The 54,237-nt window shown below is 68.2% G+C and carries 57 protein-coding genes (2 of these 57 only partly in view); 26 read left to right on the forward strand and 31 right to left on the reverse strand.

Annotated elements, in window-relative coordinates; genetic code table 11:
• From EJO66_RS27290 to EJO66_RS27305, 4 genes are all read left to right on the forward strand, one after another.
• Positions 1-1,981, forward strand: the 3' portion of a protein-coding gene (locus EJO66_RS27290; RefSeq protein WP_124961102.1) for a transglutaminase family protein. The gene continues 1,556 nt to the left of window position 1, outside the view; the window shows 1,981 of its 3,537 coding nt (coding positions 1,557-3,537); the start codon falls outside the window, past its left edge; the stop codon is at positions 1,979-1,981.
• Positions 1,982-2,065: 84 nt separating this feature from the next.
• Entirely contained in the window at positions 2,066-4,807 is a 2,742-nt protein-coding gene (locus EJO66_RS27295) for a circularly permuted type 2 ATP-grasp protein (RefSeq protein WP_124961101.1), read from the forward strand.
• 48 nt (positions 4,808-4,855) lie between these two features.
• Positions 4,856-5,836 (forward strand): transglutaminase family protein, encoded by a 981-nt coding sequence (locus tag EJO66_RS27300; RefSeq protein ID WP_124961100.1) that lies wholly within the window; start codon positions 4,856-4,858, stop codon positions 5,834-5,836.
• Positions 5,833-6,291, forward strand: a complete 459-nt coding sequence (locus EJO66_RS27305; protein WP_124961099.1) for a RidA family protein — start codon at positions 5,833-5,835, stop codon at positions 6,289-6,291. Before EJO66_RS27300 ends, EJO66_RS27305 begins: the two co-directional genes overlap by 4 nt.
• Before the next feature lie 22 nt (positions 6,292-6,313).
• On the opposite strand, the gene EJO66_RS27310 is transcribed toward EJO66_RS27305, so the two are convergent.
• From EJO66_RS27310 to EJO66_RS27345, 8 genes are all read right to left on the reverse strand, one after another.
• A complete protein-coding gene (locus tag EJO66_RS27310) occupies positions 6,314-7,339 on the reverse strand; it encodes a LacI family DNA-binding transcriptional regulator (protein ID WP_124961098.1) in 1,026 nt (341 codons plus the stop codon).
• A 79-nt stretch (positions 7,340-7,418) separates the two neighbouring features.
• Positions 7,419-8,402 carry a 2-hydroxyacid dehydrogenase gene (locus tag EJO66_RS27315; protein WP_124961097.1) on the reverse strand — a complete coding sequence of 328 codons (984 nt, stop codon included), beginning with the start codon at positions 8,400-8,402 and terminating at the stop codon, positions 7,419-7,421.
• 2 nt (positions 8,403-8,404) lie between these two features.
• Entirely contained in the window at positions 8,405-9,358 is a 954-nt protein-coding gene (locus EJO66_RS27320; RefSeq protein WP_124961096.1) for a sugar kinase, read from the reverse strand.
• Positions 9,359-9,368: 10 nt separating this feature from the next.
• On the reverse strand, positions 9,369-10,112 hold the full coding sequence (locus tag EJO66_RS27325; RefSeq protein WP_124961095.1) for a sugar phosphate isomerase/epimerase family protein: 744 nt from the start codon (positions 10,110-10,112) through the stop codon (positions 9,369-9,371).
• Entirely contained in the window at positions 10,112-10,867 is a 756-nt protein-coding gene (locus tag EJO66_RS27330; protein ID WP_124961094.1) for an amino acid ABC transporter ATP-binding protein, read from the reverse strand. Before EJO66_RS27330 ends, EJO66_RS27325 begins: the two co-directional genes overlap by 1 nt.
• Positions 10,868-10,899: 32 nt before the next feature.
• A complete protein-coding gene (locus EJO66_RS27335; protein WP_124961093.1) occupies positions 10,900-11,706 on the reverse strand; it encodes a transporter substrate-binding domain-containing protein in 807 nt (268 codons plus the stop codon).
• A 50-nt stretch (positions 11,707-11,756) separates the two neighbouring features.
• Positions 11,757-12,410, reverse strand: coding sequence for an amino acid ABC transporter permease (locus tag EJO66_RS27340; RefSeq protein WP_124961092.1), 654 nt, complete (start codon positions 12,408-12,410; stop codon positions 11,757-11,759).
• Positions 12,411-12,439: 29 nt separating this feature from the next.
• Positions 12,440-13,111 carry an amino acid ABC transporter permease gene (locus EJO66_RS27345; RefSeq protein ID WP_124961131.1) on the reverse strand — a complete coding sequence of 224 codons (672 nt, stop codon included), beginning with the start codon at positions 13,109-13,111 and terminating at the stop codon, positions 12,440-12,442.
• Positions 13,112-13,246: 135 nt separating this feature from the next.
• On the opposite strand from EJO66_RS27345, the gene EJO66_RS27350 reads away from it, so the two are divergent.
• Entirely contained in the window at positions 13,247-14,947 is a 1,701-nt protein-coding gene (locus tag EJO66_RS27350) for a hypothetical protein (RefSeq protein WP_125966658.1), read from the forward strand.
• Positions 14,948-14,951: 4 nt separating this feature from the next.
• On the opposite strand, the gene EJO66_RS27355 is transcribed toward EJO66_RS27350, so the two are convergent.
• The gene (locus tag EJO66_RS27355; protein WP_124961090.1) at positions 14,952-15,482 is read right to left on the reverse strand and encodes a cysteine hydrolase family protein; all 531 of its coding nucleotides are present in this window, start codon (positions 15,480-15,482) and stop codon (positions 14,952-14,954) included.
• A gap of 69 nt (positions 15,483-15,551) precedes the next feature.
• Complete coding sequence (locus EJO66_RS27360) at positions 15,552-17,144, reverse strand: esterase/lipase family protein (RefSeq protein ID WP_125966659.1); 1,593 nt, start codon at positions 17,142-17,144, stop codon at positions 15,552-15,554.
• Between the two features lie 201 nt (positions 17,145-17,345).
• Here EJO66_RS27360 and EJO66_RS27365 point away from each other — a divergent pair, with 201 nt between their 5' ends.
• Positions 17,346-18,470: an MBL fold metallo-hydrolase gene (locus EJO66_RS27365; RefSeq protein WP_125966660.1), complete on the forward strand. Its 1,125-nt coding sequence runs from the start codon at positions 17,346-17,348 to the stop codon at positions 18,468-18,470.
• Between the two features lie 12 nt (positions 18,471-18,482).
• On the opposite strand, the gene EJO66_RS27370 is transcribed toward EJO66_RS27365, so the two are convergent.
• From EJO66_RS27370 to EJO66_RS27385, 4 genes are all read right to left on the reverse strand, one after another.
• On the reverse strand, positions 18,483-18,671 hold the full coding sequence (locus EJO66_RS27370) for a hypothetical protein (RefSeq protein WP_124961087.1): 189 nt from the start codon (positions 18,669-18,671) through the stop codon (positions 18,483-18,485).
• Positions 18,671-21,076, reverse strand: a complete 2,406-nt coding sequence (gene parC, locus EJO66_RS27375) for a DNA topoisomerase IV subunit A (RefSeq protein WP_124961086.1) — start codon at positions 21,074-21,076, stop codon at positions 18,671-18,673. Before parC ends, EJO66_RS27370 begins: the two co-directional genes overlap by 1 nt.
• An 87-nt stretch (positions 21,077-21,163) precedes the next feature.
• The gene (locus EJO66_RS27380; protein WP_125966661.1) at positions 21,164-22,102 is read right to left on the reverse strand and encodes a lytic transglycosylase domain-containing protein; all 939 of its coding nucleotides are present in this window, start codon (positions 22,100-22,102) and stop codon (positions 21,164-21,166) included.
• 33 nt (positions 22,103-22,135) lie between these two features.
• Positions 22,136-24,133, reverse strand: a complete 1,998-nt coding sequence (locus EJO66_RS27385) for a DNA topoisomerase IV subunit B (RefSeq protein ID WP_124961084.1) — start codon at positions 24,131-24,133, stop codon at positions 22,136-22,138.
• Positions 24,134-24,312: 179 nt separating this feature from the next.
• Here EJO66_RS27385 and EJO66_RS27390 point away from each other — a divergent pair, with 179 nt between their 5' ends.
• From EJO66_RS27390 to EJO66_RS27410, 6 genes are all read left to right on the forward strand, one after another.
• Positions 24,313-25,536 carry an MFS transporter gene (locus EJO66_RS27390; protein ID WP_124961083.1) on the forward strand — a complete coding sequence of 408 codons (1,224 nt, stop codon included), beginning with the start codon at positions 24,313-24,315 and terminating at the stop codon, positions 25,534-25,536.
• 22 nt (positions 25,537-25,558) lie between these two features.
• Positions 25,559-25,699, forward strand: a complete 141-nt coding sequence (locus EJO66_RS32685) for a hypothetical protein (protein WP_164547924.1) — start codon at positions 25,559-25,561, stop codon at positions 25,697-25,699.
• Positions 25,700-25,707: 8 nt separating this feature from the next.
• Complete coding sequence (locus EJO66_RS27395) at positions 25,708-26,277, forward strand: class I SAM-dependent methyltransferase (RefSeq protein ID WP_124961082.1); 570 nt, start codon at positions 25,708-25,710, stop codon at positions 26,275-26,277.
• A 43-nt stretch (positions 26,278-26,320) separates the two neighbouring features.
• Positions 26,321-27,247 (forward strand): 4-hydroxy-tetrahydrodipicolinate synthase, encoded by a 927-nt coding sequence (gene dapA / locus EJO66_RS27400; RefSeq protein WP_370878963.1) that lies wholly within the window; start codon positions 26,321-26,323, stop codon positions 27,245-27,247.
• A gap of 138 nt (positions 27,248-27,385) precedes the next feature.
• Complete coding sequence (gene bamC, locus EJO66_RS27405; protein ID WP_124961080.1) at positions 27,386-28,480, forward strand: outer membrane protein assembly factor BamC; 1,095 nt, start codon at positions 27,386-27,388, stop codon at positions 28,478-28,480.
• A gap of 5 nt (positions 28,481-28,485) precedes the next feature.
• Positions 28,486-29,262, forward strand: coding sequence for an MBL fold metallo-hydrolase (locus EJO66_RS27410; protein WP_124961079.1), 777 nt, complete (start codon positions 28,486-28,488; stop codon positions 29,260-29,262).
• An 81-nt stretch (positions 29,263-29,343) separates the two neighbouring features.
• Here EJO66_RS27410 and EJO66_RS33115 read toward each other — a convergent pair whose 3' ends face one another.
• The 3 genes from EJO66_RS33115 to EJO66_RS27425 form a co-directional block, all read right to left on the reverse strand.
• Complete coding sequence (locus EJO66_RS33115; protein WP_124961078.1) at positions 29,344-29,616, reverse strand: hypothetical protein; 273 nt, start codon at positions 29,614-29,616, stop codon at positions 29,344-29,346.
• Between the two features lie 93 nt (positions 29,617-29,709).
• Positions 29,710-30,225 carry a hypothetical protein gene (locus EJO66_RS27420; protein WP_124961077.1) on the reverse strand — a complete coding sequence of 172 codons (516 nt, stop codon included), beginning with the start codon at positions 30,223-30,225 and terminating at the stop codon, positions 29,710-29,712.
• Positions 30,215-31,360, reverse strand: a complete 1,146-nt coding sequence (locus EJO66_RS27425) for a JmjC domain-containing protein (protein WP_124961076.1) — start codon at positions 31,358-31,360, stop codon at positions 30,215-30,217. The genes EJO66_RS27420 and EJO66_RS27425 overlap by 11 nt, the downstream gene beginning before the upstream one ends.
• 14 nt (positions 31,361-31,374) lie before the next feature.
• Between EJO66_RS27425 and EJO66_RS27430 the strand changes: the two genes are divergently transcribed.
• A complete protein-coding gene (locus EJO66_RS27430) occupies positions 31,375-31,899 on the forward strand; it encodes an FKBP-type peptidyl-prolyl cis-trans isomerase (RefSeq protein ID WP_124961075.1) in 525 nt (174 codons plus the stop codon).
• A 74-nt stretch (positions 31,900-31,973) separates the two neighbouring features.
• On the opposite strand, the gene EJO66_RS27435 is transcribed toward EJO66_RS27430, so the two are convergent.
• The 4 genes from EJO66_RS27435 to coaBC form a co-directional block, all read right to left on the reverse strand.
• Positions 31,974-32,474: a glycine zipper 2TM domain-containing protein gene (locus EJO66_RS27435; RefSeq protein WP_125966662.1), complete on the reverse strand. Its 501-nt coding sequence runs from the start codon at positions 32,472-32,474 to the stop codon at positions 31,974-31,976.
• Between the two features lie 174 nt (positions 32,475-32,648).
• On the reverse strand, positions 32,649-33,095 hold the full coding sequence (dut, locus tag EJO66_RS27440) for a dUTP diphosphatase (protein ID WP_021008098.1): 447 nt from the start codon (positions 33,093-33,095) through the stop codon (positions 32,649-32,651).
• 2 nt (positions 33,096-33,097) lie between these two features.
• Positions 33,098-33,547, reverse strand: coding sequence for a hypothetical protein (locus tag EJO66_RS27445; RefSeq protein WP_124961073.1), 450 nt, complete (start codon positions 33,545-33,547; stop codon positions 33,098-33,100).
• On the reverse strand, positions 33,547-34,770 hold the full coding sequence (gene coaBC / locus EJO66_RS27450; protein ID WP_124961072.1) for a bifunctional phosphopantothenoylcysteine decarboxylase/phosphopantothenate--cysteine ligase CoaBC: 1,224 nt from the start codon (positions 34,768-34,770) through the stop codon (positions 33,547-33,549). Before coaBC ends, EJO66_RS27445 begins: the two co-directional genes overlap by 1 nt.
• A gap of 123 nt (positions 34,771-34,893) precedes the next feature.
• On the opposite strand from coaBC, the gene EJO66_RS27455 reads away from it, so the two are divergent.
• Genes EJO66_RS27455 through EJO66_RS27490 form a run of 8 tightly spaced genes read left to right on the forward strand, consistent with a single transcriptional unit; the run spans position 34,894 to position 41,683 of the window.
• Complete coding sequence (locus EJO66_RS27455) at positions 34,894-36,573, forward strand: CTP synthase (RefSeq protein ID WP_124961071.1); 1,680 nt, start codon at positions 34,894-34,896, stop codon at positions 36,571-36,573.
• Between the two features lie 55 nt (positions 36,574-36,628).
• Positions 36,629-37,486, forward strand: a complete 858-nt coding sequence (gene kdsA, locus EJO66_RS27460; protein ID WP_124961070.1) for a 3-deoxy-8-phosphooctulonate synthase — start codon at positions 36,629-36,631, stop codon at positions 37,484-37,486.
• Positions 37,483-37,773, forward strand: coding sequence for a DUF1330 domain-containing protein (locus tag EJO66_RS27465; protein WP_124961069.1), 291 nt, complete (start codon positions 37,483-37,485; stop codon positions 37,771-37,773). The genes kdsA and EJO66_RS27465 overlap by 4 nt, the downstream gene beginning before the upstream one ends.
• 35 nt (positions 37,774-37,808) lie before the next feature.
• On the forward strand, positions 37,809-39,092 hold the full coding sequence (gene eno, locus EJO66_RS27470) for a phosphopyruvate hydratase (protein ID WP_012748543.1): 1,284 nt from the start codon (positions 37,809-37,811) through the stop codon (positions 39,090-39,092).
• A 17-nt stretch (positions 39,093-39,109) separates the two neighbouring features.
• The gene (locus tag EJO66_RS27475; protein ID WP_124961068.1) at positions 39,110-39,388 is read left to right on the forward strand and encodes a septum formation initiator family protein; all 279 of its coding nucleotides are present in this window, start codon (positions 39,110-39,112) and stop codon (positions 39,386-39,388) included.
• A gap of 4 nt (positions 39,389-39,392) precedes the next feature.
• Positions 39,393-40,016 (forward strand): nicotinamide riboside transporter PnuC, encoded by a 624-nt coding sequence (pnuC, locus tag EJO66_RS27480; protein ID WP_124961067.1) that lies wholly within the window; start codon positions 39,393-39,395, stop codon positions 40,014-40,016.
• The gene (locus tag EJO66_RS27485; RefSeq protein ID WP_124961066.1) at positions 40,013-40,714 is read left to right on the forward strand and encodes an AAA family ATPase; all 702 of its coding nucleotides are present in this window, start codon (positions 40,013-40,015) and stop codon (positions 40,712-40,714) included. Before pnuC ends, EJO66_RS27485 begins: the two co-directional genes overlap by 4 nt.
• Before the next feature lie 3 nt (positions 40,715-40,717).
• Positions 40,718-41,683, forward strand: a complete 966-nt coding sequence (locus tag EJO66_RS27490; protein WP_124961065.1) for a hypothetical protein — start codon at positions 40,718-40,720, stop codon at positions 41,681-41,683.
• Between the two features lie 36 nt (positions 41,684-41,719).
• Here EJO66_RS27490 and EJO66_RS27495 read toward each other — a convergent pair whose 3' ends face one another.
• Positions 41,720-42,520, reverse strand: coding sequence for an AraC family transcriptional regulator (locus EJO66_RS27495; protein WP_124961064.1), 801 nt, complete (start codon positions 42,518-42,520; stop codon positions 41,720-41,722).
• Positions 42,521-42,664: 144 nt separating this feature from the next.
• Here EJO66_RS27495 and EJO66_RS27500 point away from each other — a divergent pair, with 144 nt between their 5' ends.
• The gene (locus tag EJO66_RS27500) at positions 42,665-43,444 is read left to right on the forward strand and encodes an SDR family oxidoreductase (protein WP_124961063.1); all 780 of its coding nucleotides are present in this window, start codon (positions 42,665-42,667) and stop codon (positions 43,442-43,444) included.
• A gap of 25 nt (positions 43,445-43,469) precedes the next feature.
• Positions 43,470-44,333 (forward strand): NAD(P)-dependent oxidoreductase, encoded by an 864-nt coding sequence (locus EJO66_RS27505; RefSeq protein ID WP_124961062.1) that lies wholly within the window; start codon positions 43,470-43,472, stop codon positions 44,331-44,333.
• 21 nt (positions 44,334-44,354) lie between these two features.
• Here EJO66_RS27505 and hslO read toward each other — a convergent pair whose 3' ends face one another.
• Both hslO and EJO66_RS27515 read right to left on the reverse strand, forming a co-directional pair.
• On the reverse strand, positions 44,355-45,353 hold the full coding sequence (gene hslO / locus EJO66_RS27510) for an Hsp33 family molecular chaperone HslO (RefSeq protein WP_124961061.1): 999 nt from the start codon (positions 45,351-45,353) through the stop codon (positions 44,355-44,357).
• 34 nt (positions 45,354-45,387) lie between these two features.
• Positions 45,388-45,912 carry a gamma carbonic anhydrase family protein gene (locus EJO66_RS27515; RefSeq protein ID WP_018905892.1) on the reverse strand — a complete coding sequence of 175 codons (525 nt, stop codon included), beginning with the start codon at positions 45,910-45,912 and terminating at the stop codon, positions 45,388-45,390.
• Positions 45,913-45,949: 37 nt separating this feature from the next.
• Between EJO66_RS27515 and EJO66_RS27520 the strand changes: the two genes are divergently transcribed.
• Positions 45,950-46,762, forward strand: coding sequence for a ferritin-like domain-containing protein (locus EJO66_RS27520; protein ID WP_124961060.1), 813 nt, complete (start codon positions 45,950-45,952; stop codon positions 46,760-46,762).
• Between the two features lie 9 nt (positions 46,763-46,771).
• On the opposite strand, the gene EJO66_RS27525 is transcribed toward EJO66_RS27520, so the two are convergent.
• The 6 genes from EJO66_RS27525 to EJO66_RS27550 all read right to left on the reverse strand — a co-directional run bounded on the left by EJO66_RS27525 (position 46,772) and on the right by EJO66_RS27550 (position 52,106).
• A complete protein-coding gene (locus EJO66_RS27525; RefSeq protein ID WP_124961059.1) occupies positions 46,772-47,248 on the reverse strand; it encodes a MaoC family dehydratase in 477 nt (158 codons plus the stop codon).
• 39 nt (positions 47,249-47,287) lie between these two features.
• Complete coding sequence (locus tag EJO66_RS27530) at positions 47,288-48,421, reverse strand: thiolase family protein (RefSeq protein WP_125966663.1); 1,134 nt, start codon at positions 48,419-48,421, stop codon at positions 47,288-47,290.
• A gap of 94 nt (positions 48,422-48,515) precedes the next feature.
• The gene (locus EJO66_RS27535; protein ID WP_124961057.1) at positions 48,516-49,106 is read right to left on the reverse strand and encodes a TetR/AcrR family transcriptional regulator; all 591 of its coding nucleotides are present in this window, start codon (positions 49,104-49,106) and stop codon (positions 48,516-48,518) included.
• Between the two features lie 44 nt (positions 49,107-49,150).
• Positions 49,151-50,107 (reverse strand): Bug family tripartite tricarboxylate transporter substrate binding protein, encoded by a 957-nt coding sequence (locus EJO66_RS27540; protein WP_124961130.1) that lies wholly within the window; start codon positions 50,105-50,107, stop codon positions 49,151-49,153.
• A 46-nt stretch (positions 50,108-50,153) separates the two neighbouring features.
• A complete protein-coding gene (gene xerD / locus EJO66_RS27545) occupies positions 50,154-51,065 on the reverse strand; it encodes a site-specific tyrosine recombinase XerD (RefSeq protein ID WP_124961056.1) in 912 nt (303 codons plus the stop codon).
• A 66-nt stretch (positions 51,066-51,131) separates the two neighbouring features.
• Positions 51,132-52,106, reverse strand: a complete 975-nt coding sequence (locus EJO66_RS27550; protein ID WP_124961055.1) for a tripartite tricarboxylate transporter substrate binding protein BugE — start codon at positions 52,104-52,106, stop codon at positions 51,132-51,134.
• A 102-nt stretch (positions 52,107-52,208) separates the two neighbouring features.
• Here EJO66_RS27550 and EJO66_RS27555 point away from each other — a divergent pair, with 102 nt between their 5' ends.
• Positions 52,209-53,126 carry an AEC family transporter gene (locus EJO66_RS27555; protein ID WP_124961054.1) on the forward strand — a complete coding sequence of 306 codons (918 nt, stop codon included), beginning with the start codon at positions 52,209-52,211 and terminating at the stop codon, positions 53,124-53,126.
• Between the two features lie 7 nt (positions 53,127-53,133).
• Here the strand turns inward: EJO66_RS27555 and queG are convergent, their stop codons facing one another.
• A complete protein-coding gene (queG, locus tag EJO66_RS27560; RefSeq protein ID WP_124961053.1) occupies positions 53,134-54,210 on the reverse strand; it encodes a tRNA epoxyqueuosine(34) reductase QueG in 1,077 nt (358 codons plus the stop codon).
• Between queG and tsaE the strand changes: the two genes are divergently transcribed.
• Positions 54,196-54,237: the beginning of a tRNA (adenosine(37)-N6)-threonylcarbamoyltransferase complex ATPase subunit type 1 TsaE gene (gene tsaE / locus EJO66_RS27565; protein WP_124961052.1), read on the forward strand. 468 nt of this gene lie beyond the right edge of the window; 42 of the gene's 510 nt are visible here — the first part of the coding sequence; the start codon lies at positions 54,196-54,198; its stop codon lies off the right edge, out of view. The genes queG and tsaE overlap by 15 nt on opposite strands.

Genomic DNA, 54,237 nt, shown 5'->3' on the forward strand with positions numbered 1-54,237 from the left:
CCCCTGGTTCCTGCGCGACGACCGGCTCTACCTGATCCCGGGCGATTCGCCGATGGGCTATCGCCTGCCGCTCGATTCGCAGCCCTGGGCCAGCAAGGGCGACTACCCTTACCTTGTCGAGCGCGACCCGACCGCGCCGCGTGGCGCGCTGCCGAGCTCGGCCGACTACCGCGCGCGCTATGCCGTGCCTGCCGGCGGCGCAGCGGGCGCCGACCTGGGCGCGGTGCCCTATGCCTTCGGCGCGCCGCCGGTGGTGCCTGCGGCCCTGCGCATGCAGGCGCCGGGCGAGACGGCCGCAGCAGGCACAGCCGCGAGCGGCGATGCCGCCGCAGCCCACGCAGCAGCCAACCGCTCCTCCACAACGCCGCCCACGCGACAACCGGTGCGCGGCGAATCCGCCCACTGGGTCACGCGCACCGCGCTGTGCGTCGAAGTGCGCGACCCGCGCCGCGCCAACGGCCCCGCGGCCGAGAAGAAAGGCAGCGCCTCGGGCGTGCTCTACGTCTTCATGCCGCCGCTCGCGCGCCTGGAGGACTATCTCGACTTGGTCGCGGCCGTCGAAGCCACAGCCCGGCAGCTCGGCATGCGCATCGTGATGGAAGGCTATCCGCCGCCGCGCGATCCGCGCCTGAAGATGCTGGCCGTCACCCCCGACCCGGGCGTGATCGAAGTCAACATCCATCCGGCCCACAACTGGAAGGAACTGGTCGCCCACACCGAGTTCCTCTACAACGCCGCGTTCGAGACCCGCCTCTCGGCCGAGAAGTTCATGACCGACGGACGCCACACCGGCACCGGCGGCGGCAACCACTTCGTGATGGGCGGCGCCACGCCGGCCGACAGCCCGTTCCTGCGCCGGCCCGAGCTGCTCGCGAGCCTGCTGCTCTACTGGCACAACCACCCCTCGCTGAGCTACCTGTTCTCGGGCATGTTCATCGGCCCGACCAGCCAGGCGCCGCGCGTGGACGAGGCGCGCAACGACCAGGTCTACGAGCTCGAGATCGCGCTGAAGGAAATCGCGAGGAACCGCGAGATCCACGGCCAGAACATGCCGGCCTGGCTGGTGGACCGCACGCTGCGCAACATCCTGATCGACGTGTCGGGCAACACCCACCGCAGCGAGTTCTGCATCGACAAGCTCTACTCGCCCGACTCGAGCACCGGCCGCCTCGGCCTGCTGGAGCTGCGCGCCTTCGAGATGCCGCCGCATGCGCGCATGAGCATTGCGCAGCAGCTGCTCATTCGCGCGCTGGTCGCGCGCTTCTGGGACGAGCCGTACAAGGCGCCCGTCACCCGCTGGGGCACCGAGCTGCACGACCGCTTCCTGCTGCCGACCTTCGTCAAGATGGATTTCGACGACGTCATCAGCGAGATGCGCCAGGCCGGCTTCGCCTTCGATGCCGACTGGTTCGCGCCGCACCTGGAGTTCCGCTTTCCGCTGGTGGGCCAGGTGCAGGCCATGGGCGTGGAGCTGTCGCTGCGCAATGCGCTCGAGCCCTGGCACGTGATGGGCGAGGAAGGCTCGGCCGGCGGCACGGTGCGCTACGTCGATTCGTCGCTCGAGCGCATCGAGGTGCGCGTGACCGGCCTGAACGAAAGCCGCCACGTCATAACCGTCAACGGCAAGGTGCTGCCGCTGCAGCCCACGGGCACCGTCGGCGAATTCGTGGCGGGCGTGCGCTACAAGGCCTGGAACCCGCCGTCGGCCCTGCATCCGAGCATCGGCGCCCATGCGCCGCTGACCTTCGACATCGTCGACACCTGGATGAAGCGCTCGCTGGGCGGCTGCCAGTACTTCGTGGCCCACCCGGGCGGGCGCAACTACGACACCTTCCCGGTCAATGCCTACGAGGCGGAAAGCCGGCGCATGTCGCGCTTCACGCGCATGGGCCACACGCCGGGGCTGATGCGCACGCCGCCGGCCACCATCGAGCTCGCGGGCAGCCGCGAATTCCCGTTCACGCTCGATTTGCGGCGCTGAGAGGGGTTTGAAAAGCCCGCAAGAGGACATTCAGCACATCGCCCGCCATCCGGCCGGTGACGGCAATGTGACAATCCACCTCCTGTGGAACCCCTGAACGAATCCCTGTTCGACGCCCAGGCGCTGGAATTTCCAGCCGCCCTGGCGTCGGCGCTCGCGCCGGCCGCCCTGCCCGGCCACTTCGATGAACTGCGCGGGCAGGCCACGCCCGCGGTGCCGGCGCGGCCGGCCGCGGGGGCAGCGCCATTGGCGCCGATGCCGCCCACGCTCTACGACGCCGCGGCGCAGCCGCCGGGTCCGTCGCAGGCCCAATCCCAGACACAAACCCAAACGCAGACCCAGGTCCTTCAGACCGCCCCCGGTGACACCCCGCCCCTCACGCCTGCCTGGAACGCCTTCTTCGAGCAGCTCGGCCCGGGCGGATTCAACGACCTGCCAAGGCGCGCGGTCAGCCTCGAGCGGCAGATCCGGGACAACGGCGTCACCTACAACGTCTATGCCGACGCCGACGGGCCGCAGCGCCCCTGGTCGCTCGACCTGTTCCCGCTGATCGTCTCGCCCGAGAGCTGGGCCCAGATCGAGACCGGCGTGCTGCAGCGCGTGCGCGTGCTCGACCGCGTCATGGCCGATGTCTACGGCCCGCAGCAGCTGCTGGCCGAAGGCCTGCTGCCGGCGGCGCTGGTGTGCGGCCACCCCGGCTACCTGCGCGCCCTGCACGGCGTGAAGCCGCCGGGCGACACCTGGCTGCACATCGCGGCCTTCGACCTCGCCCGCGGGCCCGACGGCAACTGGTGGGTGGTGTCGCAGCGCACCCAGGCACCCTCGGGCCTGGGCTACCTGCTCGAGAACCGCCTGGCCATCACGCGCCAGTTCCCGCAGGCCTTCGAGGCCCTGCAGGTGCAGCGCCTGGCCGCCACCTACAGCGCCATGATGGACGGCCTGCAGGGCATGTGCCCGGCCGGCGCGCCGCCGCACATCGCGCTGCTGACGCCCGGCCCCTACAACGAGACCTACTTCGAGCATGCGTACCTCGCGCGCTACCTGGGCCTGACGCTGGTCGAGGGCAGCGACCTCACGGTGCGCGACCAGCGCCTCTACCTCAAGACCCTGCAGGGGCTGCGGCCGGTGCATGGCCTCATCAAGCGGCTGGACGACCAGTTCCTCGACCCGCTCGAGCTGCGCCCCGATTCCACGCTGGGCGTGCCGGGCCTGCTGCAGGCAATTCGCGCCGGCAATGTGCTGGTGGCCAACATGCCGGGCTCGGCCTTCCTCGAATCGCCCGCGCTGCTGGGCTTCCTGCCCGGGCTCGCGCGCCGCCTCATCGGCGAAAAGCTCAAGCTGCCGGCCCTGCCGACCTGGTGGTGCGGCGAGCGCGCCGCGCTCGAGGCGGTACTGCCGCAGCTGGGCGACTGCGCCATCAAGCCCACCTATCCCGGGTCGGACGGGCAGACCAGCTTCGACGCTGTGCTCGGCAGCCAGCTGAGCCGGCGCCAGCTCGACGAATGGGCCGGCCGCATCGTGCGCGAGGGCGAGGCTCACACGGTCCAGAGCTACCTGCCGCTGTCGCAGATGCCCACCTGGGCCAACGACATGGGCCCCGGCCACATCGCGCCGCGCGCGATGCTGCTGCGCGTTTTCGCGGTGAGCGACGGGCCGCAGTCCTGGCGCGTGCTGCCGGGCGGGTTGGCGCGGCTGGCGGGCCGCGATGCGCAGATCGCCTCCATGCAGCGCGGCGGCAGCAGCGCCGACGTGTGGGTGCAGACGCACGGCGAAGTCGACCGCACCACGCTGCTGCAGCCGCATGCCACGCCGGCCTCGCTCGCGCGGCATCGCGCGCCCGTGACCAGCCGCGCGGCCGAGAACATGTTCTGGCTCGGCCGCTACACCGAGCGCGCCGAGAACGCCGTGCGCCTCGCGCGCCTCACGCTCAACCTGCTGGGCAGCGAAGACCAGTCGTCGCGCCCGCTGCTCGACTGGCTGCACCGCATGGCGCTGCGCAATGCGCTGGTGCCGGCCGAGGCGCCGAGCGCGCCGCAGTCGCGCCGCGTGTTCGAACGCGCGCTGATCGCAGAGCTCGGCGACGTGGAGCGCGGCGGCAGCGTGGGCTTCAGCCTGCGCTGCATCCGGCAGGCCGCCGCCGCCGTGCGCGAACGGCTCTCGCAGGACACCTGGAACCAGATCGTGCGTGCCGAGGCCGACTTTTTGCGGCGCGCGGCCGAGCAGGCCGGCGAAGGCAGCTTCGCCACCGGCGCCGCGCTGCGCGCGCTCGAATCCGCCAGCACCGCGCTCGCCGCCATGACCGGCGCGCAGACCGACCGCATGACGCGCGACGACGCCTGGCGCCTGCTGTCGATCGGCCGCCACATCGAGCGGCTGGGCTTTCTTTCGAGCGCGCTGGAGGCCGGTTTCGAGAACGGCGCCGTGCACGAGGTGAGCGGCTTCGAAGCGATGGTGGCGCTGTTCGACAGCACCATCACCTTCCACGCCCGCTACCAGCAGCGGCGCGACGTGGCCACGCTGGTCGACCTGCTGGTGCTCGATGCCGAGAACCCGCGCTCGCTGGCGTGGGTCACGCAGACGCTGCGCGGGCGCATTGCGCGCCTGGCCGGCAGCGCGCCCGGCAAGCTCACCGCGCTGTCGTACGAGCTGCCCGATCCCGCCGCCTGGACGCTCGAGCATCTCTGCGCGGCCGGCGCCGAGGCCAACTACCCGGCGCTGGTCGAGCTTCTGGCCAATTGCGAGACTGCGGCCTACCATGTCTCCGACGCCGTCGGCACGCGCTACTTCACGCTGACCTCCGAATCGCTGCGCTCGGTCGGCGCCTGAGGCAGGACGGCCCGGCGCCGCTTTGCATTGCAGCTCCACAGGACCCCCATGCTCCTTCACGTCACGCACGAAACCCGCTACGAATATTCGCCCGCGGTCGAGACCGCGCAGCACCTGGCGCACCTGAAGCCGCTGGCCACCGGCTCGCAGCGGCTCGTGAGCCACAAGCTCGCGATCGAGCCGCAGCCCGCGCAGCGCAGCGAAGTGCCCGATGTCTACGGCAACACGCGCGCCTTCTTCGCGCTCGAGGCCACGCACGACAGCCTCGTCGTCACGGCCGAAAGCGTGGTGGAAACCGGAGCGCCGCAGCTCGCGCCCGGCATTGCGCGCGAGCTGCCCTGGGAAGCCGTGCGCGAGCGCTTCCGCTACCGCAAGGACGCCACCTTCGACCCGGCCTCGGAGTTCGTGTTTCCGTCGCCCTACGTGCCGCGCCACGACGACTTCGCGGCCTATGCGCGCGCGAGCTTCGCGCCCGAGCGACCGACCTTTGACGTGGCCATGGACCTCACCGAGCGCATGTACCGCGACTTCGCCTACGACGCCGACAGCACCGAGATCAACACACCCGCCGCCGAGGCGCTGGCGCAGCGCAAGGGCGTGTGCCAGGACTTCGCCCACATCATGATCGCCTGCTTCCGCGTCATGGGCCTGCCGGCACGCTACGTGAGCGGCTACCTTCTCACGCAGCCGCCGCCGGGCCAGCCACGGCTGGTGGGCGCCGACGCCTCGCACGCCTGGGTGTCGGTCTACCTGCCGGGCGCGGGCGACGGTCCTGAAAGCACTGGCGGCTGGGCCGACTTCGACCCCACCAACGGGCGCCAGCCCGGCGAAGACTATGTCGCACTCGCGATCGGCCGCGACTACTCCGACGTCTCGCCGATGCGCGGCGTGCTGCACGGCGGCGCGCGCCACACGCTCAAGGTGGGGGTGACGGTGCGGCCTATCGAAGAGTTGCGCGCGCAGGCCGAAGAGGCGGCGCAGTCACAATCACAGATTCAATTGCAACCCACTGAAAAGGATCTTCAATGAGCGTTTACGACAAGCTTTCCAGCCTCGGCATCACCCTGCCCCCGGTCGCCGCCCCCGCCGCGGCCTACGTGCCCTTCGTGCGCACCGGCAACCTCGTTTTCCTCTCGGGCCACATCGCCAGGAAAGACGGCAAGGTCTGGGCCGGCCAGCTCGGCGCAGACATCGGCACCGAAGAAGGCAAGCAGGCCGCGCGCGCCATCGCCATCGACCTGCTCGGCACGCTGCATGCGGCCGTGGGCGACCTGAACAAGGTCACGCGCATCGTCAAGGTCATGAGCCTGGTCAACTCCGTGGGCACGTTCACCGAACAGCACCTCGTGACCAACGGCGCGAGCGAGTTCTTCGCCGAAGTGTTCGGCCCCGAGAAGGGCGCGCATGCGCGCAGCGCGTTCGGCGTGGCACAGGTGCCGATGGGCGCCTGCGTCGAGATCGAGCTGATCGCCGAAGTCGCCTGAGCGGCCGGCGCGTACGCGGCGCCTAGGCCGGCTGCGACGAGCCCCGCACCACAAGTTCTCCGGGCAGAAAAAGCTGGCGCGGCGCGGCATCCAGCCCCCGCAGCCGCTCGATCAGGCAGGTGGCGGCCGTGCGGCCGATGGCGTCGGTCGGCTGCGCCACGGTGCTCAGGCCGGGGCCGATCAGCGAGGCCCATTCGGGATCGTCGAAGCCCACAAAGCCCAGGTCCTGCCCGAACTGCCAGCCCAGCCGCGCCATCGACTGCGCGATGCGCAGCGTGACCACCGCGTTGCCGGCGACCACGGCCGGGCGGCGCCCCCGTTTGGCGCGCTGGCGAAGGGCACGCAATGCCTCGTCGAGCGCATCGCTGTCGCCCTCGACGCTTTCGAACACCTCGCCCGCCACGCGCGGCTCGTGCGCGGCCACGCAGGCACCGAAGGCGGCCGTGCGCTCGCGCCGCGAGCTCACGCCCTTCTGCGGCTCCGTCACATAGAGCAGTTCGCGGTAGCCGCCCTCGACCAGGTGGCCGCAGGTGTCCCGCATGGCCGAATGGTTGTCGAGCGAGACGAAGTCGGTGTGCATGCCGGTGTGGCGGCGGTCCACCAGCACCGCGGGCTTGCCGTGCAGCGTGACCGCGTCGACCACGTTGCTGCCGCGGCCCAGGGTGTTGAGGATGAAGCCGTCGACCTGGTAGCCCGCAAGCGCATCGATGGCCTCGCGCTCGCGTTCGCTCTCGTTGCCCAGGTTGAACAGCATCACCAGGTAGCCGGCGTCCTGGCATGCCTTCTCGGCGCCGCGCAGCACGGCCACCGAATAGGGGTTGGTGATGTCGGCCACGATCAGGCCGATGAGGCGCGAGCGCCCGTGGCTCAGCGCCTGCGCCATCGGGCTGGGGGTGTAGGCCAGCTTGGCGATGGCCGCCTCCACGCGCGCCGCGATGTCGCGGCTCAGCAGGCGCTCGCGGTGGTTGAGAAAGCGCGAGACCGTGGCCTTGGAAACGCCCGCCGCCTGGGCGACGTCGGCGATGGTGGCGCGGCCGCTCGGATTCATGTCTTCGCTCCTTCCCCTCCGCCGCTTGCCCCCACCCCTGCCCTCCCCCGGGAGGGGAGGGAGAAAATCCTCGAGGGCCTCATGCCGCCGCCGTGTCGTACGGCGCAGTCGGCTTCTCGCCCGCCAGCACCTGCAGCAGGTTGGTCGTCGCGAGTTCCGCCATGGCGTGCCGCGTCTCGTGCGTGGCCGATCCGATGTGCGGCAGTGGCGTCACGCGCGGATGCGTGCGCAATGGCGAATCGGCGGGCAGCGGCTCCTTCGCGAACACGTCGAGGCCGGCCGCGCGCAGCGTGCCGTGGTCCAGCGCGTGCAGCAGTGCATCTTCGTTCACCGTGGCGCCGCGGCCGCCGTTGATGAAGGACGCGCCGGGCTTCATGCGCGCGAAGAAGGCCGCGTCGATCATGCCGCGCGTCGCGTCGGTCAGCGGCAGCATTGCCAGCACGATGTCCGAACGCGCGAGCAGCTCGTCGAGCGGCGTGTGCGTGGCGCGGCCCCGCAGCTCGGGCGCCTGCGCGGCCAGGTCGACCGGCCGGCGCGCGTGATAGAGCACCGGCATGCCGAACCCGAGCGCGGCGCGCCGAGCCACGGCCTGGCCGATGCGGCCGAAGCCGAGGATGCCGAGCGTCTTGCCGTGCACGTCGGTGCCGAAGAGTTCTTCGCCGATGTTCTTCGTCCAGCGGCCTTCGCGCACGAGGTTCGAGAGCTCGACCACGCGGCGCTGCGTGGCCATCAGGATCGCGAACACCGTGTCGGCCACGGTCTCGGTCAGCACGTCGGGCGTGTGGCACAGCACGATGCCGCGCCTGTTCAGTTCCGCGAGCGGATAGTTGTCGACGCCGACCGACACGCTCGAAATCACCTGGAGCTGCGGCGCCGCGTCGAGCAGCGCCGCATCGACCGTGTGGCTCGCACCGATCAGTCCATGCGCGCTGCGCAGCGCGGCGGCAAAGGCCTCGGGCTCCTTGCGCGGATCGGCCACGGTCACATGGTGCGCGGCCTGCAAGCGCGCCAGCTGATCCTCAGGCAAGGGCCGGAAGACCAGCACGTTCTTTTTCGTCGTCATGGTCAGAGTCCCGCTTCTTCGAGTTGCGCGCGCGTCGGCAAGCCTTCGGTGTCGCCCAGCACCTGCACCGCACGCGCGCCGATCCATGCGCCGCGGCGCACGGCCTCGGGCACGCTCTTGCCTTCGAGCAATGCGCTCACCACGCCGGCCGCGAAGCCGTCGCCCGCGCCCACAGTGTCGATCACTTCCTTCACCGGAAAGCCATCGACGCGGCCGATGCCGGCCACGTCGCTGTCGTAGTAGGCACCGGCGGCGCCGAGCTTGACTACCACGAGCTTCGCGCCGCGCTGGCGGTAGAAATGCGCAACGCCTTCCGGCGTGCTCTCGCCGGTCAGCAGCAGGCCTTCCTCGATGCCCGGCAGCACCCAGTCGGCACGCGAGGCCAGCTCGTTGATCCAGTGGCGCATGGTCTCGGTCGACGGCCACAGCGTGGGGCGCAGGTTGGTGTCGAACGAGATCGTGCGGCCGGCCGCGCGCATCACTTCCATGGACTTGAGCGCGGCCTGCAGGCTGGTCTCGGAGATGGCCGCGAACACGCCCGTGGCATGCAGGTGGCGCGCCGAGCGCAGCCAGGCCTCATCGACGTCGGCCGGCCCCATCTGGCTCGCGGCCGAGCCCTTGCGGTGGTATTCGACCGGCGGATCGCTGCCATCGGTGACGCGGCCCTTGAACTGGAAGCCGGTGCGCTGCGCCGGATCGCAGATGACGTGCGAGCAGTCGATGCCCTCGCCCTTCATCGCCGCGATCAGGTAGCGCCCCATCGAGTCGGTGCCCAGGCGGCTGGCCCAGCCCACCTTGAGCCCCAGGCGCGAAAGGCCGATGGCCACGTTGGTCTCGGCGCCGGCCGTGCGCTTGTGGAACGCCTGCGCGTCCTCCAGCGGGCCGGGCCGGTCGGCCACGAGCAGCAGCATGGCTTCGCCGAACAGGGCAACGTCGAAAGCAGCGGGTTCTGTCATGTGTTTCTCCCTAGGCCCGCGCGGCGCGGATGAAGTCGACCTGCGCGCGCACGACGGCCGGCAGGTCGTCGCCGGCCAGAGGATATTCGATGGCGTGCGGCACATCGGCAGGCAGCGCGCGCAGCACCGCGCGCCACGGCGCGGCCGAGTCGGCCAACGGCACCGCCACCCACTTGTGCGGCAGCCGCTGCGCGCCCTTGCAGTGCACGTAGCGCACGCGGCGGCCCAGCGCCTGTGCAGCCTGCAGCGGGCATTCGCCGAGCCAGTGCCAGTTGCCCATGTCGAAGGTCATGCCGAGCTCGACGCCAGCGCGGTCGGCCGCATCGAAGAAGGCCTGCAGCGCGGGCAGCGTGCCGGCGCGCACGGTCTGGTCGTTCTCGATCAGCAGTTCGACGCGGGTTTCCGAAAGCTGCACCTTCAGCCCCCAGAGCGAGCCGTGCGAAGACGCACGAAAGTCGCCGATCGACATCTTGAGCCGCCGGGCGCCGAGCCTGGTTGCGGCCGCGATGCCGCGTGCCAGCGCGGCGCTGTCGAGCCAGCCGCCTTCGGCCCAGAGCCCCTCGGGACTCGAATACACCGAGGCCAGGCCCGCCAGCGAAGGCAGCTCCGCCTCGGCATTGCGCAGCAGCTCGCCGCGCACCTCGACCGAATCGGCACCGGCCTCCAGCGCCATCTGCGCGCACCAGAGCTGCCCATGCCTGCCCACCTCGGCCGCACCGAAGGACGACAGAGAAACAAGTACCTGGAAGGACATCAGTGGGCCTGGTGGGAACTCAGGATCTGGCCGAGGAACTGGCGCGTGCGCTCGTCCTTCGGATTGCCGAAGAACTCCTGCGGCGGCGCCTGCTCGACGATCTTGCCGTCGGCCATGAAGATCACGCGGTCGGCCACGCTGCGGGCAAAGCCCATCTCGTGCGTCACGCACAGCATGGTCATGCCGTCTTCGGCCAGGCCGATCATGGTGTCGAGCACTTCCTTGACCATCTCGGGGTCGAGCGCCGAGGTGGGCTCGTCGAACAGCATGATCTTGGGCGCCATGCACAGCGCCCGCGCGATCGCCACGCGCTGCTGCTGGCCGCCCGAGAGCTGGCTGGGGTACTTGCCGGCCTGCTCTGGAATGCGCACGCGCGTGAGGTACTTCATGGCCACCTCTTCGGCCTGCGCCTTTGTCATGCCGCGCGAGCGCATCGGCGCGAGCGTGCAGTTCTCCAGGATGGTGAGGTGCGGAAACAGGTTGAACTGCTGGAACACCATGCCCACTTCGGCGCGCACCGCGTCCACGTTCTTGCCGCCGGCCGTGAGCTCGATGCCATCGACCACGATGCGGCCCTTCTGCACCGTCTCGAGCCGGTTGATGCAGCGGATGAGCGTCGATTTGCCCGAGCCCGAAGGCCCGCAGATCACGATGCGCTCGCCCTGGCGCACCGACAGGTCGATGCCGGTCAACACCTGGAATTCACCGTACCACTTGTTGACCGCTTCCATGCGGATGATCGATTCCGTCGTCATGCCAGGATTCCTTCTTCTTCAGCCTTCGAAGCTCACTGCATCTTGGGCAGGTCGGCCTGCAGCCACTTCTGGTAGAGCTTGTTGAGCTCGCCGTTGGCGGTGTTCTTTGCGACGAATTCGTTCACGGCCTTGGCCAGCTCTTCCTGGCCCGGACGCATCGCGATGCCCATCGACTGCTGCACCAGCGTGAACTTGTTCTCGTAGGTGCCGGCGGGCACGCGCTTGGCGATCTGCGCCGCCACGGTGACCGAACAGCCGATCGCATCGACCTGGCCCGAGATCAGCGCCTGCATGGCCGAGGCATCGTCGTCGAAGCGGCGGATCTCGGTGCCTTCGGGCGCGGCCTTGGTCACGGCCACGTCTTGCGTGGAGGCACGGGCCACGCCCACGCGCAGGCCCTTCAGGTCGCCGGCTGCCTTGATGGGGGTCTTGGTGGCGCCGTACAGCACGATGGTCGCGGCCGCGTAGGGCTGCGAGAACTGCACCTGCTTGGCGCGCTCGGGTGTGATGGCCAGCGAAGCGACCAGCACATCGACCTTGTTGGTCAAGAGGAAGGGAATGCGGTTCGGGCCGGTTACCGGCACGATGTTGGCCTTGACGCCCCAGTCCTTGGCCAGCAGCCTGGCCACGTCGGCGTCGTAGCCGTCGGGCTGGTTCTGCGCATTGGTGGTGCCGTAGGGCGGAAAGTCGACCAGCATGCCGATGGTGATCTCGCCCTTCTTCTTGATGTCGGCCACGGCCTGTGCCGAGGCGAAGGGTGCGAACACGGTGAGCGCGGCGCCCAATCCCAGGGATGCGAGGGATGCCAGCGTTGCGCGGCGGGTGGTGGTACGGGTCATGGGAATGTGTCTCCTGGATAAAGAAGGAATCGACGAGAAAGGAAAAGGAATCAGCGGGCCAGCGCCCGCGCGCGCTTGCGCTCCATGCGGGCGGCGAGCAGCGACAGCGGCCAGCAGATCGCGAAGTAGATGGCGGCCACCACCGAGAACACGACCAGCGGCTGGAAGGTGGCGTTGTTGACGATCTGCCCGGCGCGCGTGACCTCGACGAAGCCGATGATCGCGGCGAGCGACGTGCCCTTGATGATCTGCACCACGTAGCCCACCGTGGGCGCGAGCGCGATCTTCAGCGCCTGCGGCAGCACCACGTCACGCATGCGCGCCGCGTACTTGAGGTTGAGCGCCTGCGCCGCCTCCCACTGGCCGCGCGGAATGGCCTCGATGCAGCCGCGCCAGATCTCGCCGAGGAAGGCGGCGCTGTTGAGGATGAGCGCGACGCCGGCCGCCACCCAGGGGTTGATGTCCAGCCCCAGCACCGGCGCGCCGAAGAACACCAGGAACAGCTGCAGCAGCAGCGGCGTGCCCTGGAAGATCTGGATGAAGGTGGTCGACACGCCGCGTGCCCACGCCGATTCCGACGTGCGCATGAGCGCGATGGCGAGCCCCAGGATTGCGCCGCCCACGAAGGCGATGGCCGACAGCGCCAATGTCCACTTGGCCGCTTCGAGGATGAAAAGGAATTCGGGAAAGCCGAAGGTACGCATGGTTTTTTCCTGCTCCGCTCTGGGGCCTGCTACCGGCGGTCCGGGTAGTTGAGCGTGCGCTTGTAGATCAGCTTGAACATCGCCGAGAAGGCCAGCGCCAGCGCAAGATAGATGGCGGCCACCACGATGTAGATCTCGAAGCTGCGGAAGGTCTGCGACTGCAGGTTGGCGGCCACCGAGGTCAGGTCGTCGGCCGAGATGACCGACACCACGGCCGAGCTCAGCATCAGCAGAATGAACTGGCTCGTGAGCGCCGGGTAGATGGCCTTGAGCGCCGGCTTGATGATCACGAAGCGGAAGATCTCCCAGGGCTTGAGGTTGAGCGCCCTGCCCGCCTCGATCTGCCCCTTGGGAATCGACTCGATGCCCGCGCGGATGATTTCCGTCGCGTAGGCGCCAAGGTTCACCACCATGGCCACCAGCGCGGCCGTCTGCGGCGACCAGCGCAGCCCGATGGCCGGCAGCGCGAAGAAGAAAAAGAACAGCTGCACCAGGAACGGCGTGTTGCGGATCACCTCGATGTAGGCGTTGATGAAAAAGCGCAGCCAGCCCGGCCCCGAGGTCTTGCCCCAGGCACAGAAGATCGCGACCACCAGGCCCAGCAGCGTGGCCACGAGCGAGAGCTGGATCGTGATCCAGGTGCCCTTGAGCAGCAGCGGCCAGGCAGCGAAGACGGCGTCGAATTGAAACTGGTAGTTCATGGGTGGGGCGAGCACGGCGTGGCCGTGCGCATGCCTCGAAAGCAATGCTTGCAGCTTATATGAAACCGGTTTCAGGCCAAGGCAGGGATTTCCCTAGGTCGGTCTTTCGACGGCCCTTCTGCCTACACTCGCGCGATGCTGAATACATCCGAGGCCACCGAGCGTGCACGGGCACTTGCACCCCCTGCCGTGCAGCATTTCAGGCAGGCCCTGCTCTGGCCCCTGCGGCTGGTGCCGGCCCCCGATGCCAAGCCCACGCACCACGGCCCCTGGCACGTGCTGCGCGAGATGGGCGATGCTTCTCCCTGGCGCGAGGAGATCGACGAATACACCGGCGACAGCAGCCGCTTCCACGAGCGGCACTACAACGAATTCGTGAGCTTCCTGCCGTACGTGCAGCGCTTTCTCTACGGCGAGGGCCGCTCGAAGAACAGGGACGGCGCGGATACCGGCAGCGACGGCGATTCGCCGATGCGCGTCTTCCGCCGCCGCGACATTGCGGCCGTGCGCGTGGTCGCAGAGGCCGGCAACGCGCCGATCACGCTCGACGTAGTGCATTGCGACCTGTATTTCTTCTTCGACATCGACGTGGTGCTGCTCAACCTCGAGGTCGGCGCCGACCACCTGAGCCTCGCCCAGGCGCAGGACCTGCTCTACCGCTTCGGCCGCGCCTATCCCGCGGGCTGGAACGCCGAGGGCGGTGCGCTGCACTGCATGGCCAGCGTCGAATGGCTGGCCGCCGACGGCAGCGTGCTCGCGCGGTCGGATGCGCAGCAGCGCGAAGCCTTTCTCTCGCACGTGGCCCAGCACCGCGCGCCGCGCATCTCGGCCCACTGGGCCTACCTGATGCAGCCGCTGGTGAGCGACCATTCCGAAGACCCCGGCGTGCTGCGCTACCGCCAGATCGAGTACTACCGCATGCCGGTGATGGCCTACCTTTCACTCGACGATCCCAAGCGCCTCACGCGCAACGACTTCATCCGGCTCGGGCTCGTCACCGGCGCGGCCGAAGCCGATGCGGCGCAGCATGCCCACCTGCCCTACGCGGAGCAGCACCTGGCCGACTTCGAGCACCGCTACTGCTACGACCGCTTCTGGGTCGATGCGGGCGCCGCGCCCAACACGCGCTACCTGTGCAACGGCCATGCGCTCATCGTGGTGGGCGATGCACGCTCGGAATTCTTCTGCTGCCGCGACCGCGGCGTGCTCGCGCAGTTCCGCCACCAGCACTTCCTGCTGTTCCTGATTGCGCACTTCCAGAAGGCGGCGCTGCTGATGTTCTCGGACCAGCTGGTCGAGGCGCTCAAGCGGCTCGACATCCACAGCACGCCGAGCGTGAAGCAGTTCAAGCGCGCGATCCGCTCGAGCTTCGAGCGCTTCCTGCGCTTCACGCACCGCTACTGGTTCCACGAGATCTCGGAGCAGGCCCAGGTGCGGGCGCTGTCCCACATGTGCACCGCGCACCTCGGGCTCGACCCGCTCTACGACGAGGTCAAGGCACGCATCGCCGACATGAACACCTACCTGGACGCCGACAGCCTGCGCCGGCAGGCCAGCACCGTGGTGCGGCTCACGGTGGTCACGCTGTTCGGCCTGATCGGCACGGTGACCACGGGCTTCCTCGGCATGAACCTGCTGGCCGAGGCCGACGCGCCGCTGTGGCGCAAGGCGATCTGGTTCGGCGTGGTGTTCGTCTTCACGACCTGGCTCACGATCTACACGATGGTGAAGTCGCAGCGGCTGTCGGACTTCATCGACGCGCTGTCGAACGACCGGCTGAGCCTGAAGGGCAAGCTGGCCGCGCTGGCGCGCGTGTGGCGGCGCGGCGCGGACTGAGCGGTCAGAAGACGATCTTCGCGCTGGGCACCGCGCGGATCGGCACGCCGAAGCTCGTGATGTCCGACAGCGTGGCGTTGTGGTGCGCGCGGATGAAGTCGCCGGTGGCGTGCGGCTTGTCGTGCGAGGTGTGCGCGTCGGCCGCGAGCACGACCTCGTAGCCCAGCGCGGCGGCTCGGCGCGCGGTGGTGTCCACGCAGAACTCCGACGAGTAGCCGCAGATCACCACGCACTGCACCGCATGCCCCGCGAGCCATGCCTGCAGCGGCGTGCGCAGGAACGAGTCGGGGGTGGCCTTGCGGATCTTCGTGTCACCGGAATCGACCTCCAGCGCGCTCGAAAGCTGCCAGCGCTCGGAGTCGAATTCGAGGTCGACGGCGTTCTCGTGCTGGATGAAAGCCACCGGCACGCCTGCGGCACGGGCACGCGCGGTGAGGTCATTGACCCGCTGCGCGACCTCGGCGGCCTCATGGGGACGCGGCAGGTCGTCATAGAGGCCGCGCTGCATGTCGATGACGAGAACGGCAGTTTTCATGGGGGAGGAGAAGGCAGGACCCTGGACCGCCCCGAGTATGACGCCGGCGCCCGCCGGACGGCGCCTTCTTCAATTCCAGGCGCTCACCTCCAGCCGCACCTTGCCGCTGATGCCGGGCGCCGCCGGTGCCGCGCCCAGGCTCGAAAGCGGCACGATGAACTGCAGCTTGCCGTCGGCCAGCTGCTTCGGGCTCATCGGCAGCGAGGCCTGTCCCGCGGTGTCAGTCTGCCAGCCGTACTTCACGTTCCAGTTCTGCGCCGCGTCGCCGGCCTGGGGCGGCGCGATCTCGATCACCAGCGTGTCGCGGAACAGCGAACTGCCTTCGTAGTGGCCGTCGAGCCAGAACTTCTTGTTCACCTGGTAGTCGGGCACGCGCACGCCGAGCGTCATCGCGTAGGCCAGCGTCGGCCGGTCCTGCTTCACGCGCGCCTTGTTGGCAAGGAACACGGTCGAGAGATAGATCGAGCGGCGCTCCGGCTTTTCGGGGTCGGTCAGCTCCTTGTGCGTGCGGCAGGCGGGCGAGTCTTCCTCGGCCACGCGCCGGCTCAGGTACCAGCGCTTGCCGCGCGGCGCGGCCAGCAGTTCGACCTGGTAGAGCGCGTCGACGTCGGCGTCCTTGGGCAGGTCCGGCGGCAGCGTCACGCCGTCGACCTCGAACCAGAGATCGACGCGCACGTCGCCGAACAGGAAGCGCACGAGGTTCTGGTAGGCCTCCTCGGAATTGACGATGCCGAAGTAGCCCGAGTGCGAGCGAAAGGCGTAGGCGGTGGCCACCGGCTTGCTGCGCTTCGCATCGTCGATGGACCAGAGCGAGGCGTTCTCGATGCGCACCAGCCCATCGCTGCCGTGGCCCGCGAACATGCGCGAGAGGCCCTTGGCGGCCTCGTAGTCGCCGCGGTTGGAGCCCACCATGCAGAAGAAGCGATCGGCCGGAAACGCGGAGGCCGGCAGGTAGTCCATGCGGCCGTCGACCGGCGCCGCGTCCATGAACTCCGACATCCGCTCGCGGTTGAAGGTATTCATCTCGTTGGCCGTGAGCCAGGCCGGCACGTTGATGCCGCCCATGTCGATGCCGTTGTGCGGCGTGGCGTAGGTGAACACCTTGTCGACGCAGGCGCGCGCCGCCGCATCGCCGAGCGCCGGGTTCTGCAGGAAGGCCCGCACCACCAGGCCCCCCATCGAATGCGCCACCAGGTAGCAGCGGAAGTCGGCCGCCGAGAAAGCGGGCCCCTCGCGCAGCGCCACCAGGTCGCGCACGCGAAGAATCAGCTTGCTCAAACCCTGCGCGTAGATTTTCACGTCGCGCGACTTGCCGTCGCCCAGCAGTTCCGAGCCGCTGTCGTAGTAGCGGTAGATGACGATCGATGCGGCCGGAATGCCGTCCACGTCCTTGCCGGTTTCGTCGGGCGAAGGCTTCCAGTCGTTGTCGAGGATGTCCAGGCCATTCTGGTAGACGCTCTGGTACTGGAAGTCGGCCAAAAGGCGCACCACCGGCGATTCGAAGACGAACTTCTGCGCCGGCGCATCCTTCTTCACGGTGGCGCGGTAGACGGTGGAGCCCACGTTGAATCCGCAGAACGGATCGGCCGCGGTGTCGTCGCGCTCGGCCTCGGTCATGGCGTAGCCGCGCACGTAGATGATGGGATAGCGGTTGCTGCTCATGGTGTGGTCGCCTCCTTCAGGCCCGCGGCACGCGGTACCTTTTCAGTGTGCCGCGCAGCGCCGGGCCAGGCCATAGAACGCATGGCATACGACGAGCGGCGCGAAAATGTCCCTGTGCGCCGAATGTTTCTGCCGCTGAAACCATTGGCGGCCGCGCGCCGGCTAAGCTCGCGCCGCAAAAACCCGACCACATCGCAGCCCATGAACGACGCTCCCCGTCTCTCGATTCCTCTTCTGAAGCGCCGTCTTCGCAGCTATGGCACCTCGCTCTTCGCGGCCGGCTGCGCACTGGTCGCGGGCTGCGCCAGCAGCAGCGGGTGCGAGGCGCGCTACGACGCATCGCCGCAGTTCAAGGGCTGCAACTTCCAGAACCTGCCAAACCCGGACGTGCGGCCTTCGGCCAGCGGATGGCGGATCTGGTCGCGATTCATCGTCGGCGACAAGGTCGGCACCGTGCCGGTCGACCCGATCCCGGTGCGCATGCTGGCCACCGCCGACCTGGAGGCACTCGACCCCAAGGCCAACCACGTGGTGCGGCTCGGCCATTCGTCGCACCTGCTCAAGCTGCAGGGCAAGTACTGGCTGATCGATCCCGTGTTCAGCGAGCGCGCGTCGCCGTTCACCTGGGTGGGCCCCAAGCGCTTCCACAAGCCGCCGCTCAGGCTCGAGCAGTTGCCGCCCATCGAAGGCCTGATCCTCTCGCACGACCACTACGACCACCTCGACGTGGCCACCATCGAGTACCTGGCGCAGCGCGTGCAGCGCTACTTCGTGCCGCTGGGCGTGCGCGCGCGGCTGGTGGCCATGGGCGTACCCGCGGAGCGCGTGACAGAGCTCGACTGGTGGCAGGGCGGCGAGCACGACGGCGTCAAGCTCACCGCCACGCCGGCACAGCACTTCTCGGGCCGAACGCTGACCGACCGCGACCGCACGCTGTGGGCGTCATGGGTGGTGCAAAGCGGCGAGCAGCGCATCTTCTACAGCGGCGACTCGGGCTACTTTCCGGGCTTCAAGCAGATCGGCGAGCGCTTCGGCGGCTTCGACCTGGCGCTGATGGAAAACGGCGCCTACGACGCCTACTGGCCCGCCGTCCACATGACGCCCGAGCAGAGCGTGCAGGCCTTCGAGGACCTGCGCGGCAAGGTGCTCTATTCGGTGCACAACACCACCTTCGACCTCGCCTTCCACACCTGGCACGATCCGCTGGACCGCATTGCCGACCTGTCGCAGGCAAAGAAGATCGAACTCGCCACGCCGGTGATCGGCGAGGTGCTCACGGTGGGAAAGGCCCGCACCAACGAGCGTTGGTGGCAGGGCCTGCGCTAGGGCGCGGGGGCTTTAGCCGCGTTCCTTGCGCTCGCGCGCCCGGCGCTGCTGCCGGGTTTCGTTGGCCTGCGCCGCGATGCGGTCCTTCTCGCGCTGCTTGGCCCCGCGCTTCAGGCGCATGCGCCGGCCGAACCAGAAGCTGGCAAGGCCCGTGACCACCGCAATGAAGAGGCCGATGACGCTGATGTCGATGCCTCCCATCACAGCACCCGCACGATGCTCGCCGGCTTGAAGCCGAGGTCGGCCGCCTTGCCCTTGCGCGCACGGCTGCCGCGCGCGTTGTTGAGCGTGCGGATCTCCAGCGTTTCATCGCGCTCCTTGCCGCCGCGGCCGATGCCTTCGATCTTCACGCTGCGCGTGAAGGCCGCGGCACCCGCGAGCGTGTCCTTGGCGTCGAGGTCGATCAGCGTGAGCCCGCGGCCGCCCTTGGGCAGGCTCTTGAGCTCGGCAATGTCGAAGGTCAGGATGCGGCCGCCGGTCGAGGCGCAGGCCACGTGCGTGGCGGCCGGCATCGGCTCGGCGCCGCTCGCGCCGCCCACCAGCGACGGGCGGCAGAGCTGCTCGCCCTCGCCCACGTCGATGAAGGCCTTGCCGCCGCGCTGGCGCGACATCATGTTCTCGACGGTGGCAATGAAGCCGTAACCGCCGGTGTTGGCCAGCAGCAGGCTGGCGCCCACCGGGCCCGCGAAGAAGTGCGTGACGTGCGTGCCGGCATCGAGCTCGATCAGCGTGGTCACGGGCTGGCCGTCGCCGCGCGCACCGGGCAGCGAGGCCACGGGAACGGTGTACACGCGCACGCTCTTGTCCTTGGCCGAGCCGAACACCAGCAGCGTGTCGACGCTGCGGCATTCGAAGGCGCCGTAGAGCGCATCGCCGGACTTGAAGCTGTACTCGGGCGCGGCCGAACCGTTGGCGCCGTTCACCGCGGCCTTCTCGCTGGCCCACCCCTTCTGCGCGCGGACCCAGCCCTTCTGCGAGACGATCACGGTCACGGGCTCGTCGACCACCTTCACCTCGGCCACGGCGCGCTTCTCGGCCTGGATCAGCGTGCGGCGCGGGTCTTCGAAGGTCTTGGCATCGGCCTCGATTTCCTTCACCAGCAGGCGGCGCAGCGCCGCCGGGCTGCCGAGGATGTCCTCGAGCTTTTTCTGCTCGTCGCGCAGGCCCTTGAGCTCCTGTTCGATCTTGATGGCTTCAAGCCGCGCGAGTTGGCGCAGGCGGATTTCAAGGATGTCCTCGGCCTGCCGTTCGCTGAGGTTGAAGCGCGCGATGAGCGCGGCCTTCGGGTCCTCGGCCGCGCGGATGATCGCGATCACCTCGTCGATGTTGAGCAGCACCAGCTGCCGCCCCTCGAGGATGTGGATGCGGTCCTGCACCTTGCCCAGCCGGTGCCGCGAGCGCTTCTCGACGGTGACCTCGCGGAACGCGATCCACTCGTTGAGCATCTGGCGCAGCGACTTCTGCGTGGGCTTGCCGTCGATGCCCACCATCGTGAGGTTGATGGGCGAGGAGGTCTCGAGCGAGGTCTGCGCGAGCAGCGTGGTGATGAATTCTTCCTGGCTGATGCGCGAGGTCTTGGGCTCGAACACCAGGCGCACGGCGGCGTCCTTGCTGGATTCGTCGCGCACCACGTCGAGCACCGAGAGCATCGCAGCCTTGAGCTGGGTCTGGTCGGCGCTCAGCGCCTTCTTGCCGGCCTTGACCTTCGGGTTGGTGATTTCCTCGATTTCCTCGAGCACCTTCTGCGTGCTGACGCCCGGCGGCAGTTCGTTGACCACGAGCTGCCACTGGCCGCGCGCGAGGTCCTCGATCTTCCAGCGCGCGCGCACCTTGAGCGAGCCGCGACCGGTTCGGTAGGCGTCGGCGATGTCGGCCGGCCCGCTGATGATCTGCGCGCCGCCCGGGTAGTCAGGGCCGGGCACGATCTGCAGCAGTTCCTCGTCGCTGAGCTTGCCGTTCGACTTGATCAGCGCCACGCAGGCATCGGCGATCTCGCGCAGGTTGTGGCTCGGGATCTCGGTGGCCAGGCCGACCGCGATGCCGCTCGCGCCGTTGAGCAGCGTGAAGGGCAGCCGTGCGGGCAACAGGCGCGGCTCCTCGGTGCTGCCGTCGTAGTTGGGAATGAAGTCGACCGTGCCTTCGTCGATCTCGTCGAGCAGCAGGCTGGTGATGCGGGCCAGGCGTGCCTCGGTGTAGCGCATGGCCGCAGCGCCGTCGCCGTCGCGGCTGCCGAAGTTGCCCTGGCCATCGACCAGCGGATAGCGCTGCGAGAAGTCTTGCGCCATGCGCACCAGCGCGTCGTAGGCGGCCTGGTCGCTGTGCGGGTGGAAGCGGCCGAGCACGTCGCCGACCACGCGCGCGCTCTTGACGGGCTTGGCGCCCACGGTGCCGTTGGCGCCGCCGAAGCCCAGGCCCATGCGCGACATCGAATACAGGATGCGCCGCTGCACCGGCTTCTGGCCGTCGGACACATCGGGCAGCGCGCGGCCCTTGACCACGCTCAGGGCGTATTCGAGGTAGGCGGTCTGCGCGTAGTCGGCCAGCGTGAGGGTGGTGTCGCCGTCGGTGGGGCCTGCAAGGTCGAGCGGAGGTTGAGAGTCGTCCATGAAGAAGAGAGAAAGAAAAACAGTGACAGGCGGCGTGCGTTCGCGCTCAGCCCAAATTGAAAGCGGGGTGCATGGCGGCCTGCGGGATCACGACAGCGGCGACGGCGGCAACGAAGCGTCGCCCGGCTCCGCCGCACTGGTGGGCACATCGGAGGGCTCGGGAATCTCGGGCATGGTCGGCACGTTGCGCGGCGACTCGGACGGCATGTTGCCGCGCCCGATCGCGCCGCCCTTGGGCACCGACATTTCCATGCGGATGCGCCCCGGCGTCCTGCCGCCGCTGCTTCCACTGCCGCTGCGCAGGTTGCCGCCCACGGTCACGGCCGAGGGCTTGAGGTACGCATACAGCTGCAGCACGGTCTGCACGTAGTTCTGCGTTTCCTTGTAGTTCGGGATCTTGTTGCCCGCGCGCTGCACCGCGCCCTCGCCCGCGTTGTAGGCGGCCAGCGCGAGCTCGATCTGGCCCGGGAACATCGCGATCAGGTCGCGCAGGTAGCGCGAGCCGGCGGCGATGTTGATGTGCGGGTCGAACAGCTTCTTCTCGATCGTGCCGCGCTTGTCCGTCGCCACGCCGTAGCGCTGCGCGGTGGCCGGCATGAGCTGCATGAGCCCCATCGCGCCCTTGGGCGAGACGGCCTTGGCATCGAAGCCCGACTCGGTGGCGACCAGCGCCTGCAGCAGCTCGTAGTCGATTGCGTGCTTGCTCGACGCATCGCGCAGCGCCGCCTTGGCGGTCTTGTAGCCGGGCGAGGCCTCGAACATGGCGAGCAGGTTCTGCGAGGCCGGCGACACCTTGCCGTCGAGCCGGCGGTGGATGCCGCCGCGGCCCATCGGCGACAGGCCCTTGGCGGTGTCGAAGCTCTGGCCGCCCTGGAAGAAGAGCTTGTAGCGCTCGTCGACCTTCTCGGCCGCGAAGTGCGCCACGCCGTTGCTGTCGATGTAGCCGTAGATGTCGGCCGCGTGCGCGAGCCCCTGCTGCATGCACAGCAGAAAGGCCAACCACAGCGAACGCTTGAAAACCGACATGCGTGTGAGAAGAAGGAAAGAAAAAGGAAACTGTCAGACGTCGATGTCGACGTCGTCTGCGCGCAATTCCATGAGCTCGCGCCGCGCCGCCGCTTCGCCCTTGCCCATCAGCTTGGTGATCTCGCCCTGGGTGGACGAAAAATCGAACCGACCCAATTGGACCTTCATCAGGCGGCGGGTGTCCGGATTGAGCGTGGTTTCCCACAATTGTTCCGCGCTCATTTCGCCCAGGCCCTTGAAGCGGCTGATGCTCCAGGCGCCTTCGCGCACGCCATCTTTACGCAATTTGTCGAGCGTGGCCGTGAGTTCGCCCTCGTCGAGCGCATAGACCTTCGAGGCCGGCTTCTTGCCGCGCGCAGGCGCATCGACGCGAAACAGCGGCGGCTTTGCGACATACACGTGGCCGGCTTCGATGAGTTTCGGAAAGTGGCGGAAGAACAGCGTGAGCAGCAGCACCTGGATGTGCGAGCCGTCCACGTCGGCATCGGAGAGGATGCAGATCTTGCCGTAGCGCAGGCCGCTCATGTCGGGCGTGTCGGCCGGGCCGTGCGGATCGACGCCCACGGCCACCGAGATGTCGTGGATTTCGGTGTTGGCGAAGAGCCGGTCGCGCTCCACTTCCCAGGTGTTGAGCACCTTGCCGCGCAGCGGCAGGATGGCCTGGCTTTCCTTGTCGCGGCCCATCTTGGCGCTGCCGCCGGCCGAATCGCCCTCGACCAGGAAGACTTCGTTGTGGCTGATGTCCTTGCTCTCGCAATCGGTCAGCTTGCCGGGCAGCACGGCCACGCCGGAGCCCTTGCGCTTCTCGACCTTCTGGCCGGCGCGCTGGCGCGTCTGCGCGGCCTTGATGGCGAGTTCGGCGAGCTTCCGGCCGTAGTCGACGTGCTGGTTGAGCCAGAGCTCGAGCGCGGGGCGCACGAAGCTCGACACCAGGCGCACGGCATCGCGCGAATTGAGGCGCTCCTTGATCTGGCCCTGGAACTGCGGGTCGAGCACCTTGGCGCTCAGTACGTACGAAGCGCGTGCGAACACGTCTTCGGGCAGCAGTTTCACGCCCTTGGGCAGCAGCGAATGCAGCTCGATGAAGCCCTTCACCGCGGTGAAGAGGCCATCGCGCAGGCCGCTCTCGTGCGTGCCGCCGGCGCTGGTGGGAATCAGGTTGACGTAGCTCTCGCGCACCGGCTGGCCGTCTTCGGTGAAGGCCACGCACCAGTCGGCGCCCTCGCCCTCGGCGAAGTTGTCGGCGTTCTTGTCGGCATGGCCGCTGCCTTCGAACAGCGGGATCACGGGATCGCCGTTGAGCGTCTGCATGAGGTAGTCGCTCAGGCCGCCCTTGTAGAGCCACTGCTGCGTTTCCTTGGTCTTCTCGACCGTGAGCGTGACGCTCACGCCCGGCATCAGCACGGCCTTGCTGCGCAGCAGGTGGGTGAGCTCGGCCATCGGCAGCGCCGCGGTCTCGAAGTACTTGGCGTCGGGCCAGGCGCGCACCGTGGTGCCCTGCTTGCGCTCGCCGGCTTCGAGCTTGCGCACCTGCAGCGGCTCGATCACGTCGCCGCCGCTGAAGGCCAGCCTGGCGATCGAGCCTTCGCGGTGGGTGGTGACTTCGAGCCGCTTCGACAGCGCGTTGGTCACCGACACGCCCACGCCGTGCAGGCCGCCCGAGAAGCTGTAGGCGCCGCCCGAGCCCTTGTCGAACTTGCCGCCGGCGTGCAGCCGGGTGTAGACCAGTTCGACCACGGGCGCCTTTTCTTCGGGGTGCAGTCCGAAGGGAATGCCGCGGCCGTCGTCCTCGACGCTGACCGAGTTGTCGGCATGCAGCGTGACCTTGATCTTCTTGCCATGGCCCGCCAGCGCCTCGTCGGCGGCGTTGTCGAGCACCTCCTGGATGATGTGCAGCGGGTTGTCGGTCCGGGTGTACATGCCCGGGCGCTGCTTCACGGGCTCCAGGCCCTTGAGCACGCGGATGGAGCCTTCCGAGTACCCGGAGGACGCGGACGATGAACTGGGGGGAGTCTTGGGGGGAGTCGCCATGGGGGCGGATTGTAGTCAGTCGCCGCCAAACAACTGGATACCCATACAGGCGCGCTGCGCGTTCATGGCAGGCCGCCGGCTTTGATGCGTGCCGCGCATCAAAGCCGGCGCCACAAATCATCAATGGCCTTGGCCGCCGGCTCGCCTGCCAAAGTACCCAAGTCGCTACATTCGATGGCATGCAAGCCTCTTCTCCCACTCTTTCGGTCAAGCAGGTGCTGATCTGCGGCGCCATGATCGTCACGCTCTCCATGGGCATCCGCCACGGCTTCGGCCTCTGGCTGCAGCCGATCACGCAGGCGCAGGACTGGAGCCGCCAGACCTTCTCGTTCGCGCTGGCCGTGCAGAACCTGTCGTGGGGCATCTTCGGCGTATTCGCGGGCATGGTGGCGGATCGCTTCGGCGCCTTCCGGGTGCTGATCGCCGGCACGGCGTTCTATGCGCTGGGCCTGCTGGGCATGGCGTATTCGCCCACGCCGTTGCTGTTCACGCTGAGTGCCGGCGTGCTGATCGGCGCGGCGCAGGCCGGCACCACCTATGCCGTCGTCTACGGCGTGATCGGGCGCCAGATTCCGGCCGAGCGGCGCTCATGGGCCATGGGCGTGGCGGCGGCGGCCGGCTCGTTCGGGCAGTTCCTGCTGGCGCCGATCGAGGGGCTCTTGATCAGGCAACTGGGCTGGCAGAGCGCGCTCGCGGCGGTGGCGATGCTGGCGCTGGTGATCATGCCGCTGGCCTTCGGCCTGCGCGAACCGCAGCGTGGCGCGCTCGCCGGGCACCGCGACCAGTCGGTGCTGCAGGCGGTGGGCGAGGCCTTCCGCTATCCGAGCTTCGGGCTGCTGATGGCGGGGTATTTCGTCTGCGGCTTCCAGCTCGCCTTCATCGGCATCCACATGCCGACCTACCTGCGCGACCAGCGCCTGCCGGCCGAGGTGGCGGGCTACGCGCTGGCGCTGATCGGGCTCTTCAACGTGTTCGGCACCTATACGGTCGGGCTGCTGGGCCAGAAGCTGGCCAAGCGCAAGATCCTGGCGGCGATCTACTTTGCGCGGGCGGTCTCGATCGCGCTGTTCCTGCTGGCGCCCATCTCGCCGCTCAGCGTGTACGTGTTCTCGGCGGCCATGGGCTTCCTGTGGCTGTCGACGGTGCCCGCCACCAACGCGATCATCGCGGGCATCTTCGGCGTGGCGCACCTGTCGATGCTCAGCGGCTTCGTGTTCCTGAGCCACCAGGTCGGCTCGTTCATCGGCGTCTGGCTGGGGGGCTACCTCTACGACACCACGGGCAGCTACGACATCGTCTGGTACATCGCGATCGCGCTGGGCGTGTTCGCGGCGCTGATCAACCTGCCGGTGAAGGAAAGCGCCATCGCGCGCGGCGGCCGGCCGGCCGCCGTGCCCGGCTGACCTCACGATGGACAATGGCCCCATGACTGTGCAGATGCGCCACCACCTCGTGCATGCCGGCTGGCTGGCCGCCGCGCTGGCGGCGCTGGGCGGCGTCTTTGCGCTCTACGTGCACCCGGATTTCCTGGTGACGCTGGTCGACCAGGTCTGGTCCTGCTTCTGATGATTGCTATGAAAGATGTAGCACCTTCGCATGGCGGAACAGAGCCGTCGGAATGGATCGTGCGGTGGTCGCACCTGCTCGCCCCTGGCGCCGCCGTGCTCGACGTGGCATGCGGCCACGGGCGCCACATGCGGTGGTTCGCGGCGCGCGGCCATGCGGCGACGGGCGTGGACCGCTCGGTGGAAGCCGCCGAGGCCGCGGGCGCCTTCGGCCACGTGTTGACCGCCGACATCGAGTCCGGCCCCTGGCCCTTCGCGGGCCAGGCCTTCGGCGCGGTGGTCGTCACCAACTACCTGTGGCGTCCGCGCATGGCGGACATCGTGGCCGCGGTCGCGCCCGGCGGCGTGCTGCTGTACGAGACCTTCGCGGCCGGCAACGAGACGGTGGGCAAGCCCTCGCGCCCCGACTTCCTGCTGCAGCCCGGCGAACTGCTGGCCGCATGCAAGGAGCTGCGCGTGGTGGCCTACGAGGACGGCTTTGTTGCCGAGCCAGCGCGCTTCGTGCAGCGCATCGCGGCCATCCGTGTCGGCGATGCCAACGCGGTGCAGCCCCCACGCCATCTGCTGCAGGGAGACTGACCCTGCCGGAGCAGCCGTTTCCGGGGACGCCGGAGTAAGTAGAATCGGCGCTTTCGTCCACCCGACAGAGAGATTCCCCTTGGAGCAACTGACAGGCAGCATCGTCGCTCTCGCCACGCCGATGCACGACGACGGCAGTGTCGACTACCCCGCCCTGCGCCGGCTGATCGACTGGCACATCGACGAAGGCACCGATTGCCTCGGCGTGGTCGGCACCACCGGCGAATCGCCCACGGTCGACGTGGAAGAGCATTGCGAGATCATCCGCGTGGCGGTCGAGCAGGCCAAGGGCCGCGTGCCCGTGATGGCCGGCTGCGGCGCCAACTCGACCAAGGAAGCCATCGAGCTCGCCAAGTTCGCCAAGGGCGTGGGCGCCGATTCGCAGCTGCAGGTCGTGCCCTACTACAACAAGCCGACGCAGGAAGGCCAGTACCAGCACTTCAAGGCCATCGCCGAAGCCGTGGGCGACCTGCCCACCGTGCTGTACAACGTGCCCGGCCGCACCGTGGCCGATATGGCGCACGACACCGTGCTGCGCCTGGCGCAGGTGCCGGGCATCATCGGCATCAAGGAAGCCACCGGCAACATCGAGCGCGCGCAGTGGCTCATCCGCGACCTGCCCAAGCACTTTGCCGTCTATTCCGGCGACGACCCGACCGCGGTGGCCCTCATGCTCTGCGGCGGCCAGGGCAACATCAGCGTTACGGCCAACATCGCGCCGCGCAAGATGCACGAACTGTGCGTTGCGGCCATTGCGGGCGATGTGCGGCGCGCCATGCAGATCCAGTTCGAGCTGATGCCGCTGCACCGCCACCTGTTCGTGGAGCCCAATCCGATCCCGCTGAAGTGGGCCATGTCCAGGCTCGGGCTGTGCGGCGGCGCATTGCGGCTGCCGCTCACCGAGCTGGCGGAAACGAACCGGCCCGTGGTCGAGGCCGCCCTGCGTGCCACCGGCCTGCTCAAGGGCTGACCCGTTTTTCTTCTCGACATCCCCATCGCTTTCCCTGCCGCATCGAGGTTACGCAACCTTTTGCCTGAACCGTGCTCAGAGAGTGCGGGCAATGCGGCCCACAGATTGACCGAACCCATTCCAACAAGGAAGACGACGTTGAAGAACCTTTCGCACATTTCGCGAGCTGCACTGCTGGCCACCCTCGTTGTCAGCCTCGCCGCCTGCTCCGTTCTCGAGAGCGACAAGATCGACTACAAGAGCGCCGGCAAGGCCCCGACGCTCGAAGTCCCGCCCGACCTGTCGCAGCTCTCGCGCGAGAACCGCTATGCGGTGCCGGGCGGTGCGGTCACGGCCAACGCCTACCAGGCCGGTGCCGCCAATGCGCCGGGCATCCCCACCGCGGTGGCCAACATCGGCGACGTCCGCATGGAGCGCTCGGGCACGCAGCGCTGGATCGTCATCAACCGTTCGCCCGACCAGCTCTGGGATCCGGTGAAGGATTTCTGGCAGGAAAGCGGCTTTCTCCTGACCACCGAGCAGCGCAACCTCGGCATCATGGAGACCGACTGGGCCGAGAACCGCGCCAAGCTGCCGCAGGACATCATCCGCGGCACGCTGGGCAAGCTGGTCGATTCGGTCTACTCGACCGGCGAGCTCGACCGCTTCCGCACGCGCCTGGAGCGCACGCCCACGGGCACCGAGATCTTCATCAGCCACCGCGGCATGCAGGAGGTCTATAACAACAGCCGCCAGGACCAGACCGTCTGGCAGCCCCGCCCGAGCGATCCTGAGCTCGAAACCGAATTCCTGCGCCGCCTGATGGTCAAGCTCGGCGTGACGCAAGAGCAGTCGAAGATCCTGGCCGCCACCACCGCGCCGTCCAAGACCGCCACCGTCGCCAACGTGGGCGGCCAGCCGGTCGTGCAGATCAGCGAAGGCTTCGACCGCGCATGGCGCCGCGTGGGCCTGGCACTCGACCGCACCGGCTTCACCGTGGAAGACCGCGACCGCAGCGCCGGCATCTACTACGTGCGCTACGTGACCCCGAACCCCGACAAGAAGGAGCCCGGCTTCTTCGGCAAGCTGTTCGGCAGCTCCGAGAAGAACGAAGCGCCGATCAAGTTCCGCATCCTCGTGAAGGGCGGCCAGGGCGAGAGCACCACGGTCTCGGTGCTGAACGCGAACGGCGCACCCGAAACCTCGGCCAACGCGCAGCGCATCGTCCAGGTCATTGCCGACGACCTGAAGTAAGCCGCATGCTCCGCTTCCGAAGCCTCGGCAGCGGCAGCACGGGCAACGCCGCGCTGGTGGAATCCACCAGCGGCGGGCGCACCTCGCGGCTCCTGGTCGACTGCGGGTTCGGCCTGCGGCAACTCGATCTGCGGCTTGCCAAGGCCGGCCTTGCGGCAAGCGACATCGATGCGGTCTTCGTCACGCACGAGCACGGCGACCACATCGGCTGCGCCCACTCGCTGTCGCGGCGCAACCGCATTCCCGTCTGGATGAGCGAAGGCACCTGGCTCGCCACCGGGGCCCGCGATTTCGAAGGCCGGCTCAACCTCGCGCGGGACGACGCCGAGTTTGCGGTCGGCGATATCGCGGTGCGGCCCTTCACCGTGCCGCACGATGCGCGCGAGCCGCTGCAGCTTCGCTGCTCCGATGGCGCCCGCACATTGGGCGTGCTGACCGACCTGGGCCATGCCACCGCGCATGTGCTGGCCCGCCTGAGCGGCGTGCATGCGCTGCTGCTCGAGTTCAACCACGACAGCGAACTGCTCGCCAATTCGGCCTATCCGGCCTTCCTGAAGCTGCGCGTCGGCGGCAGGCACGGACACCTGTCGAATGATGCGGCCGCGGAGATTGCGCGCGCGGTGCGCCACGACGGCCTGCGCCACGTGGTCGCGGCCCACCTGAGCGAGCAGAACAACCGTCCCGACATCGTGCGGCGCCTGATGGCCGAAGCCCTCGGCGGGCACGAGGCCGAGATGCTCACGGCCAGCGCGTCGGAAGGCTCGCCCTGGCTGGACGTGTGATCGCGGCCCGGCTCTATTCCGAGCCCCCATGCAAAAAGCCGCCACGAGGCGGCTTTTTGCTGGAGTGAATGAACACCCGGGTTATTGCTTCGGCGCTTCGTTCTTCTTGGCAGCCTCGGTCGCGGCATTGGCGGCGTCCAGCGCAGAGGATGCACCCGGCGAAGGCGTGGTTGCGGCCGACGGATCGGTGGTTGACGGTGCCGGCGCAGCGGCAGGCGGCGGCGGGGCCGGCTCGGTCACCGGAGCGGGCGGGGGTGTCACAACCGCCGGCGCGGCGTCCTCTTTCTTTCCGCAGGCCACGAGTGCGGCAGCGGCGATCAACGAAGCGAGCAGGACGGACGATGACTTCTTCATGGAAACTCCTTTGGCGATGGATGTCAGAACGAAAAAATTCTAGACCCGCATCGCTGCCCGTTTGTGTCTCGCGGCCTCATTCGCGGCATTGGCTTACAAGCCCAGTGTCGACGCCGGAAAGGCGGCAACCCCCACTCGCCACGACTCATCGATTGTTTCACGCAGTTCGCGCCGCGCCCGCGGATCGAAGCCGCACAGGCCGCGGCTGCGCTCGGGATCGGTGCGGTGGGCGAACCACCCGGGCGTCCAGATGGCGCTCGGCACCGCAGCGCCACCCGCCTCTGCACGCACCGCGCGGCATTCGATGATGTGATCCCACATGCGCCGCCACGCGACGAAGCGCGCATGTGAACGTTCGACTGCATCGAAGCGCTGCGCCAGCAGCACGAAGCGGCGGCCCGTGGCCGACCAGGCCTGGAGCGCCTCGATGCTGGCCCGCTCGCCGAGCGGCCAGTCGGCGAAGTCAGGGTCGCTGAAGACCAGCTCTCTCCAGCCCTGCCAGGCTGCGCTCGACAGCGCGGCCCGCACCATGCCCGCGAAGGCTTCGGGGCCATCGAAGCGTCCTTCGGGCAAGGCCGGTGCGGCCGCCGCGGAACTCTCATTCGGCATGGGCCCACCCCGCTTCGCACCACTCGGCCAGCAGTGCGAGTGCGCCGTCGCTCGCGCGCGCCAGTTCGCGCGGCCCGAGCGTGCGCCGGTCGGCCAGCCGCCGCATCAGCGTTGCATCGGCGCCGCCTGCGCGAAAGCTCTCGCCATTGATGTAGAGGTGCCGCGCGTCGTAGAGCATGCGCGTGCGGCGATCGAGCGCCACGGCGTGCAGTTCCGCCGGCACCTCGGCACCTTCCGCGTCGAACCAGACATTGGCCTTGGGTTCGGTCAGCGATTCGCCCAGCGCGCGGTCGATGGCATCCGGATCGCGCAGCGCGGCATCGACTGCCTTGCGCGCGAAGGCCTGCAGCGCGGCCGGCATGGCGGCCGGCACATCGACCGCGGGCTGCGTCGGATCGCGGTAGCGCGCGAGTTCGGCCGGCCCCGCGTCTTCGAGCGCCTCCGCATAGGCCTGCGCCATGCGCGCCAGCAGGTCGGCACCAAGCTCGCCGGTCGCGGAGGACCGCAGGCCGATGGAGCAGGTCATGCAGTCGTCGCCGACCGCCACGCCGTCGTGCGCATAGCGCGGCGGCAGGTACAGCATGTCGCCCGGCTCGAGCACGAAGCTTTGCTCGGGCTCGAAGTTCTCGAGGATCTTGAGCGGCACGCCCTGCTGCAGGCGCAGGTCGCTTTGCTTGCCGATCGACCAGCGCCGCCTGCCCTGCGCCTGCAGCAGGAACACGTCGTAGCTGTCGAAATGCGCGCCCACGCCGCCCTGGTCGCTCGCATAGCTGATCATCAGGTCGTCCAGCCGCGCATCGGGCAGGAAGCGGAACTGCTGCAGCAGCGCATGCACGCCGTCGTGATGCAGGTCGACGCCCTGCACCAGCAGCGTCCATGCCGGCTGCTTGCGCGGCGGCAGCGCGCGCCGCGCGAGCGGCCCGTGCCTGAGCGTCCAGCCGGCCTTGCCGTGGCGGATGAGGCGCGATTCGACGTCCTCGCGCTCGGCCAGGGCAAAGAGCGCGCTGCGCTCGATCGGTGGCACCATGGCGGGAATGGCCTGGCGCACCAGCAGCGGTTTCTTCTGCCAATGCCGCCGCATGAACTGCGCGGCGCTCAGGCCGCCGAGCAACGGCAGCGGTTGTGTAATCTCCATGGGAGAATTCTGCAATGGAAATCTCTGAACAATGCGTGGTCGGCCTGACCTGGACGATGAAAGACACCCTGGGCGAAGTGCTGGACGTGCTCGACGAACCGGTGGAATTCATGGTGGGAGGCGATGACCTCTTCGACGTGATCGAAGCCGCCCTGCAAGGCCACGAGCCCGGCGCCCGGGTGCAGCTGCAGCTCGAACCCGAGCAGGGCTTCGGCGACTTCAACGACCAGCTGCTCTTTCTGGAGCCGCGTTCGCTGTTCCCCGAAGGCACCGAGGAAGGCATGACCTTCGACGGTGCCGCCCTGCCCGAAGGCGTGAGCGACGCGATGCCCAAGGACGTGATCTACACCGTGGCCGAGATCTATCCGGACCACCTGGTTCTCGACGGCAATCATCCGCTCGCCGGCATCGCGATCCGGCTCGACATCACGGTTCGCTCGGTGCGCGAGGCCACGGAAGAAGAAGTCGGCAGTGGAACGGCGGGCACGGCCTTTTTCAAGGTGCCGCCGACCGCGCCGGGCAACGACCTGCTGCACTGACCCCCTGAGGGCAAACCGCCGCAGCAAGCAATAAGCCGGGCAGTGCCCGGCTTATTGCTTGCTGCGGAATGAGGCTACATGCGCGAGATCTGGCCGTTGTCGATGCGCACGCGGTCGCCGATGCGCAGGTCGCCCGGATGCTGCACGTCGAAGACACGGTAGCCGCCGCGGTCGGTCTGCACCGAGATGCGGTAGCTCTCGTAGGCCCGCGGCCCGCTGGCCTGCCCTTCGATGGTATTGCCCAGCAGGGCACCGCCCACGATGCCCAGGGCGGTTGCCGCGGCGCGGCCGCTGCCGTGCCCGAACTGGTTGCCGACCACGCCGCCGAGCACACCGCCCGCCACAGCACCGCCGCCGGTGGTGCCGGTGCCCGCGGTTTCGCTGCGCAGCACCTCGATGTTGGCCACGTGGCCGTATTCGACATAGGCCGCTTCCTGGTACGGAACGGCCTGCGGCGGCGCCTGGTAGGGATAGCGCGTGGTGTGATAGACCGGCGCGGGAGCAACGCAGGCCGTGAGCGTGGCAAGCGCCACCACGGAAGCGGCAATGGAAATGAAGCGCGTTGAAATTTTCATGTTGAGAGGCTCCTCGGATAAATCGGCGCATCCCGATGCGCCAAAGCCTGTATCCAACGTCCCTCCCGCAGCGGGGATGACGCAAGACACACACCGAAACGTAGGAGCGCGCCGCGAAACGTCAGTTCCGGTCTTTACGGGCCCGACACGAAGCCGGGCAAAGACAAGAAGCGGTCAGTGCTTGCCGGTGGAGCCGTAGCCGCCTTCGCCGCGTTGCGAAGCTGCAAATTCTGTGACCACGCGAAACTGCGCCTGCACCACCGGCACGATCACGAGCTGCGCGAGCCGCTCCATCGGCTGGAGCACGAAAGGCGTGTCGCTGCGGTTCCAGGCGCTGATCTTGAGCTCGCCCTGGTAGTCGCTGTCGATCAGGCCCACGAGATTGCCGAGCACGATGCCGTGCTTGTGGCCCAGGCCCGAGCGCGGCAGGATCAGCGCCGCATAGGCCGGGTCGGCCAGGTGGATCGCGATGCCGGTGCCCACGAGCTGCCAGGCGTTGGGCTCCAGCGTGATCGGCGCATCGAGGCAGGCCCTGAGATCGAGCCCTGCGCTGCCGGGCGTGGCGTAGGCGGGCAATTGGTCCACCATGCGTGGATCGAGGATACGAACGTCTACTTTCACTTCTACTTGCCTTGCTTTTGTTGCTGTTCTCTTTGCTTGCGGGCGGCTTCCTCGAGCACCTGCTGCCACTTGGCGACACCGGGTGAGAGCTTCAGCCCCTTGAGCTTGCTGGCGAGCCAGAAAGCCGCGCCCGCGAGGAACACCAGCACGACAGGCGACACGCCGGCCGACCACAGCGCCAGGAGCATCACGGCCCCCACGGCGGCCATGATCTTGAGTGCCGCGGGCGGCAGCGCCCCGGCGCCTGGCGCGGAGGTATCGCCGTTCGACGATTCGCGCCGCTGGGCGGCGGCGGCCGCCGCGCCCTGCGCGCCCGGGGCGGGCGTGATGCCCACGTCCAGGCCGTGGTCGCCCTCGTGCGCCGCCCGCTTCGGCAATGCGGCCTGGGCCGACAGCCGCTCGACGTAGCTGGCGAAATCGCCATTGGGCGGCGTGTTCCATTGGGGGTTCATCAGACTCTCCAGTCAGGCAGGCGGGCGGCAATCTCGGTCATGAGTTCGCGTGCCAGGGTGAGCTTGGGCGCACGCGGCAGCTCGCGCGTGCTCGTCGCGTCCACCAGCAGCAGCGCATTGTCGTCCTGCCCGAAGGTCAGCGGCCCGATGTTGCCGACCAGGAGCGGAATTCCCTTGCGCTCGCGCTTGGCCTTGGCGTGCTCGGCCAGGTTCTCGCTCTCGGCCGCGAAGCCCACGCAGAACAGCTTGCGGGACTGCGCGCGCTCGCTCTGGGCCACCGCCAGCAGGATGTCGGCGTTCTCGACGAAATTGAGCACGGGCGTCTTGCCGCTGCCGTCCTTCTTGATCTTTTGCTCGCTGTGGGTGGCGGGCCGCCAGTCGGCGACGGCGGCCGTCGCTACAAAAATGCTAGCGGATTGCGCGGCATGAAGGGTGGCTTCGAGCATGTCCTGCGCGCTGAGCACGTCGATGCGGCTCACCCCGCGCGGCGTCGGCAGGTGCACCGGGCCGGCCACCAGCGTGACTTCGGCGCCGGCCTCGCGCGCGGCGCGCGCAATGGCAAAGCCCATCTTGCCGGACGAATGGTTGGTGATGCCGCGTATCGGATCGAGCGGCTCGAAGGTGGGGCCCGCGGTCACCAGCACCTTCTGGCCCGCCAGCAGCTTTGGCACGAAGAAGGCCGTGATGTCCTCGAGCAGCTGCGCCGGTTCCAGCATGCGGCCGTCGCCCGTCTCGCCGCAGGCCTGCCAGCCGCTGCCCACGCCCAGCACCGTGGCCCCATCGGCCGCCACCTGCATCAGGTTGCGCTGGGTGGCGGGATGCGCCCACATCTCGCGGTTCATGGCCGGCGCGATCAGAAGCGGCACGCGCTCCATCGGGCGGGCGAGGCACATCAGGCTCAGCAGGTCGTCGGCCCGGCCCTGCACCAGCCGCGCAATGAAGTCGGCGCTGCAGGGCGCCAGCACGATGGCGTCGGCCTCGCGGCTCAGGTTGATGTGCGGCATGTTGTTGGGCTCGCGCGCGTCCCACTGCGAGGTATAGACCGTGCGCCCCGAGAGCGCCTGCATCGTGACCGGCGTGATGAACTGCTCGGCCGCCTCGGTCATCACGACCTGGACGGTGGCGCCCGCCTTCACGAACAGGCGGCACAGCTCCGCCGACTTGTAGCAGGCGATACCACCGGTAAGGCCCAGGACGATGTGTTTGCCGGCGAGTTCTTGCATGAGTCATATTGTTGCTCACATACCGACAAGATCAGGAATGGGATGGCCTTGGGCCCAAGGGGCACAAAGGGGACACCTATAATCGCAATTTCCCACTGCCCGGATCTCTGGTCCGGAACTGGCATGACCAAATTTGTCTTCGTCACCGGTGGTGTCGTATCTTCCCTTGGCAAGGGAATCGCCTCCGCCTCCCTCGCCGCGATCCTCGAATCGCGCGGCCTCAAGGTCACTCTCATCAAGCTCGATCCGTACATCAATGTCGACCCCGGCACGATGTCACCGTTCCAGCATGGCGAGGTGTTCGTCACCGACGACGGTGCCGAGACCGACCTCGACCTCGGCCACTACGAGCGCTTCATCACCACGCGGATGCGCAAGGCCAACAACTTCACGACCGGCCAGATCTACAAGAGCGTGCTCGAGAAAGAGCGCCGCGGCGACTACCTCGGCAAGACAGTGCAGGTGATTCCGCACATCACCAACGAGATCCAGGAATACATCAAGCGCGGCGCCGGCCTCGGCACTGCGCATGAAGTGGACGTGGCCATCGTCGAGATCGGCGGCACGGTGGGCGACATCGAATCGCTCCCCTTCCTCGAAGCCGTGCGCCAGATGAGCCTGCGCATGGGCCCGAACAACTCGGCCTTCGTGCACCTGAGCTACGTGCCCTGGATTGCCGCCGCCGGCGAACTCAAGACCAAGCCCACGCAGCACACCGCCAAGGAACTGCGCGCGATCGGTATCCAGGCCGACGCGCTGCTGTGCCGCGCCGACCGCCCGATTCCCGACGACGAGCGTGCCAAGATCTCGCTGTTCTCGAACGTGCCCGAATGGGGCGTGATCTCCATGTGGGACGTCGACACCATCTACAAGGTGCCGCGCATGCTGCACGAGCAGGGCCTGGACGGCCTGATCTGCGACAAGCTGCGCATCAACACGCCGCCAGCCAAGCTGCAGCGCTGGGACGAGCTGGTGTACGAGGTCGAGCATCCGCAGCAGGAAGTCAGCATTGCGATGGTCGGCAAGTACGTCGACCTGTCCGACAGCTACAAGTCGCTGAACGAGGCGCTGCGCCACGCCGGCATGAAGAACCATGCGCGCGTGAAGATCGACTACATCGATTCCGAAACCATTTCCCCGCAAGATGTTTCGCGGCTCGCCAAGTACGACGCGATCCTGGTGCCCGGCGGCTTCGGCCAGCGCGGCGTCGAGGGCAAGATCTCGGCCGCCCGCTTCGCGCGCGAAGGCAAGGTGCCCTACCTCGGCATCTGCCTGGGCATGCAGGTGGCCACCATCGAATACGCGCGCCACGTGGCGGGCCTGAAGAACGCCAACAGCACCGAGTTCGACCCCGAGACGCCCTGCCCCGTGATCGCGCTGATCACCGAGTGGAAGGACGCCGACGGCACCGTGAAGACGCGCAACGAGAAGTCCGACCTCGGCGGCACCATGCGCCTGGGCGCTCAAAGCTCCGACGTCTCGGCCGGCACGCTGGCCCACAGCATCTACGGCGACGTGGTGACCGAGCGCCACCGCCACCGCTACGAAGCCAACGTCAACTACCTCGACGAACTGCGCGCCGCCGGCCTTGTCATTTCCGCACTGACACAGCGCGAGCACCTGACCGAGATCGTCGAGCTGCCGCAGGACGTGCACCCGTGGTTCATGGGCGTGCAGTTCCACCCCGAATTCAAGTCGACGCCGTGGAGCGGCCATCCGCTCTTCAACGCCTTCATCAAGGCGGCGCTCGACCACAAGGCCCGGAGCGCGGGCGGCGCAAAGAACCTGAAGGCGGTGGCATGAGCCGCCGGGCAGCTCCCAAGGCGAATGACGAAGTGCGCAGCACGGAGGCATCTCTATGAAACTCTGCGGATTCGACATCGGGCTCGACCAGCCCTTCTTCCTGATTGCCGGCCCCTGCGTGGTCGAATCCGAGCAATTGCAGATGGACACGGCCGGCACGCTGAAGGAAATCACTTCCTCGCTGGGCATTCCGTTCATCTTCAAGAGCAGCTTCGACAAGGCCAATCGCTCCTCGGGCACCAGCTTTCGCGGCCCGGGCCGCGAGAAGGGCCTGGAGATCCTGGCCAAGGTGAAGCGCGAGCTCGGCCTGCCCGTGCTGACCGACGTCCACACCGAGGATGACATCACCGAGGCCGCCAAGGTGGTCGACGTGCTGCAGACGCCCGCCTTCCTGTGCCGCCAGACCGACTTCATCCGCGCGGTGGCGCAGTCGGGCAAGCCGGTGAACATCAAGAAGGGCCAGTTCCTTGCGCCGCACGACATGAAGAACGTGATCGACAAGGCGCGCGCTGCCGCCAAGGAAGCCGGCCTGCCCGCAGACAGCTTCATGGCGTGCGAGCGCGGCGCGAGCTTCGGCTACAACAACCTGGTGTCGGACATGCGCTCGCTCGCAATCATGCGCGAGACCGGCGCACCCGTGGTGTTCGACGCCACCCACTCGGTGCAGCTGCCGGGCGGCCAGGGCACGACCTCGGGCGGCCAGCGCGAAATGGTGCCGGTGCTCTCGCGCGCGGCCGTGGCCGTGGGCGTGGCCGGCCTTTTCATGGAAACGCACCCCGATCCCGCCAAGGCACTGAGCGACGGCCCCAACGCCGTGCCGCTCAAGCACATGAAGGCCCTGCTCGAAACGCTGCTGGCGCTCGACCAGGTCGCCAAGAAGAACGCATTTCTGGAGGACGTCTTTCAATCATGAGCAGTGGTTATGTCATCGCCCACGTCGAGGTCACGAACCCGGCGCAGTACGAGGAATACAAGAAGTGGTCGAGCGCCGCCATGCAGGCGCACGGCGCCGAAGTGTGCGTGCGCGGCGGCCAGGTCGAAGTGCTGGAGGGCGACTGGTCGCCTTCGCGCCTCGTCATCCTGAAGTTCCCCAGCTTCGAGAAGGCCAAGGCTTTCTACGAAACGCCCGAATACCTGAAAGCGCGCGAAGCCCGTGCCGGTGCCGCCGTCATGCGCATGGTCGCGGTCGAAGGCCTTTGATCAATTGAATCGAGACTGAAAAGAAAGAGAAACGCATGAGTGCAATCGTAGACATCGTCGGCCGTGAAATCCTCGACAGCCGCGGCAATCCCACCGTCGAGTGCGACGTTCTGCTCGAATCGGGCACCATGGGCCGCGCGGCCGTGCCCTCGGGCGCATCGACCGGTTCGCGCGAAGCCATCGAGCTTCGCGACGGCGACAAGAAGCGCTATCTCGGCAAGGGCGTGCTCAAGGCGGTGGAGAACATCAACACCGAGATCTCGGAATCCGTGCTCGGCCTCGATGCCAGCGAACAGGCCTTCCTCGACCGCACGATGATCGACCTGGACGGCACCGATAACAAGGGCCGCCTGGGCGCCAATGCCACCCTCGCCGTCTCGATGGCCGTGGCGCGCGCCGCGGCCGAAGAGTCGGGACTGCCGCTGTACCGCTACTTCGGCGGCATGGGCGGCATGCAGCTGCCGGTGCCGATGATGAACGTCATCAACGGCGGCGCGCACGCCAACAACAGCCTCGACCTGCAGGAGTTCATGATCATCCCCGTGGGTGCGCCGAGCTTCCGCGAAGCCGTGCGCTACGGCGCCGAGGTGTTCCATGCGCTCAAGAAGATCCTGGGCGACCGCGGCATCAGCACGGCCGTCGGCGACGAAGGCGGTTTCGCGCCCAGCGTCGAAAGCCATGAAGCGGCCATCCAGCTGATCCTCGAAGCCATCGACAAGGCCGGCTTCGTGGCGGGCGAGCAGATTGCGCTCGGCCTCGACTGCGCCGCCAGCGAGTTCTACAAGGACGGCAACTACGTGCTCTCCGGCGAGAACCTCACGCTGTCGGCCGGCAACTGGGCCGACATGCTGGCCACCTGGGTCGACAAGTACCCGATCATCAGCATCGAGGACGGCATGCACGAAGGCGACTGGGACGGCTGGAAGCTGCTGACCGAACGCCTGGGCAAGCGCGTGCAGCTGGTGGGCGACGACCTGTTCGTCACCAACACCAAGATCCTGCAGGAAGGCATCGACAAAGGCATTGCCAACTCGATCCTGATCAAGATCAACCAGATCGGCACGCTGACCGAGACCTTCGCCGCCATCGAGATGGCCAAGCGCGCGGGCTACACGGCCGTGATCTCGCACCGCTCGGGCGAAACCGAGGACAGCACCATCGCCGACATCGCAGTGGGCACCAACGCGGGCCAGATCAAGACCGGCTCGCTCTCGCGCTCGGACCGCATCGCCAAGTACAACCAGCTGCTGCGCATCGAGGAAGACCTCGGCGACATCGCCAGCTATCCTGGCCGCGGCGCGTTCTACAACCTGAAGTAGCGCGCGAAGCCGGCGGCATGCGCTCGCGCCTCGTTCCACCCATCGTGCTGTTGCTGCTGCTGGTCATCCTGCAGTGGCAGCTGTGGAACGGGCGCGGCAGCGTGCCCGACGTGGCGCAGCTGCAGTCCAAGCTGGCCGACCAGAAGGCTGCCAACGCCAAGGCCGTGGTGAACAACGAGCGGCTGGCCTCCGAGGTCAACGACCTCAAGATCGGCCTCGAGATGGTCGAAGAGCGTGCGCGGCAGGAACTGGGCATGGTCAAGCCCAACGAAGTGTTCGTTCAGGTCACCCACTAGGCTGATGCCCGAGTTCTTCTCGGCCCCCGCATTCGCGCTCTGGGGCTCGCCGGTCAGCTGGCTCGAACTCGTGGCCGCGGTGCTGGCGCTCGCGATGGTCGGCTGCAACATGCGCGAGATCCACTGGGGCTGGCCGCTGGCGATCGTCAGTTCGCTGCTCTACGTGGCCGTGTTCGCGCAGGCGCGCATCTACGGCGACGCCTCGCTGCAGGTGTTCTTCGCAGTGGTCGCGCTCTGGGGCTGGGCGCAATGGCTGCGCGGCCACCGCGCCGATGGCAGCGCATTGCGCGTGAGCCGGCTTTCGCCGCGCGGCATCGCGCTGGCACTCGCGGCCTGCGCACTGGCATGGCCCGCGGTCGCGCTCTTCCTGCGCCGCTTCACCGACACCGACGTGCCCTGGTGGGACGGGTTCTCGACCGGGCTCAGCCTCGTCGGCCAATTCCTGCTCGGGCGCAAGTTCATCGAGAACTGGCTGGTATGGCTGGCGGTGAACGTCGTGAGCGTGGGCCTCTTTATCCACAAGGGCCTGTGGCTCACGGTCGGACTCTACGCCGTGTTCGCGGTGCTCAGCGTAGCCGGCTTCCTTGCGTGGCGCGCGCGCATGCACGACGGGGCCGCGCGCGCATGACGCCCATGCTGCCGGCCGGATGTGTGATTGCGCTGCTCGGTGCCGAGAGCACCGGCAAGACCGAACTCGCCCGCGCAGTCGCGCAGCGCCTGCAGGAACGCGGCATTGCCACCACGCTGGTGGGCGAATACCTGCGCGAATGGTGCGACCGCGAAGGCCGCACGCCCCGCCCCGACGAGCAGCGGGCCATTGCGCAGGAGCAGACGCGCCGCATCGATGCCGCGGCCGCTTCGGGTGTGGTGGTGGCCGACACCACGGCCCTCATGACCGCGGTCTACAGCGAACTGCTGTTCGGCGACACCTCGCTCCATGCCGACGCGCTGGCGGCGCAGGCGCGCTGCGCGATCACCCTGCTGACCGCACTCGACATCCCGTGGATCGCAGACCCGTTGCGCGATGGCGACCACGCGCGCGAACCGACCGATGCGCTGGTGCGCGCGGCGCTTGCGGGCGCGGGGCTTTCCTTCGCCGTGGTGCATGGCACCGGCAGCGAAAGGCTCTCCAATGCGTGGAACGCCATCAATTCCATCGCCGGCAGCGAAGGCCGGGCCCGCGCACGCAGCCGCCCCGAATCCAAACCCGCCTCCTGGTCATGGCCTTGCGAGAAGTGCTCAGACCCGGAATGCGAGCATCGGCTTTTCAGCGACCTGATCGGACGCCGCGACGACACGCCTTCAACCCCCAGCTCGGAGACCTGATCGATGTTCCCGCCTCGTTTCTCTCGCCTTTGCGGCTTCTTCCTTGCCGCACTGCTGGCAGCGGCTGCCACGGCCGCGCCCGTCGCCGCCACCGTGGAAAACGCCACCACGGCCACCGCCTGCGCCGAGGAAGACAACGTGTCGCTGGTGCTGCGCGGCGAAGGCATCCGGCGCATGCGCATCGAGGCGCTGCAGCCGGCCTATCTCGACAGCATCGGCAACGACATCACCGCGCCCGACTTCTCGGGCTGCAACTTCGACGGCGGCGCGCATCCCACCGACCCCGCGCACAAGTTCAAGCCGCGCCGCGTGGTGCTGCTCGACGACGCGCAGTGGCGCATCGTCGGCATGACGCTGACCAGCTTCTGGCGGCCGCAGCAGGTGCCGGTGCGCGTGGGTGCGCGCACGGACCGCGGCTTCCACATGCTGCAGATCTTCCGCAAGGAAGAAGGCAAGGCGCTCGAAGCACTGGTGCTCTACCCGGCCGACGGCTACTGGCGCATCAAGCCGCTGCCGCAAGCGCGCTTCGGCGACGGGGTCTACGGCTCCTCGTTCCTGCTCGGCCCGGTCGAACAGGGCAGCCGGCCGGTGGTCGACATCGCGTCGATCCGCATCGTGCCGAAGCCGCTGGCCATCCACCTGCGCTTCGTCGGCGGCGGCAGCGCCGTAGCCAGGGTGTCCGAGATCAGCCGCGAGCGCACCGCGCTCGACGTGACGCTCTCCAAGCCCACGGCGGACACGCGGCCCTTTGCCGTGCTGCGCTCGATGTACGTGGCGCCCGACAACGCCGACGTGAGCGAACTGCGCTGGCAGGAATCGCCCGGGGCCGCGGAGCAGGTGCTGCCGCTGCCCGACGTGAAGACGCTGAACGCGACGCAGGTGCGCTTCGGGCGCAGCCTGCCTTCGCGCCACAACACCAGCGCGCCGGACATCGCGTTCAGAGATTTCGACGACAAGGCGCCGCGCTGACAACGCTCTGAGGCTGACTGCTTGCGTCGGCCGGGGCTAGCCGGCGCGCCGGACCTCGCCCGGCGTGGCGCCGAGCACGCGGCGCATGCAGCGCGCCATGTGGCTCTGGTGCGAGAACCCGCTCTCCAGCGCCACCTCGCTCGCGGCCATCGCGCTGCGCACCAGCAGGCCGCGCGCACGGTCGACGCGCCGATGAACCACGTACTCGTGCACCGGCAGGCCGGTGGAACGCTTGAACTGCGTCTTCAGGTGCGACGTGCTCAGCCCCGCAACCTCTGCCAGCCTGGCCAGTGAAAGATCGCCGTCGAGGTGCGTCTCGATGTAGTCGGTCACGCGGCGCAGCTGCGGCCGCGTGAGGCCCTGTGCCGGCGACGCCTCTTGCCGCCGGTGCCCGCCGAGCAGGTGAACTGCCAGCGCGGTGCCCAGGCTGTCGGCGTAGAGGGTGCCGTTGGGAAAGCCGGCGCGCCTTTCGGCGTCGAGCGCCCAGGCAATGTGCTCGATGTGCGCGTCGCGCAGCTGATGGCGCTCCGCCAGGCTGGCCCGTTCGGCGGGCAGCCCCATTTCCTCGGCGGTGCGGCGCAGCAGCGATGGCGGCATGCGCACGACCAGCGAGGTGCTGGCAGCCTCCTCGTGCCAGATGTCGGAGGTGCCGGCGGGCAGGATGTCGATGTCGCCCCGCGTATAGCGGAACTTGTGCAGCCGGCAGGCGCCATTCACCGGCGCGCCCGCATGCACCTTGATGCGGTGGTCGGGCACGGCCTCGAGGCCGACCACGCCGCCGGGCGTGTGGCGCACATGCACGTTCAGATGGGTGTCGGAGGGGGCGTCGTGGCTCATCGGGCCATTATCCGGCGCTGCGGCGCAACGTGTCCGCGCGTCGCCGTCCGTTCGTGCTGCACCACGGCCGAACGTGCGCGACCCTGCGGGCCGCGTTCCGGATCATCGGCTGCCATGAACACAACCACTCAAGACACGCGATCCATGGACAACCCCGCCACCGGCAACTACGCAGGCAAGAAGGCCGTCATCACCGGCGGCACCATCGGCATGGGCCTCGCCACCGCGCAGGCACTGCTCGAAGGCGGCGCCGAAGTGCTCGTCACCGGACTGAATCCCCGCAACCTGGAGGCCGCGCGGCGCGCGCTGGGCCCTCGCGCCCACATCGTCGCATCGGATGCCGGCTCGCTTTCGGACATCGACGCACTCGCAACGCTCGTCCGGGAAAAGCTCGGCCACATCGACCTGCTGCACATCAACGCGGGCATCTCGACGCTGGAGCCCTTCGAGCAGGTCACCGAGGCAGGCTACGACCGTGCCTTTGCGATCAACACCAAGGGCCCGTTCTTCACCGTGCAGCGCCTGGTGCCCCTGATGCGCGCGGGCGGCGCGGTGGTGGTCACCTCGTCCATCGCGGACGAGGGCGGCATGCACGGGTTGAGCGTCTACAGCGCGACCAAGGCCGCCCTGCGTTCCTTCGCCTCTGGCTTCGCGGCGGAGCTGGTGGGGCGCGGCATCCGCGTCAACGTGGTGAGCCCGGGCTTCATCGACACGCCCACGCTCGGCGTTGCCGATGCCACGGCCGAGGAGCGCGCCGAGTTCATCCGCCTGGGCGACCAGATCACGCCGATGCGGCGCCACGGCACGGCCGCCGAGGTGGCGCGCGCGGTGCTCTTCTTCGCCTTCGAGGCGACCTTCACGACCGGCGCGCGGCTCACCGTCGATGGCGGGCTGGGGCAGAACCTCACGCCGGCCGCCGCCTGATCACACACCAAGGAACAACAAGCACATGACCGACGTTTCCCTCATCGGCCTCGGCCCCATGGGCATCGCACTCGCGCGCGCCCTTCGATCGAAATACACGCTGACGGTGTGGAACCGCACCGCCGGGCGCGCCGAACCGCTGCTCAACCAGGGCACCGTGCTCGCGCCGAATGCGCTCGCCGCGGTCCAGGCCAGTCCCGTGGTGCTGGTCTGCGTGGCCGACTACGCGGCATCCCGCGCGATCCTTGCTGCGCCGGGCGTGGCCGACGCGCTGCGCGGCAAGGTGCTGGTGCAGCTGAGCACCGGTACCCCGCAGGACGCGCGCGACGACTGGGCCGCGCTCGGCGGCGTGGCCTACCTCGACGGCGCGCTGCTTGCCACGCCCAGCCAGATCGGCCGGCCCGACACGCCGCTCTTCATCTCCGGCGAAGAACGGGCGCTGGCCGCGTGCCGGCCGCTGCTCGAAGCCGTTGCCGGAAACATCCAGTACATGGGCGAGCCCATCGGCAACGCGGCCGCCTGGGACCTGGCCACGCTCTCGTGCATGTTCGGCGCGATGAGCGGCTTCTTCCACGGCGTGCGCATCTGCGAATCCGAAGGGCTGAAGGTGAACGCGTTCTCGCAGATGATCGGCGCGATCTCGCCAGTACTCGGCGAAATGATCAGCGCCGAGGGCGAGGCCATCCACGCCGGCAGCTACGGCGAACCCGAGAGCTCGATGGCCACCTGCGCGGGCTCGGGCCGGCTCTTCGTGAAGCAGGCGCGCGAGGCAGGGCTCGACGCGAGTTTTCCGGATTTTCTGATGGCGTTGTTCGACCGCTCTCTGAATGCAGGTTTGGCGAACGAACGGCTGGCCGCAATGATCAAGGTGCTGCGCCAGGCCGCTTGAGCAAGGCCGGCGCGCCAAGCCCTACTGGACGATCGGGCTGCCCGGGATCTGATCCGTCGGCGGCCTGAAGATCTGTGCCGCATCGACCGCGTCGAAGCGGTACTGCTTGCCGCAGAAGTCGCAGCCCACCTCGATGTCGCCGCGCTCGGCCAGGATCTCCTCGGCCTCCTCGACGCCGAGCCCGCGGATCATCTGGGCCACGCGGTCGCGGCCGCAGGTGCACGCAAAGTGTGGGCCCAGGAGGCCGGCCTGCGGCTCGAAGCGCAGCAGCTTCTCTTCCCAGAACAGGCGGCGGAGAATGGTCTCGATGTCGAGCGTGAGCAACTCGTCGCGCGTGAGGCTCGAGGCGAGGATCGAGATGCGGTTGTAGTCCTCGTTGCGGCCGATCTGGTCTTCGTTGGCCTGGTCGTGGTCCTTGTCGGAAGTGCCTTCGAGGTTGCCCTCGCCCTTCACCGGCAGGCGCTGGATCAGGAGGCCCGCCGCCACCTTGTCGTCGGCAGCGAGCACCAGCGTGGTGTCGAGCTGCTCGCTTTGCAGCATGTAGTGCTGCAGCACGTCGCTGAGCCGGCCGAGCTTCTCGCCCTCGTCGTCGAACAACGGCACCACGCCCTGGTAAGGCGTCGTGCCCGGCAGCTTGTCCTTGGGATCGAGCGTGATGGCGCAGCGGCCCTTGTTGCCGACGTTGACCATCTCGGGCAGGCGCGCATCGGCCGGCAGGTCGCCGATCACCTTGGCGGTGGCGCGCAGGCTCAGGTCGGGCTTGGCCTCGGCCACGGCCACCTTGACCGGGCCGTCGCCGAAGATCTGCAGGATCAGTGCGCCGTTGAACTTGATGTTGGCCTGCATCAGCGTGGCCGCGGCCGTCATCTCGCCGAGCAGTTCGGCCACCGGCGGCGGGTAGGCGCCGGTGGCGGTGTTGGAGGCGCGCCGCGCCAGGATTTCCTGCCACGCATCTGTCAGGCGCACGATCATGCCGCGCACCGGCAGGCCATCGAACAGGAATTTGTGCAGCTCGCTCAAAACGGATTCTTCTTTCTGTTGGGCCTGCGCGGTGTCAGGCGATTTTCTTCAAGCCCTTCGCATAGCGAATGGCGTTCTTGACGTAGTGATCGGAGCCGTGCCGCAGGCGGGCGGCGTCTTCGTCGCTGATCGTGCGCATCACCTTGGCGGGCGAGCCGAAGATCAGGGAGTTGTCGGGAAACTCCTTGCCCTCGGTCACGACGCTGCCGGCGCCAACAATCGAATTGCGGCCGATCTTCGCGTTATTCAAGACCACGGCCTGGATGCCGATCAGCGAGTTGTCGCCGATGGTGCAGCCATGCAGCATGACCTGGTGGCCGATGGTGACGTTCTCGCCGATGGTGAGCGGGCTGCCGGGGTCGGAATGCAGCATCGACATGTCCTGCACGTTGCTGTTGCGCCCGATCGTCATCTTCTCGTTGTCGCCGCGCAGCACCGCGCCGAACCAGATGCTCGCGTTGTCACCCAGCTGCACGTTGCCGATCACCTCCGCGCTGTCGGCGACCCAGGCGCCGGTGCCGAGTTGCGGCGCAACGCCGTCGAGTTCATAGAGGGCCATCGTGGAGTCTCCGGGGGCAAAACCTAGAATTGTAGGGATGCACCCCCGATTGAGCGCGCTGGCCGCGCTGCGACTCACCGACCCTGAACAGAAGGTTGCGGCAACGCGCGCCACTGCTGCCGTGGCCGCTACCGATTCCATAGCAACCGACCCTCTGCGCGTCGTGGGCGATGACATCGGCGTGCCGGGCCGCCCCGAACGGCCGCTGCGCGTGGCCGCCACCGCCGTGCAGAAGCGCTCGCCCTTCACGCCCGAAGGCCGTGCCGCGCTGATCCATTCGATCTGCCACATCGAGTTCAACGCCATCAACCTCGCACTCGACGCCGCGTGGCGCTACGACGGCATGCCCGAGGCCTACTACCGCGACTGGCTGCGCGTGGCCGACGAGGAAGCGCAGCACTTCACACTGCTGCATGCGCACCTGCAGGACATGGGCTGGCGCTACGGCGACTTCCCGGGCCACGACGGGCTCTGGAGCATGTGCGAGAAGACCAGGGACGACGTGCTCGCGCGCATGGCGCTGGTGCCTCGCACACTCGAAGCGCGCGGGCTCGACGCCACGCCGCTCATCCAGGCCAAGCTCAGGCGTGTAGACACGCCGGATGCGTTGCGCGCGGTCGAGATCCTCGACATCATCCTGCGCGACGAAGTCGGCCACGTGGCCATCGGCAACCACTGGTACCGCTGGCTCTGCGAGCGCGCCGGCCGCGACCCCGAGGCGACCTATCCCGAACTCGTGGCACGCTACGAAGCGCCGCGCCTGAAGCCGCCCTTCAACCTCGAAGCCCGCGGCCAGGCGGGCTTCAGCGCCGAAGAGCTGCGCGCGCTCTCGGCCGCCGCCAAGGACTGAACGGGAGGCCTACGCGGGCCGGGCGTGCACGACCAGCTTGGGCGTGAAGTACTGGAGCACCTCGCCGCGCTGGTTGAGCGTGCGGCAGCGCATCGTGACCATCGCGCGGCCCGGCCTGGAGCGCGAAGGCGTGATGTCGAGCACCTCGCCCACCACGTGCAGCACGTCGCCGGGCCGCGTCGGCTTGGGCCACTGCAGCTCGCCGCCCGAGCCGATGATGCCTTCGGCCAGCGGAATGCCGCTCTCCACCAGCAGTTTCATCGTGAGCGCCGCCGTGTGCCAGCCGCTCGCAGCAAGACCGCCGAAGAAGCTGTTTTTCGCGGCCTCTTCGTCGGTGTGGAAGGGCTGCGGGTCGAACTGCGATGCAAAGGCCTTGATCTGCGCCACGTCCAGCGCGTGTTCGCCGCTCTGGAAGCGGTCGCCGACCGACAGGTCTTCGAGATAAAGCGCGCGCTTGGCGCCCGTGTCCTCAGGGAGTGCCGCCATGGGAGTTCCTTGTAGTGCCAGCGCGCATTCTCGAACTATTCAGACGCGCTCGAGGATGGTGGCAATGCCCTGCCCGCCGCCGATGCATTGCGTGGCCAGCGCATAGCGGCCGTTCTCGCGCGCGAGCAGCGAAGCTGCCTTGCCCGTGATGCGCGCACCGGTCGCACCCAGCGGATGGCCAATGGCAAGACCGCCGCCGTCGAGATTGATCTTCGCCGCGTCGAGGCCGAGATCGCGGATGCAGGCCAGCGCCTGCGACGAGAAGGCCTCGTTGAGTTCGATCACGTCGAGGTCGCCGGCCCTGAGCCCGGCGCGCGCCAGCGCCTTGCGCGTGGCGGGGATCGGGCCGATGCCCATGACGGCCGGGTCGACGCCCACGGTCGCGAACGCGCGGATGCGCGCGAGCGCCTGCAGGCCGTGCTTCGCGGCGAAGGCATCGCTGGTCACGAGCACGGCGGCGGCGCCGTCGGTCAGCGGCGACGAAGTGCCGGCCGTCACCACGCCATCGGGACGGAACGCCGGCTTCAGGCCCGCCAGCGCCTCGGCCGAGGTGGCCGGGCGGATGCAGCCATCGGCATCGACCACCTCGCCCGAGGCCAGGCGCACCGGCACGATCTCGCCCGCGAGCCGCCCTTGTGCGCGCGCGGCGGCGGCCTTGCGGTGCGACTCGACTGCGAAGGCCTCCTGGTCGGCGCGGCTCACGCTCCATCGCTGCGCAACGTTCTCGGCGGTCTCGCCCATCGAGATGTAGGCATCGCTGCCGTCCTTCAGTTCCGGGTTCGGCGAGAAGTTGAAGCCGCCCTGCGGCACCATCGTCATCGACTCCACGCCCACGCACAGGAAGGCCTCGCCCATGCCCGCCTCGATCTGCGCCGCGGCAATGTGCACGGCCTGCATCGACGAGCCGCAGAAGCGGTTCACCGTCATGCCGCCCACCTCGTGCGGCAGGCCCGCGAGCAGGCCGACGATGCGCGCGAGGTTGTTGCCCTGCGAGGCCTCGGGGTAGGCGCAGCCCAGGATGACATCCTCGAGCAGCGCGGGGTCGAGGTCGGTGCGCTGCAGCAGGCCCCGAACCACGCCGGCGGCCAGCGTGTCGGGGCGCGTCCCGGCGAGCGCGCCCTTCTTCGCGAAGTGGAAAGGCGAGCGGGCATAAGCGGAAATGACGGCTTTCATGAGAACACTCCTTGGTCAAAACCTACCATCCAATCGGTAGGTCACGCGGTCAAAAAATAGGCACGCGCTGCGTGCCTGCGGTGCCGCCCGGCGATCAGCCGGGCAATGAACTCCTGAGCTGCGCGATGGCTTCGTCGAAGTCTTCGACGCGCCCCGTCATGCGCGATGCGAGCAGTGCGCCCTGGCACACCGAGAACACGTAGGCCGCCTGCGATGCAACCGATGCGCCCTTCTTCTGACGGGCCGGGGCCAGCGCGCCCAGCACGCCCGTGAGCCACAGCACCTGGGTGTTGCGCAGTTCCTGCACGGCCTGGCGCAGTTCCTCGTCGATGCAGTCCCACCCCGGCGTCAGCGCCCCCGCGGGACACATGCCCGAACCCGCCTTGAGCGTGTTGCGGTACATGCGGAAATAGGATTCGAGCGCGTCCTTCGGCGTACGCACCCGCGCCGCGTCCCAGTCCTTGAAGAGCTGGGTGGCCTGCCGGATCACCGCGATGCCCAGCGCTTCCTTGGTCGGAAAGTGGTGGTACAGGCTCGCCTTTCGGACGCCGACCGCATCGGCCACGTCCTGGAAGCTGAAGCCCAGGTAGGAGCGCGTTTCGATCAGGTGCCGCGCCACCCCGAGGATCTGCTCGCGGGTGCTGCCGGCGGCAAGTGCGGTCGAGGGGGTGATGGTGCTGTTCATCTACCTACTATAAGGTAGGGAAATCGGGACCGCAAGCCGCAGGGTCAATCGGCCTTGATGTTCGCGGCCTTCACGATGCGCCCGTTGCCTTCGAATTCCGACGCGATCTCCTTGGCAAAGGCCGCGGGGGTGCCGCCGGTCGGCACGTTGTCGGTGGCCGTGAGCTTGGCGCGCAGCTCGGGGCTGGCCAGGGCCTTGTTGATCTCGGCGTTGTACTTTGCGATCAATGCGGGCGGCGTGGCCGCGGGCGCGAAGACGCCGAACACCGAATTGATGTTCGCCGCGCTGTAGCCCAGCTCGGCCAGCGTGGGCGCCTGCGGCAGGCTCTCGAGCCGTGCGGGCGCGCCCACGGCCAGCGGACGCAGCTTGCCCGACTGGATGTGCGAAGTGAGCGTCGGGCTCGCATTGCTCGAGAGAATCTCGAACTGCCCGCCGAGCGCATCGTTGAGTTGCTGGCCGCCGCCCTTGTAGGGCACGTGCGTGATGTCGACGCCCGTGGCCGCCTTCACCTGCTCGAGCACGATGTGGCCGAGTGATGCCGGCCCCGAGGTGGCCCAGCGGACCGCGCCGGGCTGCGCCTTGGCATCGGCGATCAGCGCGCGGAAGTCCCGGGCCTTGCTGGCCGGCGTGGCAATCAGCAGCACCGGCGAATACATTACGCTCGCCACCGGCGCGATGTCCTTCAGCGGATCGAAGGGCAGTTTGCCGAGATGCGGACTCAGCACCAGCGGGCTGATGGCCGAGAAGCCCAGCGTGGCGCCGTCGGGTGCGGCCTTGGCCACGGCATCCATGCCGATGGCGCCGCTGGCGCCGGCACGGTTGTCGACCACCACCGTGGTGCCCATCTGCGCGGCGAGCCTGTCGCCGAGCGCACGCGCGACCACGTCGCTGACGCCGCCTGCGGGATACGCCACGATGATGCGGATGGTCTTGGGAACGGGCTGGGCCTGTGCGCCGGAGACGGCGAACAATGCCACCGCGACCCAGATTCTTTTCTGCATGAACGAAATCTCTTTGCTGTTGATGAAGTGAAGGAACACCGCGCCTTCAACCGCGCGGGTGATGCTGCGCATGCAGCTGCTTCAGCCGCTCGCGCGCCACATGGGTGTAGATGGTGGTCGTGGAAATATCGGCATGGCCTAGCAGCAATTGCACCGCGCGCAGGTCCACGCCGTGGTTCAGCAGGTGGGTGGCGAAGGCATGGCGCAGCGTGTGCGGCGACAGCGGCACATGGATGCCGGCCGCAGCGGCCTGCTTCTTCACGATGATCCAGAACATCACGCGCGTCATGCCCGCGCCGCGCGCGGTCACGAACAGGTCGGGCGTCTGCTGCCCGCCGAGGATGGCGGGGCGCGACTCTTCCAGGTAGCGCTCGATCCAGCGCCGCGCCTCGCCGCCGAAGGGTACGAGGCGCTCCTTGCTGCCCTTGCCGAGCACGCGCAGCACGCCGTCGTTGAGGCTCATGTCGATGACCTTGAGCGCCACCAGCTCGCTCACCCGCAGGCCGCTCGCATACATCAGCTCGAGCATCGCGCGGTCGCGCAGGCCGAGCGGCGTTCCCACGTCAGGCGCGGCCAGCAGGTCGTCCACCTGCTTTTCCGACAGCGTCTTGATGGCCCGCGGCATCTGCCGCGCGGGCGCGAGCCGGATGCTCGGGTCGGCTGCGATGCGGCGCTCGCGCAGCGCCCAGCGGTAGTAGCGCTTGAACACCGTGAGCCGCCGGTTGGCCGAGGTGGCCTTGCCCCGGGTCGACAGGCGCGCGCCCATGTAGGCCTGCAGGTCGGCCTCCTGCGCCGTGTCGAGCGCGCCGCCGCTGCGCTGGCTGCCCAGCCACTGCGCGAACAGCGCGAGGTCGCGGCGGTAGGCGGCCAGCGTGTTCTTCGACAGCCCGTCCTCGAGCCAGAGGGCATCGATGAAGTCGTCGATCTCGGGGGTTTGTGTGGCGGCGGCCTCTGTCATGCGCTGCAAGATAACAAAAAGAAAAGCCGCCCGTGGCGCGGGCGGCTTCGAGCGGGTTCGCGAGGCTCAGTCGAGCTTGAGCTTCTGCTTGGCGACGACCTGCTTGTAGACCTCGTACTCGGCCTTGATCTGCGCGGCGAACTGCTCGGGCGTGTTGGCCACGATCAGCGAACCTGTGTCTTCGATGCGCTTTTTCACGGCCGGGTCTTCCACCGCCTTCTTCACGCCGGCATTGATCTTGTCGACCACTTCCTTCGGTACGCCCTTGGGGCCGAGGATGCCGTAGTACGCCATGCGGTTGACCGGCTCGAGCCCGACTTCCTTGAAGGTCGGCACATTGGGCAGCGCGGCCAGGCGCTGCGGCGCCGACACCACGATGGGTATCAGCCGGCCGCTCTGGATGAAGGGCATGGCCGACGGGATGTTGTCGAACATGATCGGCACCTGGCCGGCCACCACGTCGTTCAGCGCAGGGCCCGCGCCGCGATAGGGAATGTGCGTGACGAAGGTGTTGGTGAGGCTCTTGTAGAGCTCCATCAGCAGGTGGCCGATGCCGCCCGTTCCCGACGAGGCGTACGAGTACTTGCCGGGGTTCTTCTTGAGCTCTGCCACGAACTCCGCGTAGTTCTTGGCCGGGAAGCTCGGGTTGACCGCAATGATGTTGGGCGTGGCCGCGATGTTGATGATCGGCGTGAAGTCGTTGATCGGGTCGTACGGCACCTTGGGGTTGATGGCCGGATTGGCCGCCGTGCTCGAGACCGTGGCCACGCCGAGCTTGTAGCCGTCGGGCGTGGCGCGCGCCGTTTCGGCCGCACCCACGATGCCGCCGCCGCCCGCGCGGTTGATCACCACCACCGGTTGGCCCAGCACCTTGCCCAGCGGGTCGGAAATCACGCGCGCCACGATGTCGGTCGTGCCGCCCGGTGCAAATGGCACGCTCAGTTCGACCGGCTTGTTCGGATAACCCTGAGCAAAGCTCTGGCCCGCGGCCGCGACCAGCGCAGCGGCTCCCACCATGGCGCCCCATTGACGACGTTGCATCTATAACTCCTTGATTGACTGATGTCGAAAAACCAAAGCCCCGGATGCTAGCGGCTTCGTACCCCGCCCGTGCTGTGGATTACCCATGGTCCGCCACGGTTTATGCTCGAAGCGGTGAACTTCGCCCAGTTGCTCTTCCCGGATTTTTCGCTCATTGCCATTGGTTGGCTGCTTTGCCGCTACACGGCGCTCGACCGCCGCGTCTGGGACCAGGTCGAAAGCCTGGTCTACTACTTTCTATTTCCGGTGCTGCTGTTTCACTCGATCGTGCGCAGCCCGCTCGATTTTGCCGCCACCTCGAGCCTGCTCACTGCGGGCGTGGGCATTGGCCTCTGCGGCATCGCAATGGCCTACGCGCTGCCCTACGTGCCCGGCCTCGCGTCGCACATCGACCGCCGCGACCATGCGGCCAGCGCGCAGATCGGATTCCGCTTCAACTCCTTCATCTGCCTTGCGCTCGCCGAGCGGCTGGCCGGTGCGCAGGGCCTGCTGCTGATTGCGGTGCTGATCGGCGTGTGCGTGCCGATGTTCAACATCGCGGCCGTCTGGCCGATGGCGCGGCATGCCGAGAGCGGCTTCGCGCGGCAGCTGGTGCGCAACCCGCTGATCGTCGCCACGCTGGCCGGGCTGCTGGCCAACGTGCTGGGCTTCACCGTTCCGAACTGGGCCACGCCGACGCTCACGCGCATCGGCGCCGCATCGCTCGCGCTCGGCCTGCTGGCGGCGGGCGCGGGCATGCAGTTCGCCACGCTGGGGCGCGGCAAGGTGCTGGCGCTGTCGGTGCTGTCGATCCGCCACCTGTTCCTGCCGCTGGTGGCTTGGGGCCTCTCGCTTGCGCTGCGGCTGGACGCGACGCAGGCCTCCGTGCTGATGGCGTTTTCCGCCGTGCCCACCGCCTCCAGCGCCTATGTGCTGGCGGCGCGCATGGGCTACAACGGACCGTACGTGGCGGGTCTCGTGACCCTGTCCACGCTGCTGGGGGTGGCGAGCCTGCCGTTTGCGCTGGCGCTGCCGCGCTAGGGTTCGTTCAGCGCTCGGGGCGCTGCGCCAGGGCCCACGCCACGTGCTCGCGCACCAATTCGCTCGGGTGCGATGCCCGCGTGGCCAGCGCCTCTGCGGCACCGCTCTCGCCCGCGCGCAACGCGTTTCCCAGGGCCACGGCGATGTTGCGCAGCCAGCGTTCATGCCCAATGCGGCGGATCGGGCTGCCCTCGGTGAAGCGCAGAAAGTCTTCTTCGCTCCAGGCAAAGAGCGCGGCCAGCGCCTGGCCGGTGAGTCCTTCGCGCGCGTCGAAGTCGGGCAGCGCGCTCTTCTTCGCAAACTTGTTCCAGGGGCAGATCAGCTGGCAGTCGTCGCAGCCGTAGATGCGGTTGCCCATCAAAGGCCGAAGCTCCAGCGGAATCGGCCCGCCGTGCTCGATGGTCAGGTACGAAATGCAGCGCCGCGCATCGAGCCGGTACGGCGCGACGATGGCCTTGGTCGGACAGACATCGATGCAGGCGCTGCAGCTGCCGCAGTGGGCGGTGACCGGCTCGCTTTCGGGCAGCGCCATGTCGACGTAGATCTCGCCCAGGAAGAACATCGAGCCCGCACTGCGGTCCAGCACCAGCGTGTGCTTGCCGCGCCAGCCTTGGCCGCTGCGCGATGCGAGCTCGGCTTCGAGCACCGGGGCCGAATCGGTGAAGGCGCGATGGCCGAACGGGCCCACCTCCTCGGCGATGCGTTCGGCCAGCCTGGCCAGCCGCGCACGCAGCACCTTGTGATAGTCGCGGCCGCGCGCATAGACCGAGACGATGGCTTCGCCGGGCCGCGCGAGGCGATCGAATTCCACGGTTTGCCAATCATCGAGCGGCGTGTCGCGCGGCAGGTAGTCCATGCGTGCCGTGATGACGCTCACCGTGCCCGGCACCAGTTCGGCCGGCCGCGCGCGGCGCGTGCCGTGCGTTGCCATGTATTTCATCTCGCCATGGAACCCATGGGCCAGCCATTGCATCAGACCTTCCTCGGCGCTCGATAAATCGACGCCCGCGATTCCGATTTGGGAGAATCCGAGTTCCCGGGCCAATGCCTGAATACGAGCAACGAGTGGATGGCTGACGATCACTTGCCGATTGTAGAAACGCCGAAGAAC

Source organism: Variovorax beijingensis (assembly GCF_003951285.1).
Lineage (GTDB): Bacteria > Pseudomonadota > Gammaproteobacteria > Burkholderiales > Burkholderiaceae_C > Variovorax > Variovorax beijingensis.

What these genes read in the sequence shown, in the direction of transcription:
- EJO66_RS27300 (WP_124961100.1), top strand. Translation starts at nt 4,856, where the DNA reads ATGCTCCTTCACGTCACGCACGAAACCCGCTACGAATATTCGCCCGCG.
- EJO66_RS27305 (WP_124961099.1), top strand. Translation starts at nt 5,833, where the DNA reads ATGAGCGTTTACGACAAGCTTTCCAGCCTCGGCATCACCCTGCCCCCG.
- EJO66_RS27310 (WP_124961098.1), bottom strand. Translation starts at nt 7,339, where the DNA reads ATGAATCCGAGCGGCCGCGCCACCATCGCCGACGTCGCCCAGGCGGCG.
- EJO66_RS27315 (WP_124961097.1), bottom strand. Translation starts at nt 8,402, where the DNA reads ATGACGACGAAAAAGAACGTGCTGGTCTTCCGGCCCTTGCCTGAGGAT.
- EJO66_RS27320 (WP_124961096.1), bottom strand. Translation starts at nt 9,358, where the DNA reads ATGACAGAACCCGCTGCTTTCGACGTTGCCCTGTTCGGCGAAGCCATG.
- EJO66_RS27325 (WP_124961095.1), bottom strand. Translation starts at nt 10,112, where the DNA reads ATGTCCTTCCAGGTACTTGTTTCTCTGTCGTCCTTCGGTGCGGCCGAG.
- EJO66_RS27330 (WP_124961094.1), bottom strand. Translation starts at nt 10,867, where the DNA reads ATGACGACGGAATCGATCATCCGCATGGAAGCGGTCAACAAGTGGTAC.
- EJO66_RS27335 (WP_124961093.1), bottom strand. Translation starts at nt 11,706, where the DNA reads ATGACCCGTACCACCACCCGCCGCGCAACGCTGGCATCCCTCGCATCC.
- EJO66_RS27340 (WP_124961092.1), bottom strand. Translation starts at nt 12,410, where the DNA reads ATGCGTACCTTCGGCTTTCCCGAATTCCTTTTCATCCTCGAAGCGGCC.
- EJO66_RS27345 (WP_124961131.1), bottom strand. Translation starts at nt 13,111, where the DNA reads ATGAACTACCAGTTTCAATTCGACGCCGTCTTCGCTGCCTGGCCGCTG.
- EJO66_RS27350 (WP_125966658.1), top strand. Translation starts at nt 13,247, where the DNA reads ATGCTGAATACATCCGAGGCCACCGAGCGTGCACGGGCACTTGCACCC.
- EJO66_RS27355 (WP_124961090.1), bottom strand. Translation starts at nt 15,482, where the DNA reads ATGAAAACTGCCGTTCTCGTCATCGACATGCAGCGCGGCCTCTATGAC.
- EJO66_RS27360 (WP_125966659.1), bottom strand. Translation starts at nt 17,144, where the DNA reads ATGAGCAGCAACCGCTATCCCATCATCTACGTGCGCGGCTACGCCATG.
- EJO66_RS27365 (WP_125966660.1), top strand. Translation starts at nt 17,346, where the DNA reads ATGAACGACGCTCCCCGTCTCTCGATTCCTCTTCTGAAGCGCCGTCTT.
- EJO66_RS27370 (WP_124961087.1), bottom strand. Translation starts at nt 18,671, where the DNA reads ATGGGAGGCATCGACATCAGCGTCATCGGCCTCTTCATTGCGGTGGTC.
- parC (WP_124961086.1), bottom strand. Translation starts at nt 21,076, where the DNA reads ATGGACGACTCTCAACCTCCGCTCGACCTTGCAGGCCCCACCGACGGC.
- EJO66_RS27380 (WP_125966661.1), bottom strand. Translation starts at nt 22,102, where the DNA reads ATGTCGGTTTTCAAGCGTTCGCTGTGGTTGGCCTTTCTGCTGTGCATG.
- EJO66_RS27385 (WP_124961084.1), bottom strand. Translation starts at nt 24,133, where the DNA reads ATGGCGACTCCCCCCAAGACTCCCCCCAGTTCATCGTCCGCGTCCTCC.
- EJO66_RS27390 (WP_124961083.1), top strand. Translation starts at nt 24,313, where the DNA reads ATGCAAGCCTCTTCTCCCACTCTTTCGGTCAAGCAGGTGCTGATCTGC.
- EJO66_RS32685 (WP_164547924.1), top strand. Translation starts at nt 25,559, where the DNA reads ATGACTGTGCAGATGCGCCACCACCTCGTGCATGCCGGCTGGCTGGCC.
- EJO66_RS27395 (WP_124961082.1), top strand. Translation starts at nt 25,708, where the DNA reads ATGAAAGATGTAGCACCTTCGCATGGCGGAACAGAGCCGTCGGAATGG.
- EJO66_RS27410 (WP_124961079.1), top strand. Translation starts at nt 28,486, where the DNA reads ATGCTCCGCTTCCGAAGCCTCGGCAGCGGCAGCACGGGCAACGCCGCG.
- EJO66_RS33115 (WP_124961078.1), bottom strand. Translation starts at nt 29,616, where the DNA reads ATGAAGAAGTCATCGTCCGTCCTGCTCGCTTCGTTGATCGCCGCTGCC.
- EJO66_RS27420 (WP_124961077.1), bottom strand. Translation starts at nt 30,225, where the DNA reads ATGCCGAATGAGAGTTCCGCGGCGGCCGCACCGGCCTTGCCCGAAGGA.
- EJO66_RS27425 (WP_124961076.1), bottom strand. Translation starts at nt 31,360, where the DNA reads ATGGAGATTACACAACCGCTGCCGTTGCTCGGCGGCCTGAGCGCCGCG.
- EJO66_RS27430 (WP_124961075.1), top strand. Translation starts at nt 31,375, where the DNA reads ATGGAAATCTCTGAACAATGCGTGGTCGGCCTGACCTGGACGATGAAA.
- EJO66_RS27435 (WP_125966662.1), bottom strand. Translation starts at nt 32,474, where the DNA reads ATGAAAATTTCAACGCGCTTCATTTCCATTGCCGCTTCCGTGGTGGCG.
- EJO66_RS27445 (WP_124961073.1), bottom strand. Translation starts at nt 33,547, where the DNA reads ATGAACCCCCAATGGAACACGCCGCCCAATGGCGATTTCGCCAGCTAC.
- coaBC (WP_124961072.1), bottom strand. Translation starts at nt 34,770, where the DNA reads ATGCAAGAACTCGCCGGCAAACACATCGTCCTGGGCCTTACCGGTGGT.
- EJO66_RS27455 (WP_124961071.1), top strand. Translation starts at nt 34,894, where the DNA reads ATGACCAAATTTGTCTTCGTCACCGGTGGTGTCGTATCTTCCCTTGGC.
- kdsA (WP_124961070.1), top strand. Translation starts at nt 36,629, where the DNA reads ATGAAACTCTGCGGATTCGACATCGGGCTCGACCAGCCCTTCTTCCTG.
- EJO66_RS27465 (WP_124961069.1), top strand. Translation starts at nt 37,483, where the DNA reads ATGAGCAGTGGTTATGTCATCGCCCACGTCGAGGTCACGAACCCGGCG.
- eno (WP_012748543.1), top strand. Translation starts at nt 37,809, where the DNA reads ATGAGTGCAATCGTAGACATCGTCGGCCGTGAAATCCTCGACAGCCGC.
- EJO66_RS27475 (WP_124961068.1), top strand. Translation starts at nt 39,110, where the DNA reads ATGCGCTCGCGCCTCGTTCCACCCATCGTGCTGTTGCTGCTGCTGGTC.
- pnuC (WP_124961067.1), top strand. Translation starts at nt 39,393, where the DNA reads ATGCCCGAGTTCTTCTCGGCCCCCGCATTCGCGCTCTGGGGCTCGCCG.
- EJO66_RS27485 (WP_124961066.1), top strand. Translation starts at nt 40,013, where the DNA reads ATGACGCCCATGCTGCCGGCCGGATGTGTGATTGCGCTGCTCGGTGCC.
- EJO66_RS27490 (WP_124961065.1), top strand. Translation starts at nt 40,718, where the DNA reads ATGTTCCCGCCTCGTTTCTCTCGCCTTTGCGGCTTCTTCCTTGCCGCA.
- EJO66_RS27495 (WP_124961064.1), bottom strand. Translation starts at nt 42,520, where the DNA reads ATGAGCCACGACGCCCCCTCCGACACCCATCTGAACGTGCATGTGCGC.
- EJO66_RS27500 (WP_124961063.1), top strand. Translation starts at nt 42,665, where the DNA reads ATGGACAACCCCGCCACCGGCAACTACGCAGGCAAGAAGGCCGTCATC.
- EJO66_RS27505 (WP_124961062.1), top strand. Translation starts at nt 43,470, where the DNA reads ATGACCGACGTTTCCCTCATCGGCCTCGGCCCCATGGGCATCGCACTC.
- EJO66_RS27515 (WP_018905892.1), bottom strand. Translation starts at nt 45,912, where the DNA reads ATGGCCCTCTATGAACTCGACGGCGTTGCGCCGCAACTCGGCACCGGC.
- EJO66_RS27520 (WP_124961060.1), top strand. Translation starts at nt 45,950, where the DNA reads ATGCACCCCCGATTGAGCGCGCTGGCCGCGCTGCGACTCACCGACCCT.
- EJO66_RS27525 (WP_124961059.1), bottom strand. Translation starts at nt 47,248, where the DNA reads ATGGCGGCACTCCCTGAGGACACGGGCGCCAAGCGCGCGCTTTATCTC.
- EJO66_RS27530 (WP_125966663.1), bottom strand. Translation starts at nt 48,421, where the DNA reads ATGAAAGCCGTCATTTCCGCTTATGCCCGCTCGCCTTTCCACTTCGCG.
- EJO66_RS27535 (WP_124961057.1), bottom strand. Translation starts at nt 49,106, where the DNA reads ATGAACAGCACCATCACCCCCTCGACCGCACTTGCCGCCGGCAGCACC.
- EJO66_RS27540 (WP_124961130.1), bottom strand. Translation starts at nt 50,107, where the DNA reads ATGCAGAAAAGAATCTGGGTCGCGGTGGCATTGTTCGCCGTCTCCGGC.
- xerD (WP_124961056.1), bottom strand. Translation starts at nt 51,065, where the DNA reads ATGACAGAGGCCGCCGCCACACAAACCCCCGAGATCGACGACTTCATC.
- EJO66_RS27550 (WP_124961055.1), bottom strand. Translation starts at nt 52,106, where the DNA reads ATGCAACGTCGTCAATGGGGCGCCATGGTGGGAGCCGCTGCGCTGGTC.
- EJO66_RS27555 (WP_124961054.1), top strand. Translation starts at nt 52,209, where the DNA reads ATGCTCGAAGCGGTGAACTTCGCCCAGTTGCTCTTCCCGGATTTTTCG.